The organism is Segeticoccus sp., from assembly GCF_035708005.1.
Genome location: NZ_DASSTI010000074.1, coordinates 1 through 56,268, shown reverse-complemented (window position 1 = coordinate 56,268; position 56,268 = coordinate 1). Strand labels below are relative to the sequence as shown.

Here is a 56,268-nt window from a genome sequence, read left to right as displayed (position 1 = left end):
CGTCCTGGGCGTCCCCCAGCAGCGGCTGGTCGGCGACTGGGTCACCTGGCTGGACGACCTGGCGAGGCAGGGGGCATGAACCGGTCCCTGCCGGCCACCGTCGCGGTGCGACCGTCCCTGCGGGCGCTCGGGGTGGCGACCGCGCTCAGCGCGGCCGGCTTCGCCGTCGTCGTCTACCTCCTCACCCCCTGGCACCCGCTCGGCGCCGGCGCACCGCCGGTCCGGCCGGACGTGCACACGTCCTTCACGCCCGGGCAGATCGCCCGCGCCGCCGATTTCCGCGGTCGGCTCGGCCCCTGGCCGTATGTCGGGCTCGTCCTGCACGTGCTGGTGCCCTGGGTGGCGCTGTGGCTGGCCGGACGCCGGGCGGGCCGCGACGGAGCCGCGACTCGGTGGCGCTGGCCCACGGTCGTGGCCACGGTCGTCGTGATCGCGCTGGTCCAGTGGGTGGTCACCGCGCCGACCGCGATCCACGAGCAGCAGGTGCTGCGGGACTTCGGCATCTCCAGGCAGGGCTGGGCCGGGTGGGCCCGCGACCAGGCGGTCAGCTGGGTGATGTCGACCGGGGTCGCCGTGGTCGGGGTCCTCGTGCTCTTCTGGCTGGTGCGCCGGGTGCCCCGGCGCTGGCCCTTCGCCGCGGCCGTCGCGGCCGCCGTCCTGACCGTGCTCGGGTCCGCTGCCTACCCCGTGCTCGTCGAGCCCGCGTTCAACACGTTCCGACCGCTGCCCCGGGGACCGCTCACCACCGCCATCCAGGAGCTGGCCCACCGGGACGGGCTCGGCCCCATCAACGTCGTCGTCGCCGACGCGTCCCGGCGTACCACCGGTGAGAACGCCCACGTCTCCGGCCTCGGCGCCACCCGGCGGGTCGTCATCGACGACACCGTGCTGCACCGCGCCGGGCAGCGGCAGGGGGAGGTGCTCGCGATCGTCGCGCACGAGCTGGGCCACGTGGAGGACCACGACGTCGCGCGGGGGACGGCGATCGGTGCAGCCGGCGCCCTCACCGGAGTCCTCGCGCTCGGACTGCTGCTGAGCACCCGCCGTGGCCGACGGTGGTTCGTGCCCACCAGCCGGCGACCCGCGGCCGTCGCCCGCACCTGTGCCCTGGTGCTGGCCATCGCGGCGACGGCGCCCTATGTGGTGGCGCCGTTGTCGATGGCGGTCAGCCGCAAGATCGAGGCGACCGCGGACGTGCGGGCGCTCCAAGCCACGCACGACGTGCCGGCGTTCGTGCAGATGCAACGCGACCTCGCCGTGACGAACCTCAGCGACCTCACGCCGGCCTGGTGGCAGACCTGGTGGTTCGCCAGCCACCCGAGCCCGCCGTGGCGGATCGCCCAGGCCCACAGCTGGCAGCAGCTGCAGCGCTGACGGTCTCCTGAGCCGGCCCTCAGCGGCGGGTGGGCTGGCTCCCGGTCGGTAGGTGCCCGGCATACAGGCCCTCGACGTGCTCGGCGAAGTCCTTCATGACCACGCTGCGGCGCAGCTTCATCGAGGGGGTGAGGTAGCCGTTGTCCTCGGTGAAGTCGCCGGGCAGGACGACGAACTTGCGGATCGACTCGGCGCGGCTGACCGCCTTGTTCGCGTCGTCGACCGCGCGCTGCACCTCGGTGAGGACCACCTCGTTGCGGATCGCCTCCTGCGCGGTCAGCCCCTCCACGCCGTTGTTCGCCGCCCACGTCGGCAGCATCTCCTCGTCGAGCGTGATGAGGGCGGCGATGAACGGCCGCTGGTCGCCGACGACCATGCACTGCGAGACCAGCGGGTGGGCCCGGATCCGGTCCTCGAGCACCGCGGGGGCGACGTTCTTGCCGCCGGCGGTGACGAGCAGCTCCTTCTTGCGTCCGGTGATCCGCAGGTAGCCGTCCTCGTCCAGCTCGCCGAGGTCGCCGGTGCGGAACCACCCGTCCACGACGGCCTCGGCGGTCGCCTCCGGGTTGTGGTGGTAGCCGGTGAAGACGTTGTTGCCCTTGATGAGGATCTCGCCGTCGTCGTCGATGCGCACGGCCACCCCGGGCAGCGGCGGCCCCACAGTGCCGATCTTGATCAGCTCGGGGGTGTTGACGGTGGCCGGGGCGGTCGTCTCGGTGAGCCCGTACCCCTCCAGGACGGTGATGCCGATGCCCCGGAAGAAGTGCCCGAGCCGGGGACCGAGCGGGGCGCCGCCGGAGACGGCGTACTGCACCGCGCCGCCCATCGCGGCGCGCAGCTTGCGGTAGACGAGCTTGTCGAAGACCGCGTGCTTGGCCCGCAGCAGCGGTCCGGGCGAGCCCTCGTCCTGCGCCCGGCTGTAGCTGACTGCCGTGTCGGCTGCCAGCCGGAAGATGCGGCCCTTGCCCTCACCCTCGGCCTTCTGCTCGGCGGAGTTGTAGATCTTCTCGAACACCCGCGGCACGGCCAGCACGAAGGTCGGCTTGAAGGTGGCCAGGTCGTCGAGCAGCCGCTTGATGTCGGCGGTGTGCCCCATCCGGGCGCCGGCAGCCACGCACAGCACCTCGATGAAGCGGGCGAAGACGTGCGCGAGTGGCAGGAACAGCAGGGTGGAGGCGCCCTCCGCGCTGACCACGGAGCCGAGCCGCTGGATGGTGTTCTCCGACAACGCCATGAAGTTGTCGTGGGTGAGCTGGCAGCCCTTCGGTCGGCCGGTCGTGCCGGAGGTGTAGATGATCGTGGCGGTGTCGTGGCGGTGCCGGTCGACGGTGCGCGCGTCGAGGTCGTCGTCGGTGACCTCCTGGCCGGCCGTGACCAGCTCGTCCAGCCCGCCGGAGTCGATCTGCCAGACGTCGCGCAGGGTGGGCAGCTGCGTGCGCACCTCGGACAGCACGGCGGCGTGCGCGGGCGTCTCGACGATGGCCGCGACGGTCTCGGAGTCGCCGATGATCCACTGCACCTGGTCGGCGGAGGAGGTCTCGTAGATCGGGACGGCCACGGCCCCCGCGGTCCAGATCGCGAAGTCGGCCAGGGTCCACTCGTAGCGCGTCCTGCTCATGATGGCGACGGGGTCACCGACGCCGATGCCGGCAGCGACGAGTCCCTTGGCCAGGGCTCGCACCTCGCCCAGGAACTGTGCCGCGGTGACGTCCTCCCAGCCCTCACCGGACCGTCGCGAGAGCAGCACCTTCCCGGGCTCTCGCGCCGCGTGGTCGCGGGGGAGGTCGGCCAGGCTGCCTTCGTCGGTCGCGGGCACGACCGGCGGGACGGCAATGTGCTTCAAGAACGCCTCCTGGAACTGACAGCCAGATCGTCCGCGTGGCCGGTCGGGGGCCGGCGCGGTACCTCCGCACCATACCGAGCGGAGGTGTCTGCGGAACCTGCCGCGACGGATGTCACCCGGTCGTGACCTGCGGCGTCGCCTGTACCCTTCGGCGCATGGCCGACCGCACCGAGTCCAGCATCGTGATCGAGGCGCCGCCCGGGGTCGTGCTCGACGTCATCGCCGACTTCCCGCACTACCCGGCGTGGGCCGGTGACGTCAAGGAGGCCGAGGTGCTCTCCGAGGATGGTGACGGCTGGGCCGACCAGGTGCGGTTCACCCTGGACGCCGGCGCGATCAAGGACACCTACGTGCTCGACTACACCTGGCTCGTGGACGAGCAGGGCACCGGCACGGTCTCCTGGTCGCTCGTGAGCGCCCAGGTGCTCAAGGCCCTCGACGGGGCCTACACCCTCTCGGCGCGCGGGGAGAGCACCCACGTGGCCTACCGGCTGACCGTCGACGTGAAGATCCCGATGCTCGGCGTGCTCAAGCGCAAGGCGGAGAAGGTCATCGTGGACACCGCTCTGAAGGAGCTCAAGAAGCGTGCCGAGAGCTGAGGCCTCGCGCGTGGAGGCGAGGGACGCGAGGGGCACGCCATGAGTGAGGGCGAACAGCGCGACGAACCGGTCGGCACCGTGGCCGAGGAGGCCGCCCGGCTGGTGGCCTCGCTCAGCGGTTGGAGCGGCGCGCACCGGACCGCGCCCGTGGACGGCGACGGCTCGGGCGACGCCACTGCCGCGACTGACGGCTCCGGCGACGGGGAGCAGGGCGGCGGCGGGGAGCAGCAGGGCGGCCAGCCTGGAGCCGCTGGGTGCGACTGCGCCTGCCACCGCGCGGGTGAGGCGAGCGCCTGCCGGCTCTGCCCGATCTGCCAGGGCATCGCCCTGCTGCGGGCCGTGCGCCCGGAGACACTGGACCGGGTGGCGGATTTCGTGGCGATGGCGGCGACGGCGCTGCACGACCTCGCCGAGCAGCGACGCACGGCCCCGGAGGCGACCGAGGAGGACGGGACATGACGGTGACGATCGGCCTGGACATCGGTGGCACGAAGATCGGTGGCGGTCTCGTCGACGAGAAGGGGCAGGTTCTGGCCACCGGCCGACGGCAGACGCCGGCGCAGGACCCGGACGCCATCGCCGCGGCGGCCGCGGACCTCGTCGGCGAGCTGTCCCGGGAGCACGACGTGGCCGCGGTGGGGGTCGCCTGCGCCGGCTTCATCGACAAGAGCGGTGCCACGGTGCTCTTCGCCCCCAACCTCGCCTGGCGGGACGAGCCGATGAAGCTCCGGCTGGAGTCGGTGCTCGAGGTGCCTGTGATCATCGAGAACGACGCCAACGCCGCGGCCTGGGGCGAGTTCCGCTTCGGCCCGGCCCGCGACGTCGACGACATGGTCTTCCTCACGCTCGGCACCGGCGTCGGTGGCGGGGTCGTCATCGACGGTCGGCTCCTGCGTGGAGCCTGGGGCGTGGCCGCCGAGCTGGGGCACATGCGGGTGGTCCCGGACGGCATCCGGTGCGGGTGCGGCAACCGCGGCTGCTGGGAGATGTATGCCAGCGGCAGCGCGCTCATGCGGGAGGCCCGTGACCTCATCCACTCGGGCAGCCCGCACGCGGCCGCCCTGAGCGACGCCTGCGGCGGCGAGCCGGACCGGCTCCGCGGCATCGACATCACCGCGCTCGCCGAGCAGGGCGACGCGGCCGCGGGTGAGCTGTTGGCCGACCTGGGCCGGTGGGTGGGGGAGGGCGCTGCCTCGGTGGCGGCGATCCTCGACCCGGAGCTCATCGTGCTCGGCGGTGGCGTCAGCGAGGCCGGTGAGCTGCTGCTGGAGCCGGCCCGCGCGGCGTTCCGTCGGCAGCTGACCGGGCGGGGTCACCGACCGGAGGCCCGGTTCGCGCTGGCCACCCTCGGCAATTCCGCCGGGATCATCGGCGCCGCCGCACTGGCAGCGGAAGGAGTGGGTTCGTGAGTGCACCCGTGGCGGTGGGCATCGACATCGGTGGCACCAAGATCTCTGGCGGCCTGGTCGACACCGCGGGCGTCATCTCGCACCGGGCGCGCCGGGACACCCCGCACCGTTCCACCCACCCCACCGTCGTCGAGCAGGCCATCGTCGACGTCGTCCACGACCTCATGGAGCTCGCTGGGGCCGAGCAGGTCAGTGCGATCGGGATCGGCGCGGCCGGGTTCGTCTCCGCCGACCGCGCCACGGTGGTGTTCGCCCCCCACCTGTCCTGGCGGCACGAGCCGCTCAAGGCGGCGCTCAGCGCCCGGCTCGGCATCCCGGTGTGGGTCGACAACGATGCCAACGCGGCCGTCTGGGCCGAATGGCGCTTCGGTGCCGCCCGCGGCGAGAGCCACGTGATGATGGTGACGCTCGGCACCGGCATCGGCGGCGGCCTGCTGGTCGACGGCGCCGTCCAGCGCGGGCGGTTCGGCATGGCGGGGGAGTACGGCCACATGCAGGTCGTCCCCGAGGGGCTGCGGTGCGAGTGTGGCAACCGCGGCTGCTGGGAGCAGTACGCCAGCGGCAACGCGCTCGTCCGCGAGGCCCGCACGCTCGTGCAGGCGCAGTCGCCGACTGCCGCAGACCTGCACGCCCGGGTCTCGGGTCGGCTCGAGGACCTCACCGGTCCGCTCATCACGCAGGCCGCTCGCGAGGGGGACCAGCTGGCACGCGAGCTGCTCGCCGAGATCGGCGACTGGCTGGGCGTCGGCCTGGCCAACCTTGCCGCCGCCTTCGACCCGGGCACCTTTGTCATCGGCGGCGGAGTCAGCGCCGCCGGCGACCTCCTGCTCGGCCCCGCACGCGCCGGCTTCGAGCGGCAGCTGACCGGCCGCGGCTACCGACCGGCGGCGCAGATCGTCGCCGCGGCGCTGGGCAATGACGCCGGGCTCATCGGGGCCGCCGACCTCGCCCGGACCGCGGCGCAGGCCGAGGCAGATCTCCCGCAGCGGGCAGGAGAGTCCGCGTGAGCACCCGACTCAACGTGGCGGCATACCGCTGGGGTGCGGGCCGGCAGGAGCGTGCGGCCGCCCGGGCCACGCTGAGCTCCCTCGCGCCCGACGTGCTCGTCCTGCACCGCGTGCCGGCCCACCCGTTCGCCGGCCACCGGATCGCCGGCTTCGCCGACCACCTCGACCTGATGTGGAGCGGCGGTCCGCACCGACGCAGCGGCGGGTGCACCATCCTCGCCTCCCTGCGCGTGGACGTCCTCGACGAGCGGCACCTGCCGCTGTCGCACCCGCGCAACGGGTATGCCGTCACGCGCCTGCGCCTGCCCGGTCACCCGCCGTGCCTGGTCGTCGGCGCCCACCTCACCGCGGCCGCCGCCGACGCTGCCGCGGAGCTCGGCCGGTTGCGGGAGGAGGTCGGGCGGCTGAGCGCCTCCGAGGGCCTGCCCGTGGCGGCCCTGAGCGCCGACGTCGGGCCGGACGTGCTCAGCCGGGCCTGGCCGGACTTCTCCGGGGGCATCGTGCCGGCGCGGGACGAGGTCACCTCGACCGACGTGGACACCGATCGGCTCGCGGCCGGCTGAGCGGCTCGCGGGCGCCGCCGGCCGAGACGACGCCGGAGCCTTGACCCTCGGCGCCCCCGACGATTGACTGTCGGGGATGACACACGGGGGAGGGGACGTCCGCATGGTCACTGGCGACGCCGCACGGGTCGGCACGCCGTCCGCCACGCGCCGGGACCTGGCGAGCAATGCGCTCGTGCTCGGCGTGGCCGGGTTCGCGTGGTTCGGGTGGGCCCAGGAGGGGCCACCTGCGGGGTGGGAGATCCCGCTGCTGGTCGGTTCGGTGCTCGGGGCCCTGCTCGCCGCGGGCGCCGTCGTCCGACTGGTCCGTGGTCCCGCGGACGGTTCCGCGATGGCGGATCCGGCCGGACGCCGCCGCTACGGCTGGGCCGTCCTGGCGGAGGTCGTCGCCATCGTGGCGGGCGTGGTGCTGCTCGGGGCGCTCGGACGCGGGGACGACATCAGCGCGTGGATCCTGCTGGTGGTCGGGACCCACTTCTGGCCGCTGGCCACGCTGTTCCGGATCCCGTCCCTGCGGGTCGCCGGCGCCCTGCTCGTGCTGGTCGCCCTGCTGGCGGCTGTGCTGGGCGCGGTCAGTCCGGTGCTGCCGAGCGCGGTGTCCGGTGCCGCCGGCGGGCTGGTGCTGGTGGTCTTCGGCGCGCTGTCGCTCCGCGACGCCCACCAGCTCGCACCGTCCGGGGAGCCAGCCACGGAGAAGTGACCGGGCGGTGCGCTTCTTCGGGGCGCTCGCCGCACGGTGGCGGGAAAGGAACCGAGCGGTGCACTTCTCGGGTGTCGGGCCGTTACCCGGTGACCCCGCTGAAGTCAGACCTGCTGAGTCACACCTGGGCGCCCGTGTCGTCGTCGTCTTCGTCGCGCCGCCGCGGCTGGCGCGCCACCAGCAGCGCGAACCCGCCGATGGTCAGGGCCAGCCCGGCCGCCACCCACAGGCTGCCGGCGGACCGGTCGAAGAAGGCCAGGTAGAGCAACAGCAGCGGTCCGCCGAGCAGGCCGACGAGGATCCCCCAGAAGGACAGGTCACCGGCCGGCAGCGGCCGGGGAGGCGGCGGCACGAAGTGCTCCTCCTCGTCGTCCACCTCGTAGCCGCGCCAAGCCGGCTCGAGCGGCGGCTCGAGCGGCGGGTCCGGCGTGGAGTCCGGTGCCGGGGCGGCCGGGGGCTCCCGTCGGGCGGGCGGGATACGGGCGATGTACGGCGGCGGGTTCACCCCCGTAACGCCATCGCCGGCGCCGTCACCCGCGCCGTCGCCGCCCGCGCTGGTGCCCGGAGAGCCGCGGTCGGCCGCCGGCGGCTCGGCCGTCGGGTCGTTCCAGTGCGCGACGATCTCGGCGAACTGCGCGTCCAGGTCGTTCGGGCGGTGGGCCTCGTGACCGACGTCGCCGGTGCCCGGCTCGGGCACTCCGGGGGTGCGGTCGTCGCGGTGGTCGTCGCCCGGGATCTCGGTCATCGCCCACCTCCGACGACCCGCTCGATGAACTTCTCCGCCTCGCCGAGGACCAGTTCGGCGTCGTGGTCGAGCGTGGCGACGTGGGCGGAGCGCTCCAGGATGATCTCGGTGACGTCCCGGCTGGAGATCCGGGAGAGCAGCAGCTGCGAGCTCTGCGCCGGCACGACGTTGTCGGTCGCCGACCGCAGCAACAGCACCGGCTGGGTGACCCGCGGCAGGTCGCGCACCACGACCCGCCACAGCTCGGTCTGTGAGCGCAGCGCCTTCAGCGGCACCCGGTCGTAGGCCAGCTCGCGCTCGCCGTCCTGGCGCAGGATGTCGCCGGCGATGCCGGGCACCGACGGCAGGACGTGCTGCAGCACCGGCAGCGCGGGCAGGCGCCAGTCGCGCACGAGGTATGCCGGGTTGATCAGCACCAGCCCGGCCACCCCCCGTCCGTGCTCCTCCGCCAGGCGGGTGGCCAGGGTGCCGCCCATGGACAGGCCCACGACCGCGACCCGGTCGCACCGGTTTCGCAGCTCGGCGAACGTGCTGTCCAGCGCGGTGTACCAGTCCCACCACGTGGTGCGGTTGAGGTCCTGCCACGTGGTGCCGTGGCCGGGCAGCCGGGGAAGGCGCACGGTGTAGCCGGCGTCCGCCAGGTGGCGCGCCAGCGGGCGCATGCTCTGCGGCGTGGACGTGAACCCGTGGCAGACGAGCACGCCCGTGCGCGAACCGTCCTGGGCGAACGGTTCGGCTCCGGGAAGGACTCGCACGCTGGCTCCTCCGCGCAGATCGTCGACACGGGGTGGGCCGCCGACCGGGCGTTGCCCACGAGTCGATCCTCGCACGCTGGCACCGTCGGTGGACAGTGCTCCCACGGGTTGGCCGAATTCGCCACGGGTCAGCGCCCGACCCGGTGCCGTAGAGTGCAGCGAGTCGGGGCACGGACGACAACCGGAGGTGACGGCAGGGTGTTCTACTGGTTGCTCAAGACCATCGTGCTGGGACCGCTGGTCAAGCTGCTGTTCCGGCCGTGGGTCGAGGGCGAGGAGCAGATCCCGGCGGCCGGGCCGGCGATCTTCGCCAGCAACCACCTGTCCTTCTCCGACTCCATCTTCCTTCCCGTGGTGGTACCGCGGCGGATGACCTTCCTCGCCAAGTCCGACTACTTCACGGGCCGGGGCGTGAAGGGACGCCTCACGGCGGCCTTCTTCAAGGGAGTCGGCCAGCTGCCGGTCGACCGCACCGGCGGCCAGGCGGGGGAGGCGGCGCTGCAGAGCGGGCTGAAGGTGCTGCGCCGCGGCGAGCTGCTCGGCATCTACCCCGAGGGCACCCGCTCCCCCGACGGACGGCTCTACCGCGGCAAGACCGGGGTCGCCCGGATGGCGCTCGAGTCCGGCGCGCCGGTGCTGCCGGTGGCGATGATCGGCACCGACAAGGCGCAGCCGACCGGCAAGAAGGTCCCCCGCATCATGCGCATCGGGGTCCGCATCGGCCGGCCGCTGGACTTCTCCCGTTACCAGGGGATGGAGGAGGACCGCTTCGTCCTGCGCTCCATCACCGACGAGATCATGTACGAGCTCATGCTGCTGTCGGGGCAGGAGTACGTCGACGTCTACGCCGCCACCATGAAGGAACGGCTCGTGGCGACGGCGCGCGCGACCGCCCGGGCCACCGCCGCCCGGGCCCGCGAGCTGCAGCAGGACGCGGTCGAGAAGTTCGACCGGCTCGACCGCAGCATCAAGGGTGACGGTGCCACGCTCGAGGACGACGAGCCGCTCGAGCAGGCCGTGCAGTCGCAGGTCGGGGCGACCCGCGGCAGCGCCGAGGCCGGGCATGACGACGAGCGCGCCGCCAGCTGAGCCACGCCGATGGCGCTGATCCCGCCGGCCGCCACCGCTCCGCCGGCCGGGCCTCCCGTCGTGTCGGCGATGTGGCGGGCGGTCGACGTGCTGCGTCCGCTCACCCTCGCGTGGGCCGCGTGGTCGGTCTTCCACCGGCAGGCAGCGCTGACCCGCCCCTGGCTGGCCTGGGTCGTCCTCGCGGTGCTCGCGGCGTGGACCGTGGCGATGTTCTTCGTGCGCCGCCGCGGGTGGCGCCTGGCGACGGCGGAGGTCGCGCTGGCCTGCGCGGCCATCCTGCTCACCCGGCTCGTCGACACCCCGGAGGCCATCCTCAGCGGTGAGCACACGCTGCCCGGGACCTGGCCGGCCGCAGGGGTCCTGGCGTGGGCCGTCCTCGCGGGGTGGCGTGGTGGCCTCGCGGCCGCCGCCTGCGTAGGGCTGGTCGACCTGGTGGAGATCGGCACCCCCACCTCGCACACCGTCGACAACATCGTGCTGCTGCTGCTCGCCGGGATCTGTGTCGGCTACTGCGCCGACCTGGCCCGCTCCGGCCATGCCGCGCTGCAGCGGGCCCTGGAGCTGCAGGCTCGGGTGCGGGAGCGGGAGCGGCTGGCCCGCACCGTCCACGACGGCGTGCTGCAGACCTTGGCCTACATCCACCGTCGCGGGCGCGACCTGGGCGGGGCCGCGGCGGAGCTGGGCACGATGGCGGCCGACCAGGAGCTGCTGCTGCGCTCCCTGGTCAGTGGGGTCGCCGAGGAGGAGCTGGAACGGCAGGTGGCCGGCCCGGTCGACCTGCGGGACCTGCTGCGCCGCTTCGTCGGCGCGACGGTCCAGCTCGTGCCGCCGGCGGAGCCGGTGCTGCTGCCGCGCCGGGTCGCCGACGAGCTCGCCGCCGCCGTGGGCGCGGTGCTCGACAACGTGCACCGTCACGCCGGACCCGGGGCCCGGGCGTGGGTACTCGTGGAGGACGACGGGCCCTGGGTGCGTGTCACCGTGCGGGACGACGGGCAGGGCATGGCCGAGGGACGGTTGGCAGAGGCCGCGGCCATCGGCAGGATGGGCGTGGCGAGCAGCGTGCGCGGCCGGGTCGCGGACCTGGGCGGGCAGGCGACCTACCGCTCGGTCCCCGGCCGGGGAACGACCGTCGAGCTCGAGGTGCCCCGATCAGCTGGAACCGGTGAGGAGGACGGGTGAACGCACTCGGGGGTGAGGGACGCAGGCCGCCCGGGGAGGTGAGCGTGCTGGTGGCCGACGACCACCCGATGTGGCGGGACGCGGTCGCCAAGGACCTCGCCGACGCCGGCTTCCGGGTGGTCGGCACGGCCGACGACGGGCCCTCGGCCGTGAACCGCACGCGGGCGACGCGCCCGGACGTGCTCGTGCTCGACCTCAACCTTCCCGGTATGCCGGGCCACGAGGTGTGTGCCGCCCTCCAGCGGGCGGGCCTGACCACCCGGGTCCTCATCCTGTCGGCGAGCGCGGAGCAGCGGGACGTGCTGGAGGCGGTCAAGGCGGGGGCGACCGGCTACCTGGTGAAGTCCGCCTCGCGCGAGGAGTTCCTCGAGGCGGTGGCCGGCGCCGCGGCGGGGGAGGCGGTGTTCACCGCCGGGCTCGCCGGGCTCGTGCTCGGTGAGTTCCGCCGGATGGCGGCCGAGCCGCCCCGCGAGGACCACCCGGCGCCGCAGCTCACCCCGCGCGAGCTGGAGGTGCTCAAGCTGGTGGCGACGGGCATGGGCTACAAGGAGATCGCCGCCGAGCTGTTCATCTCCCACCGCACGGTGCAGAACCACGTGCAGAACACCCTCGGCAAGCTGCAGCTGCACAACCGGATCGAGCTGGTGCGCTTCGCGATCGCCCAGGGCCTGGACTCCGACTGAATCAGGTGTCGCTCTCGTCGAGGTCGATCAGGGCGAGACCGATCTCGGGGCGGGACGTCTTGCGCAGCTGCGCCGGGGACTCGCGCAGGATCACCTCGAGGGTGGGCCACACGTGGCCCTCGATGAGGTGGCCGCCGCGGGTGGTGCCGTCCGGCAGGCCGAGGACCGCGTGCAGGTGCAGCTGCGGTCCGGCGTCGGACACGGCCACGTCCCCGACCAGCGACAGGACCTCGCACTGCTGGTCGATGGGGATCCGGCGGTAGTCCTTGGCCGCGCGGTCGAACCACCCGACCACAGCCCGCTGGAACGCCCCCACCGCCGTCACCTGCGCCGCGTCGAGACCCTCCCGCGTGATGAGCTCCTTGAGCGAGGCCATCGCCTCGTCGCCGACCTCACCGACGGCCACGTAGGTCGCCGTTCCGGTTGCCGAGTCGTCGTCGAGGCGTCGCCACTTCATCGCGCCTCCTCGGCACCGGTGCGCTCCAGATCGCCCCACGGCGAGATGTCCTCCACGGCCGTGGCCTCCCGGAGCACTTGGAGGACCCGGGCGTCGATGCCGCCGGGGGACAGCCGGTTCTCGAGGTTGACCTCGCCGGCCCAGTCGCTCAACGCCTCCTCCAGGTCTTCCTGCTCGCGGTCCAGGCGGCGCAGCCGGCTCCGCACCTCGTCGGCGAGGGCCCCTTCGAGCGGCAGCACATTGGTGGGGGAGCCGAAGTAGAGGTTGCCCAGGTCGACGAGGCGGGCCAGCTCGTTCACCGCGTCGGGGTGGTCGTCGACCCGCAGGTCCACGAGCACGCCGCTGTGGCCGTAACCGGCTCCGGGTTGCATGGCGTAGACGGCGGCAGACTGCCGGCCGCGGCGGTCGCCGCCCGCGCGGTCGCCGGCGAGCAGGGCGGACAGCAGCCGGTGCTCCAGCGGGAGGTGGGCGCCGTCCAGCCACGCGCGCTCGGCGTCGCGCACGACGCGCTCCCCGACGAGGATGTTGCCCTGGATGGCGTAGCCCCCGCTCTCGTCGCGCCCGACGACGCCGCCGGCCCAGTCCATGCACTCGGGCCCGGTGTAGCTGGCCTGGGCGCCGGCCGTGACCACGCCGAGCTGGCGCTGCGCCCGTCCCGGATCGGCCTGCACCAGCAGCCGGACCGTCTCCTCCGGCGTGCGACCCTCCGCGAGGTGGGCCAGCCCCTGCTCCTTCCACGCCACGTTGGCCGCGGCCTGCGTCGCCACGGCTCCCACACCGAGCCGAACGGCCGGCACCACGGAGCCGACGGCAAGGAACTTGCTCGCGACGGCCACGCCGAGGGCGTCACCAACGGCTGCGACGATGGAGAAGGTCATGTCTGGACGATAGCCGCGCGTTCGCTGACCGGCACCCGCGCCCGACATGGCGTCGTCCGACGGGTCGCTGACGACACCCGGCGCCCGTGTTCGCTAGGTTCAGGCGTGTGCGTATCGGAGTGCTGACAGGTGGCGGGGACTGCCCCGGGCTCAACGCGGTCATCCGGGCGGTGGTGACCAAGGGGACCGCCGAGTACGGCCACGAGTTCGTGGGGTTCCTCGACGGCTGGCGCGGCCCGCTCAAGGGACTCACCCGCCCCCTCACCGCTGCGGACGTGGCTGACCTGGTGGAGGTCGGCGGCACCGTCCTCGGCTCCTCCCGGACCAACCCCTACTCCGTCGACGGCGGCCTGGACCGGATCCGGCACAACCTCGAGGACGCGGGCGTCGACGCCCTCATCGCGCTCGGCGGGGAGGACACCCTCGGCGTGGCCAAGCGCCTGACCGACGACGGCTTCGGCGTCGTCGGCGTGCCCAAGACCATCGACAACGACCTGTCGGCGACCGACTACACCTTCGGTTTCGACACGGCCGTGTCGATCGCCGCCGAGTCGATCGACCGGCTGCGCACGACCGCCCAGTCACACCACCGCACCATGGTCGTCGAGGTGATGGGGCGGCACGCCGGATGGATCGCGCTGCACTCGGGCATGGCGACCGGCGCCAACGTCATCCTGATCCCCGAGCAGGACTTCGACCTGGGTCAGGTCTGCCGTTGGGTGGAGGCCTGCCACGCCCGCGGCGTTGCGCCGATCGTGGTCGCCGCCGAGGGCGCCCAGCCGGCTGGCGGCGCCGAGTCCCTCAAGGACCAGGAGCGCGACGCCTTCGGCCACGTGCGCCTCGGCGGCATCGGCGACTGGCTCGCCGAGGAGCTGGAGGAGCGCACCGGCATGGAGTCCCGGTCGGTCGTGCTCGGGCACCTGCAACGGGGGGGCACGCCCACGGCCTACGACCGGGTGCTCTCGACCCGGTTGGGGCTGCACGCGATCGACGCCGCGCACGAGCGGGACTTCGGCACGATGGTCGCGCTGCGCGGCACCGACATCGTGCGGGTCTCGCTCGCCGAGGCGACCGGCGCGCTGAAGACGGTGTCGCCGGAGCGCTACGCGGAGGCGGCCACCTTCTTCGGCTGATCCGTCGGGTCCGTCATCCGGACCCGCGGCCGTCCGGCAGGTGGACCGACCTACCCTTGACCGGTGAGCATCGACGCAACGCCCGACGTGCTCGCCGGCCTCGACGCCTGGCGAGACCTGCCCGCTGCCCAGCAGCCGGAGTGGCCCGACCGGGCCGCCCTCGAGGAGGCCGTCTCGACGCTCGCCACCTATCCGCCGCTCGTCTTCGCCGGCGAGTGCGACATCCTGCGTGACCGCCTCGCCGACGCCGCCCAGGGCCGGGCGTTCGTGCTGCAGGGCGGCGACTGCGCGGAGACCTTCGCCGGCGCCACCGCCGACAGCATCCGGGACCGGATCAAGACCATCCTGCAGATGGCGGCGGTGCTGACCTACGGCGCGAGCACGCCGGTGGTCAAGCTGGGCCGGATGGCCGGGCAGTACGCCAAGCCCCGCAGCCAGAACACGGAGACTCGTGGCGGCGTCACATTGCCGGCCTACCGCGGCGACATGGTCAACGACTTCGAGTTCACCGAGGAGGCGCGGCGCCCCGACCCGAACCGGCTCGTGCGCGCCTACAACGCCAGCTCCGCGACGCTCAACCTGGTGCGTGCGTTCACCCAGGGCGGGTTCGCCGACCTGCGGCGGGTGCACGACTGGAACCGTGGCTTCGTGGCCAACCCGGCCAACGCCCGCTACGAACGGCTCGCCATGGAGATCGACCGGGCGATGAAGTTCATGGCCGCCTGCGGAGCCGACTTCGAGGCCATGCACAGCGTGGAGTTCTACTCCTCGCACGAGGCGCTGCTGCTCGACTACGAGCGTCCCCTCACCCGGATCGACTCGCGCACCGGACTGCCGTATGACGTGTCCGCGCACTTCGTGTGGGTGGGCGAGCGCACCCGCGACCTCGACGGCGCCCACGTCGACTTCGTCTCCCGGATCCGCAACCCGATCGGCGTCAAGCTCGGCCCGACCGCGGACCCGGACAACGTGCTCCAGCTCATCGACCGGGTGGACCCGCACCGCGAGCCCGGCCGGCTGACCTTCATCACCCGCATGGGTGCCGGCAAGGTCCGCGACGTCCTCCCGACGATCGTCGAGAAGATCACCGCCTCCGGTGCCCGGCCCACGTGGATCTGCGACCCGATGCACGGCAACACCTTCGAGTCGGCCTCCGGCTACAAGACGCGGCGCTTCGACGACGTCGTCGACGAGGTGCGCGGCTTCTTCGAGGTGCACCAGGAGCTGCAGACGGTGCCCGGCGGCATCCACATCGAGCTGACCGGGACCGACGTCACCGAGTGCCTCGGTGGGGCCGGCGCCATCGACGACGGCGACCTGCACCAGCGCTACGAGACGCTGTGCGACCCGCGGCTGAACCAGCAGCAGGGGCTGGAGCTGGCGTTCCTCGTCGCCGAGATGCTGACGCAGCGCTCATGACGGGAGCCGTGGGCGAGGCCGAGCCGGTCGTCGACCTGCGCTCGGACACCGTCACCAGACCGGTGCCGGCGATGCGGGAGGCGATGGCCCGCGCTGAGGTCGGCGACGACGTCTACGGCGAGGACCCGACGATCCGCGCCCTCGAGGACCGGGTCGCCGACCTGCTGGGTCACGAAGCCGGCCTGTTCACGGCCTCCGGGTCCCTGGCCAACCAGCTGGGGCTGCGGCTGCACGTGCAGCCCGGCGAAGAGCTGCTCGCCGACAGCCTCGCGCACGTGCTGCGTGCCGAGATGGGTGCTGCGGCGGCGTTCTCGGGCATCACCACCCGGTCCTGGGTGGCCGAACGCGGGCTGCTCGACCCGGCCCAGCCGCTCGCGATGATGCAGCCCGACGCGGGGCCCTACCAGGTCTCGACCCGGCTGGTCGTGGTCGAGAACACGCACAACTTCGGCGGGGGCACGGTGCAGCCGCTGGAGGCCCTCCGGGAGCTGCGCGAGCAGACGCAACCGGTCGGGGTGGCCCTGCACCTCGATGGTGCCCGCCTGTGGAACGCGCACGTGGCCACCGGAGTCGAGCTCTCGGCATACGGGCGGTTGTTCGACACGGTCTCGGTGTGCCTGTCCAAGGGGCTCGGCGCCCCCGTCGGCTCCGTGCTCGTCGGTGCGCGGGAGCTCATGGACCGGGCGCGCATCTGGCGCAAGCGCTACGGCGGGGGCATGCGGCAGGCCGGCATCCTCGCCGCCGGCGGCCTGTGGGCGCTGGACCACCACGTCGTGCGGCTCGCCGAGGACCACGCCCGCACCCGGCAGGTGGCCGAGGCCGCCGCGGCGGTGTGCCCGGGCGTGGTGGACCCGGCCACCGTGGAGACCAACATCCTCATCCTGGACGTGACCCCGGCCGGCTGGAGCGCACCCGAGTTCGTCCGCGCCGCAACGGGCCGGGGCGTGCGCCTGTCGGCCGTCGGCCCACGGGCGGTGCGCCTCGTCTGGCACCTCGACGTGGACGACGAGGGCACCGCCTACGCTGAACGGGTGGTGACCGAGCTGTTGACGAAGGAGGCTCCCGCGCGGTGACGTCGGCCCCGGGTCGAGGTGAGGCCGACCGTGGCCGGCACGGCCGGGCACTGGCCGAGCCCCGCACGCTGCCCCCGCACCAGCGGCGCTCATCCACCCTGCGGCCCGTGCACTACGGCCGGGTGCCGCGCATCGACCGCGCCCGTTGGTCGCTGACCATCGGCGGCGCCGTCACCGGCGAGCCGGTCCGGCTCGACTGGGAGGAGTTCAGCAGCCTCCCGCTCATGGACGTGCGCGCCGACCACCACTGCGTGGCGAAGTACTCCACCCAGGACCTCGTCTGGTCGGGCGTCCCGGCACGCGAGGTGGTGCGCCTCGCGCCCCCGGAACCCGGCGCCGAGCACGTCCTGGTCTCGGCCGCCTACGGCTACAGCTCCTCGGTACGCCTGGAGGATCTGCTCTCGCCGCGGGCGCTGTTCGCCACCCACCTCGACGGCGAACCGCTCACGCCGGAGCACGGCTGGCCGGTGCGCCTGGTGCTGCCGCACCTCTACGGCTTCAAGGGGCCCAAGTGGGTCGCCGAGGTCGACTACTGCCACGAGCCGCAGCGCGGGTTCTGGGAGTCGCGCGGCTACCACCTCGTCGGTGATGTCTGGCGCGAGGAGCGTTACGCCTACCAGGAGTGAGCGGTCTCCGGGTCGACGAGCTGGAGGTGCTCCCGACAGAGGAACCCGCGGGCGAGGTCTTCGGGCAGGCCCTCGAACGGTGAGGTCTGCGACCGGTGGGCCCGGATCGCCGTCCAGCGCTGCGTCCAGAAGTGCGCGGTGTCCACGACGTGGGTGACCTGCTCCTCGGGGGTGCCGAGCTCGCCGAGCGCGAGGTAGGCCGAGTCCGCGTGCTCCACGGCCAGCCGCTCGGCCCAGCGCTTCATCAGCGCCCGGGGCAGGCAGTGCAGGAAGAGCGGCAGGCCACGTTCGGCGGCGACCTCGATCGTGAGGTCGCGGACCCGGGCGTGGTCGCGGTGCCCGTCGGAGCCGTCGAGGGTGACCAGCACCTCGGGACCGAAGGCGTCGACGGCGGCGGCGATGCGGTCCCGCACCAGTGCGGGGTCCGCGCCCACGACCGTGTCCGGACCGGCCTGGCCCGCCATACCGGAGTCGCACAGGCCGAGGAGGTCGACCCGCTCGACCCCGAGCAGCTCTGCCGCTGCGCGCAGCTCACCCTCGCGCAGCGCGCCGACGCCACCCGGTGGCAGCTCGACGCCAGCGGTCACCTCGCCGGCCTCACCGCGGGTCGCGCAACACACCGCGGTGACGGCACCGGCCCGGTGCGCGTGCAGCAGCAGGGAGCCGCAGCCGAAGGTCTCGTCGTCCGGGTGCGCAACCACGACCTGGACGCGCGTGCCCGCGGCGTCCGCCAGGGGGAACACGGCTGCCGATCCTCCCGAGGTCGGGTGCGCGGCGGCCGGCCCGGCGCGCTTGCGCCGATCCCACCACGTTCCGCCGCCGGCCGCAGCGCCTTCAGAGAACTGCTTCGCCGGTCAGACCCGGTGGTGCAGCAGCTCCGGGTCCGGGGCGGGGGCTCTCGCCTCGCGGCGGCCGGCCAGCTCGACGAGGTACATCGCGCCCACCACCAGCGCGCCCCCGAACAGCATCCGGGTGGTGATCGACTCCTGCCCCGAGACCACGGCGAAGAAGGCGGCGAAGACCGGCTCCAGGGTCATCACGATCGCCGCGCGCGTTGCCGTCAGGTGGGACTGCGCCCAGGTCTGCGCCCAGATGGCCAGCGCGCCCGCGATGACGCCCATGTAGACCACGGAGGCCCACGCCCCGCCGCCGGAGGGCAGCTCGATCCCGCCGGGTGAGGCGAACGCCGTGCAGACCACCGCGATGACGATCATCTGCACCGCCGCGAGCCCGGCCGCGGCGCGCGGGGTGGAGTAGCGACCCAGCCCGATGATGTGCAGGGCGTAGGCCGCGGCCGAGGCGAGTGTGAGCAGGTCGCCGTAGGAGAAGCCCAGGTGCCGCAACGACAGGACGGCGAGCCCGGCGGTCGCGAGCGCCACCGCGAGCCACGTGGTCCGGGGGATGCGGTCACGCAGGATCAGGGCGCCCAGCAGCGGTGTGAGGACCACGTAGGTGCCGGTGATGAAGCCCGACCGTGACGCGGAGGTGTGGGCCAGACCGACGGTCTGCAGGACCTGCGCGATGCCGTAGATCAGTCCCAGGCCGCAGCCCACGAGGACCTCCCGCCGCTGCAGCGCCCGCATCGGCCGCCAGAAGAGCACGGCCATGGCCACGGCGGCGATGCCGAAGCGGACGGCGAGGAAGTCGGTCGGCGAGAGCTGCTGCACGACGTCGCGGATGAGGAAGAACGTCGAGCCCCACGCGGCCGTGACGGCAACCAGGGCACACGTCGCCAGCTGGCCGGTCCGGGGTGAGCGCACCGACCCAGTCTGCGGGTTCGGCGCTCGCCGCCGTCGATCGGGTCAGCTGCCGGGCAGCCGGCTCAGATGACGGTGATGGTGATGGTGGTCCCGTGCGGGACCTTGGTGCCCGGCGAGGGGTCCTGCAACCGCACCACGTGCAGCACGCCCCCGAGGAACGTCTTCACCTGCACCGAGAACCCGGCGTCCTGCAGGATCTGCTTGGCGGTGTCCTCGTTCTTGAAGGTGACGTCGGGCACCGGGAACAGCTGGGGTCCCTTGGAGATCGTCAGCTGGACCGGGTCGCCGCGGTGCAGGGTGCCGTCGGCCGGGTCCTGGCTGACCACCGCGCCCTGGGGCACGCTGTCGCTGAACGCCTGGCCCGCGACCTTCGGGGCGAAGCCGGCGTCCTTGAGCGCGGCGACGGCGTCGTCCTGGCTCTTGCCGACGACGGAGGGCACGGGGATGGGCTGCTGGCCCTTGCTGACGACCAGCGAGACGGCGGTGCCGCGCTTGAGCGGCCGGCCGGTGCCGGGGGAGGAGGTGACCACCTGCCCGGCCGGCACGTGTTCGTCATACTGCTCGGTGACCTGGCCGACGGTCAGGTGCCGGTGGGTGAGCAGCTGGACGGCCTGCTGCTGGGTCCGCCCGGCGAGGTCGGGCACCCGGAAGCGTTGGGGGCCCTTGGACAGCGCCACGTCCACCGCGCTGCCGCGGTGCAGCTGCTGCCCCGAGCCGGGCTCGCTGGTGACGACGCGGCCGCGGGCGGTGTGCTCGCTGAACACGTCGTGCACGTGGGCGTCGAGGTGGGCGCGGTCGAGGGCGGCGACCGCCTGGGCCCGCGACTTGCCGGCGAGGGCCGGCACCGTCGTCCGGGCGCCGGGACCGAGCAGGAACCACCAGGCGCCACCGGCGACGAGCGCGACCACCAGCACCGCCGCGACCAACGCGGGCGGGCGCCGGCGCCGGCTCCGGCCGTCCGGTGCCCCAGGTGGGGGCGGGGCCGGCGCCGCGCTGCCCGGGAGCGCCTTGGTGTCGTTGCCGATGGCGACGGTGTGCACCGAGGTGTCGCCGGGCCCCTCGCCGGGAGCGGGGCGGCGGTCGAGCTCGGCGGGCTCGAGCACGGCCCGGGAGCGGCGCACCTGCTGCAGCAGCGCGGCGGCGTCGGCCGGGCGGTGGTCAGGGTCGCGGGCGGTGGCCAGGGCCACGAGCGCATCCAGCTCGCGGGGCACCGGCAGCAGGTCGGAGGGAGTCGGCACGGTGCCGTGGACGTGCTGGTAGGCGACGTGGATGGGGCTGTCGCCGGGGAAGGCCTTGCGGCCGGTGAGCATCTCGAAGAGCAGCAGCCCGGCGGCGTAGACGTCGCTGCGGGCGTCGGCGATCCCGCGCTCGACCTGCTCGGGCGAGAGGTAGGCGGCGGTGCCGAGCAGGACGTCGGTGTGCGACGTGCGCGTCGCGGTGGTGACGGCACGGGCCAGCCCGAAGTCGGCGACCTTGACCACCCCGTCGTCGCCGAGGAGGACGTTCTCGGGCTTCACGTCGCGGTGGATGATGCCGGCCCGGTGGGCCGCGGCGAGGGCCTGCAGCACCGACTCCAGCACGTCCAGCGCGGCCCGGGGCGTCAGCGGGCCGTCCGCCGAGAGCACCTGCCGCAGGGTGCGGCCCGTGACCAGCTCCATGGCCAGGAAGACGTAGCCCTCGTCGTTGCCCTGGTCGTAGACCGCGACCACGTTCGGGTGACCCAGCCGGGCCGCCGCGCGCGCCTCCCGCCGGAACCGGCTGACGAACTCCTCGTCCCGGGCCAGGTCGGGGCGCATCACCTTCAGCGCCACCTCACGCTCGAGGCGTTCGTCGACGGCCACGTAGACCGAGGCCATGCCACCGTCGGCGAGGTGGGAGCGCACGCGGTAGCGCCCGTCGATCACCCGGTCGACGAGGGAGGGGGCGGTCGCGGCACTCACGGCAACGAGTGTAAGGAGCGGCTCTGGGGTGCCCGGGGAGGCGCGACGCGCCCTACATCCGGGACTTCAGGTAGAGGACGTTGCGGACGTACTGGCGGGTGTCGGCATACATGCCGTTCTGGCGCACCCCGGCCAGGCCCTGGTAGTAGCCGGCGATCGCCTGCCGCTCGTTGTCGGCGCTGCGGGTCAGGGACCGCAGCAGGACGACGCCGGCGGTGATGTTGTCCTGGGCGCGCAGCAGGTTCAGGTGCCGCCCGCTCATCTGCGAGGCCCACTGCCCGGTGCTCGGGATGATCTGCATCGTCCCGATCGCGTTGGCGACCGACACCATCCGCTGGTTCCAGCCCGACTCCAGGTAACCCACCGCGAGCGCGAGCTTCGGGTCGACGCCGTGCCGACGGGCGGTGGAGATGATCATCGACCGGACCTGGCTGCGGCTCGGGGCGGCGTGGCGGGCCAGCCAGCGCCGGTTGGCCTCGGCCGAGCGGACCACGGCGTTGGGGTAGGTGCGGCCCGCGAAGGTGTTGTGGCGGGTGCGGGCAGGGCGCTTCTTGTGGTGCGTGCGCTTGGGTGCCGACCGGTGCACCGACCGGCTGGACTGCCCGGCGCTGCCCGGCACGCGCAGCCGCTGGCCGGCCCACAGGTGACGGGGGTCGGTGATGCCGTTGAGCCGGGCGAGCGCCTGCCAGGAGGTGCCGGTGCGTACGGCGATGCCGCTGAGCGTCTCGCCCGCGCGGACCGTGATGACGCGCGTGCGGCGGGCCTTGCGGTGTGGGGCCTTCGTGCGGTGCGCCCTCTGGGGATGGGCGCGGTGGCGCTTCGGGTGGTGCGCGGTCGCCCGGGCGTGGCCGGAGACCGGCACGCGCAGCCGCTGCCCGGCCCAGAGCTGGCGGGCACTGCTCATGCCGTTCGCCTTGAGGATGGCCACCCACGTGGTGTGGTAGCGCAGCGCGATGCCGCTGACCGTCGCACCCGGCTGCACCACCACGATCCGGACGTGGCGAGCCGGTCGCTTGTGCACCCGCCGGTGCGCGGCGCGCTTGCGCTTCGCCTTCGCGTGGTGGCGCGGCGCCGCGTGGTGCCGGGGCGCCTTCGTGCGGGGGACCTTGAGGTGGGATCCGGGCAGCAGGATCCGCCCGCCGTTGGCCAACCCGTTCTTGGCCACGAGCGCCTGGGTGGACGTGTGGTAGCGCAGGGCGATGCCGAAGAGCGTCTCGCCGGGGCGGACCACGTGCGTGGTCCAGCCGTGGGGCGCCCGCGTGCGCATGAACGCGCCGGCGTGCAGCGTGACCTCACTGGGAGGGGGCGGCAGGTCGACAACGGGACTCATGGCTGGGCAACGTACACGGGGACCGGGGCCAATGGGGGGAACCGCGCCGTGACCTCTTCGTGATCCGGCCGGTCACCGGGGCGCTGTCCCGGTGCCGTCCGGCGAGCGTGGTCGCGTCTGGCAGGCTGCTGTCGTGGCTGACGACGACCTCGACCTGACCCGACTGCACGACCTCGTCGGGGACTGGCTCACCGTGCCGGACGTCGCCGAGCGGCTCGGCGTCCCGCTGAGCCGGGTGCGCCGGATGCTCGACGACCGGGACCTGGTCGCGCTGCGCATCGGGGAGCACCGCGCCCAGCGGGTGCCGGCCCGGTTCCTCACCGACGAGGGGCCGCTGCCCGCCCTGCGCGGCACGATCACCGTCCTGTCCGACGGCGGAATGAGCGACGAGCAGGTCGTGGCGTGGCTGTTCACCACCGACGAGACCCTGCCCGTCCCCGGTGCCCCCATCGACGCCCTGCACGCCGGCCACAAGACGGAGATCCGCCGGCGCGCCGCCGAGCTCGCCCTCTGACGCCGGAGCCAGCGGCGATGGGGCTGTCCCACTGGTCCTACGCGGCCATGTTGGCCTCGTGCCTGCTGGGCACGCTGTGGCTCGTGCCGGCATACCGCCTGGGCGTCCTGCGGCACCCGCTGCGGCTGCTGCTCGCCATCGCGGCGGCCGCCCTGCCGTTCCTCGTGTGGGACTGGTGGGCCACGGCCACGCACCACTGGTGGTTCGACCCGGCCCAGACGCTGCCGCCGCGGGTGCTGGGGCTGCCGGTCGAGGAGATCGCGTTCTTCGTCGTCATCCCGCTGGCCGGCATCCTCACCCACGAGGCGGTCCGGGCACTGCGCTCGCGCCGCCCGCGCGCCGGTGGCGAGGACCGCCGCCGCGCCCCGCGGGGGCGACGATGACCTACACCGTGCTCGCCGCGCTCGCGGTGCCGGCCGCCCTCGTCATGGACCTCGTGGTGCTGCGGACCCGGCTGGTGACCACGGCGAGCTGGTGGATCGCCTACGGCATCGTGCTGTTCTTCCAGCTGCTCACCAACGGGTGGCTGACCGGGCGTGGCATCGTCCGCTACGCGTCGGCGGCGATCATCGGCACCGGCCACATCACCTTCGTCGGGGACGGGCGATTCTTCTGGGCGCCGGTGGAGGACCTCGGGTTCGGCTTCGCCCTGGTGCTGCTCAGCTGCGCCTGGTGGGCACGCCTGCGGCCCCGCGCCGAGGAGGAGTGAGCCGAGTTCGCGTGGCACCGGCGAGGATCCGGGTGACGACCCGGGCACGGTCGCGCCGGGGAACCACCAGGCGCTGGGCGAAGACGTTGCCGTCGGCCTGCTCGACGAGGTCGAGGATCTGCTGGTAGAGCGTGAACGCCGCACGGAGGCAGGGCCGGCTCACGTCGTCCACCTGAGCCAGGCCGGGAGCGGCCGCGCGGTAGAGGTCGCGGGCCCGCTGCGCCTCGAAGAGCACCAGCGTGCGCACCGGCCGGCTCGGCCGCCCCGTGCGTGCGGCGGTGGCGAGCTCGTCCTCGTCGACGCCGTAGCGCTGCAGGTCCTCCCCGGGCAGGTAGATCCGGCCGCGCCGCAGGTCCTCGGCCACGTCGCGGACGAAGTTGGTGAGCTGGAACGCCTCCCCGAGCGCGCCGGCGGCGGGGAGTGCCTCCGGCGGGGCGCCGAGCACGGGCGCCATGAGCTCCCCGATCACGGCCGCGCTGCCGCGCATGTAGCCGCGCAGGTCCGCCCACGTCGGGTAGCGGGTCACCGTGAGGTCCATCGCCATCGAGTGCAGGAACTCGGCGACCAGGTCCGGGTCGTGGCCGTAGCGGCGCAGCGTGTGCCAGGTCGCCGCGAGCACCGGGTCCGACGACGGCTCCGGGGGCAGGTCGCGCCGCAGCACCGCGAGCGCGTGCCGGTTCCACTCCGTGACGGCCGCGGGGTCGGGCTGGCGGACGCCGTCGACCAGCTCGTCGGCGACCCGCGCGAACGCGTAGAGCGCCCACACGTGCCGGCGGCGTTCCCGGGGGAGCAGGCGTGTGGCCAGGTAGTAGGTGCGGCCGTGCCGGGCGTGGATCCGGCGGCAGTGCTCGTAGGCCGCGGCGAGCTCCTCCTCCCGCTGCGGGCGCCGCCGCTCGTGCGGAGCGCTCACCACCGCACCCGCGCGCGTCGAGGCGGCACCGGGCCGGTCACACGGTCGGCCGCGAGCCGGCCGCTGATGAGCACCATCGGCACCCCGACGCCGGGCACCGTGGAGGAGCCGGCGAGCACGACGTTGTCGGCCACGACGTTGGGGGTGCGGAACGGCCCGGTCTGGGTGAACGTGTGCGCCGCCGCGAACGGCGTGCCGGCGGCCAACCCGCGCGCGGCCCAGTCCCGCGGCGTCAGCAGCACCTCGGCGTCGACGGCCGCGCCGAACCCCGCGAACCCGGCTCGCTCGACCGCCCGGACCAGGTGGTCGCGATAGGGCTCGCGCAGCGACTCCCAGTCCAGGCTCGCCCCGGCCGTCAGGTTCGGTGCCGGGAACAGCGCGTATGCCGAGCTCGCACCTTCGGGGGCCAGTCCCGGGTCGGTCGTGGTCGGCAGCGAGACCAGGAAGGACGGGTCCCGCATGAGCAGCCCGTGGTCGAGGTCGTCGAACACGGTGGACCAGGCCCGCCCGAACTGGATCGTGTGGTGGGCCGCCCCCGGCCAGGTGCGCCGGACGCCCGCGGCGAGCACCACGCAGGAGGGGGAGTGGCGCAGTCTGCGCCGGGCGACCCGGCGGGCGAACCACCCTCGGGCGCCGAGGATCTCGCGGGTGACCGGCTCGTCGGTGGTCACGACCAGCGCGTCGCAGGACCACACGCGACCGTCGGCGGCGACCACCTCGGTGACGCGCTCGCCGCGCCAGCGGGTGCCGGCGACGGCGGTGTCGCAGCACACCTGCACGCCGTGCGCCGCCGCGGCGCGGGCCATCGCGTCCGGCACGGCGTGCATGCCGCCCTCGGGGTAGAAGACGCCGGCCACCAGGTCCATGTAGCTGATCACGGCGTAGAGGGCGAGGGCCCGCTCGGGGGAGAGGCCGGCATACATCGCCTGGAAGCTGAACAACCGCTGCAGCCGCTCGTCCGAGAAGTACCGCCCGACGACCGGCGCGAGGCGCGAGAACCCGCGCAACAGGGCGATCTTCGCCAGCGAGCCGGTGAGCAGGTCCCGCGGCGAGTCGAAGTTGCGGGCGATGAACTGGTCGATCTCGAGGTGGTAGAGGCGCGTGACGTGGTCGACGTAGCGCAGGTAGCCACGGGCCTGGTCGGCGCCGGCGAGGCGGCCGATGCGGTCGGCCATCTCCGGGACGTTGCTGGTGGCGAGCAGCGAGGTGCCGTCGGCGAACTGGGCACGGTAGGCGGGGTCGAGCCGGTGCAGGGTGAGCCAGCGGTCGGGGTCCTCGCCGACGGCCGCGAAGCCGGAGTGCACGAGCTCGGGCATGGTGAGCACCGTGGGGCCGGTGTCCAGGTGGTAGCTGCCCCCGCCCGGGGCCGGCAGCACGGTCCGCCCGGCGCGCCCGCCGACCGCGGGTTCGCGCTCCAGGACGGTCACCTCGCACCCGCGCCCCGCCAGGTGCAGCGCGGCCGACAGGCCGGCCAGCCCGGCGCCGACCACGACGACCCGACGCGGGGAGGTGGCAGGTGCGTCGCGAAGACCGGCCGAGCTCACGTCGTGCGGTCGGTGCACAGGCCGACCAGGGCCTCGAGGCCGCGCCGGCCGGCGGCGGCGAGGGAGTCCTCGGCGAGCGCCGCGCGGGCGGTCGCCGCCTGCTCGCTGATCAGCTGCTCGGTGCGGGCCAGGGCGCCGGAGTCGACGATGACGGCCCGCAGCCGGTCGACGCCGCCCTCGTCCAGGTCGGGCCGGCCGAAGCCGGCCGCGAACTCCTTGGCGGCCTGCTCGTCCGCGCCCGCGACCGCGTGGGCCACCAGGACGGTGCGTTTGCCCTCACGCAGGTCGTCGCCGGCCGGCTTGCCCGTGACCTGCGGGTCGCCGAAGACGCCGAGGACGTCATCGCGCAGCTGGAAGGCCTCGCCGAGGGCCAGGCCGTAGGCGGACAGCGAGGCGAGTCCCTCCTCGCCCAGCCCGGCGGCGTGGGCGCCGATGAGCAGGGGGTACTCGATGGTGTACTTCGCGCTCTTGAACCGGATCACCCGCCGCGCGCTGTCGATCCGCTCACCGGTGGACAGGTCCGCCCAGCCGCGGGCGGACTCCAGCACGTCGAGGAACTGCCCACCCATGAGCTGGGTGCGCATCCGGTCGAACCACTCCCGTCCCCGCTCCAGCTCGGCGGCGGACAGCCCGCTGGTGGCGTAGAGCCGGTCGGCCCACGTGAGGCACAGGTCGCCGGCGAGGATCGCGCCCGCCACGCCGAACCGGTCGGGGTCGCCGGCCCAGCCGCTGCGGTCGTGCTGGTGGGCCAGGCGCCGGTGCGCGGCCGGCATGCCGCGCCGGGTGTCGCTGTCGTCCATGACGTCGTCGTGGATCAGCGCCGCCGCCTGGAACATCTCCATCGCGCAGGCCGCGCGGACCAGGGCGTCGCTGTCGGCTCCGCCCGCGCTGAGGTAGCCCAGGTGCAGGAACAGCGCACGCAGCCGCTTGCCGCCCCGCACGAGGGAGGCGACGGCGTCGATGAGGGGCATGACGTCGTCACCGATCTCGGCCAGCACGCGTCGCTGGGCGGCCAGCTCGGCGTCCAGCGCCGCCTGCACACGCGCGCGCACGCGGTCCAGGTCGACGGCTGTGCCGACCGTGTCGGACGACGGGTCAGGCGGGGTCACGCGGTCCTCCCAGATGGTGGCTGCCTCGAGCCTACGGTGCCGGCCCTCGCCTAGGCTGGGAGGTATGGCCCTCGGCACCTCGTCCACCATGCCCCGCACCCTGCCGGGGCAGCGTTCGATCCCCGAGGTGCTCGCCGGGGAGGGGACCTCCTACAGCTTCGAGTTCTTCCCGCCCAAGGACGACGCGGGGGAGGCGGCGCTGTGGACCGCCATCCGGCGCCTGGAGCAGGTGCGCCCCACCTTCGTCTCGGTGACCTACGGTGCCGGCGGCACCACTCGCGACCGCACCGTGCGGGTGACCGAGCGGATCGCGCAGGAGACCACCCTCACCCCGATGGCGCACCTGACCTGTGTCGGTGCCTCCGTCACCGAGCTGCGCCAGGTCATCGGGCAGTATGCCGGCGCGGGCGTGCGCAACGTGCTCGCGCTCCGCGGGGACCCGCCGGACGGCCCGGGCGCGCCCTGGCGGGCGCACCCCGAGGGGCTCGACCACGCCGACGCCCTCGTGGCGCTGGTCCGGTCCCTGGGCAGCTTCACCGTGGGGGTCGCGGCCTTCCCCGACCGGCACCCCGAGTCGCCGAGCCTGGACCACGACGCCGAGGTCCTCGTGCGCAAGGCCGACGCGGGAGCGGAGTTCGCCGTGTCGCAGTTCGTCTTCGACGTGGCGAGCTACGTCCGGCTGCGCGACCGGGTCGCCGCGCGCGGGCGGGACCTGCCGATCATCCCCGGCCTGATGCCGGTGACCAGCTTCAAGCAGGTCCGGCGGATGGCCGAGCTGGCCGGGACCCCGCTGCCCGAGGCGGTGGTGCGCCGCCTGGAGCCGGTGGCCGACGACCCGACGGCCCTGCGCGCGGTCGGGGTGGAGATCGCCACCGAGCTGTCCCGTGACCTGCTCGCCGAGGGGGCTCCGGGGCTGCACTTCTACACGATGAACCGATCGACCGCGACACTCGAGGTGCACGCCAACCTCGCGTCCTGACCGGTCCCGGCGGGTTCGGCTCGCGGTTCGCCGTGAGCCGGGCGAGGCGTCGGCGAGGCGTCTTCGGGGCGCTCGCTCGCGGGCACGGCCGGAGCCAGGCCCTCCCCTCCCAGGACCCGGTGGCCGGCCCGTGCCCGCGCGAGGCGACCCCTGCGCCGCGCCCATGCTGGCGTGGGCGGCCGCCGCGGCACATCCGCGCAGGTACTCAGATCGGCCGGCTCAGGTTCGGCCGGGCCGGCTCAGGCGACCTCGGTGGCGGTGCCGCCGGTGATGCGCAGCAGCTCGTCGTAGGAGGTGGGGAAGACGGCGTGCGGGTGCCCGGCGGCAGCCCACACCGTGGCGTACCGACCGAGGGAGACGTCGACGACGGTGAGCATCGGCACGAGGTGGCCGACGGGGGCGACGCCGCCGATCGCGAAGCCGGTCTGCCGCCGCACGTAGGCCGCGTCGGCCAGGGCCAGCTCATCGACCTCCAGGGCGGCGGCCACCTTCACGGTGTCGACCCGGTGCGCGCCGGAGGTGAGCACGAGCACGGGCACCTCGGTGCCGTCGGCGCGGTGCGAGCGGAAGACCAGGGAGCTGGCGATCTGGGCGACCTCGACCCCGAGCGTGCTGGCGGCGTCCCGGGCGGTCCGGGCGCTGGAGCTGAGGGCGACGACCTGGCCGCGCACACCGAACTCCCGCAGCAGCGAGGCGACGCGTTGCACGGACTCCCCGGTGAGGAGGTCACGCGCGGCCGGGTCGGCTGACATGACCAAACGGTAGTCAGTCCGGGTCCGATCCGTCACGCGCTCCGCGGGAGGCCGTCCGCTTGACGAGATGTCCGTGGCGAGGGGTACATTCGTTCTATCGAACAAAGATTCGATCAACGTCGGCCGGACGGCCCTCGGCGGAGGACCCGATCGGGGTCGCGTCCGACGTCGTCGGTCAGCTGTGGGGAGGAACCATGACACGTCGTTACCACGACACCGTGCAGGTCCGGGCGGAAGTCACACCGCAGGCCCTGCGCCCGTCCGCCTTCGTCTGGCGGGGGCGGCTCTACGTCGTCCGGGAGGTGCTCGACCACTGGTCCGAGCGACGGGCGTGGTGGCGCGACGCGCTCGAGGCCGGCGACCCCGGCGACCCGAGTGACGACCCTGCCGGTGGGCCCGGCAGACAGCCCGGCACGGCGCTCGGCACCGTCCTGGGGGCCGGCCTCGAGCAGCAGGTCTGGCGGGTGGCCGCCAGCGCCGGACGGGCCTGTGGCACCGGCGTCTACGACCTGACCCGGGAGTCCCTCGGGGACCGGCCCGACGCCGACCAGTGGCGGCTGGTCCGGGTCGCCGACTGACCCCTGCGCGCGAGACGCCCAGCCCACCCCGGCTCGTGGCCACGCCTCGTGACCTCGTCAGACCGCCGATCGATCACTCAGCGACCACCTCAACGACCACTTCAGCGACCACTCAGGAGGAACCCATGACGACCGCGACCACGACCACGACTACGACCACGACTACGACTGGCTCTGCGACCACTCCCACGCTCTCGAGCCCCCGGGCGCCCGTCGCGGCGACCACCCTCGAGCTGCTCGACCGGTCCCGGGCGAGCCTGCTCGAGGCCTGCTGCAGCACCACCGCCGACGAGCGCTACGTCGCCGCCCACCTCGGTGCCCTGCGAGCCGCGGCCGCCCTGCTCGCCACCCGTGAGGTGGCCGGCCGGCGGGGCCGACCCCGCAACGTCTGGCGGCTGCTGCCCACGGTGGCCTCCGAGCTGGCCGAGTGGGCCGCCTTCTTCGACGGCTCGGCCCGGCGGCGGGCGGCCATCGAGCGCGGCACGGCCCGGATCTCCAGTCGCGAGGCCGACGACCTGCTGCGGCAGGCGGAGGCGTTCCACGAGCTGGTCCAGGCAGCGCTCGGGCTGCCGATGGCCCAGCCGCTCCCGGACTTCGTCGCACCCACCTGCCCGGGGCACCGGGGCTGACGGTTCCTGCCGACCGGCCCGCGCACCGCTCGCACCTCCGTGACCGACCGACCCACCCACGACGGCACTCCATGACCGACTTCGTCCACCTCCACGTCGCCTCGGGCTTCTCGATGCGTTACGCCGCCTCCACCCCGGCCGCGCTCGTCGAACGGGCCGTGGCGCTGGGCCAACCCGCCCTGGCCCTCACCGACCGCGACGGGCTCTACGGAGCGGTGCGCTTCGTCCAGGCATGCACCGACGCGGGCATCGCCCCCGTGCTGGGCGTCGACCTCGCCGTCGAGCCGGAGGCCGCACTGGGACCGCCCGGGGCTGACGAGCTACTCGGCCCTGCTGCTGGCCATCCCCGTTCCGGACCGGGACGCCGGCCGCGCAGCCAGCCGGTCCGGGGCGGCGCCTGGGTCGACGACAGCCGTCCCCGGGTGACGGTGCTCGCCCGGGGACGGGCCGCCGGGCTCGCGCCCGGGGTGGGCTGGGCCCGGTTGTGCCGGCTGGTCACCGACACCCACCTGCGCGGGGAGCGGGGCACCCCGGTCAGCACCGGCCGGCTCATCGCCGAACGGGCCCGGCTGGGTGCTGGCAGCGATGACGGCAGCGCGCTGACAGTGCTCCTCGGTCCGGACTCCGAAATGGGGCGGGCCGTCCTGCAGCGCCGGTTCGACCACGCCCGGGCGCTGCTGCGGCGGTGGCGCGACCGGCTGCCGGCCGGCGCCCTCGTCGTGGAGCTGGTCTGCCACGGCGGTCCGCCGGGCACCGTGGCGAGCGTGGGGCATGCCGCGCGCCTGTGGGGCCTGGCCCGCGAGGAGGGGGTGCCGGTGGTGCTCACCGCCGCCGTCCGCCACGCCGACCCCGCTGGGGCGGTGACCGTCGACGTGCTCGACGCGGCCCGCCGCATGGTTCCCCTCGACCCCCGGCACCTCGACCGGGTCACCTCCGCCGGCCACCTCGCCTCCGCCGAGCAGATGGCCGCCGTCGCACGACAGGTCGCCGACGCCCTCGGGAGCACGGGGTCCGGGGAGTCCACGGGTCCCGTGGGCGGGCGCGGACCCGTCTCACCGGAGGGGCGGGCCCGCGCGCTGCTCGCGGACACGGTGGCGCTGGCCCGGCACTGTGAGCAGGACCCCCGGGCCGACCTCGGCATCGGCTCGGTGCACCTGCCCGAGCCGGCGGTGCTCGGTCTGGCCGACGACGCGGATGCCCAGGCCGTCCTCGCCCAGCGGTGCCGGGCAGCCGTCGGCACCCGCTACGCCGGCGCGCCCGACCGGCAGGTGCAGGCGGCGCAGGACCGGCTCGAGGAGGAGCTGCAGGTCATCGCCCGGCTCGGCTACCCGACCTACTTCATGACCGTGGCCACGGTGTGCGACCTGATCCGCGACCTGGGCGTGCGGGTCGCCGCGCGCGGGTCCGGCGCGGGCAGCATGGTCAACTACCTGCTCGGCATCAGCGGGGTCGAGCCGCTGCGGCACGGCCTGCTCATGGAGCGGTTCTGCTCCCCGCTGCGGGCGCAGCTGCCCGACATCGACGTCGACGTGGAGTCGGCCCGGCGCACCGAGATCTACGAGCGGATCCTCGAACGCTTCGGCGGGGACCGGGTGACCTGCGTGTCGATGCGGGACACCTACCGGGTGCGGCACGCGATCCGGGACGTCGCCGCCACGCTGGGCATGCCGCCGGCCGAGATCGACGCCGTGGCCAAGGCGTTCCCGCACATCCGCGCCCGGGACGCCCGGGCCGCCATCCGGGAGCTGCCCGAGCTGCGGGCCAGCGGGCTGGCGGCACCACGGTTGCAGCTGCTGTTCGAGCTGGTGGAGCGGCTCGACGGACTGCCGCGCCACCTCGCCCTGCACCCGTGCGGGGTGGTCCTGTCCAACCAGCAGCTGCTCGACCGCACCCCGGTGGAGGCCAGCTGGCTCGGCTTCCCGATGAGCCAGTTCGACAAGGACGACGTCGAGGCCCTCGGGCTGCTCAAGCTCGACGTCCTCGGGGTGCGGATGCAGTCCGCCATGGCCCACGCGACCGCGGAGGTCGCCCGGGTCGAGCAGGCCGAGGTCGACCTCGACGACCGCGACCAGGTGCCCCTCGACGACCCGGCGACCTTCGAGCTGATCCGGTCCACCCGCACCCTCGGCTGCTTCCAGATCGAGTCACCCGGGCAGCGGGAGCTGGTCGGCAAGTTCGGCCCGGAGACCTTCGAGGACCTCATCATCGACATCTCGCTGTTCCGGCCCGGGCCGGTGAAGTCCGACATGGTCACCCCGTTCCTGCACGCCCGGCAGGGGTGGCGCCCTCCGGAGTACCTCCACCCCACCCTCGTCCCGGCCCTGCAGGACACCCACGGCGTCGTCGTGTTCCACGAGCAGGTGCTGCGGATCGTCAGCGAGACCACCGGCGTGACGTTGGCGCAGGCCGACGAGGTGCGCCGGGCCCTCGGGTCCCCGGAGGGCCAGGAGGAGGTGGAGCGCTGGTGGCGCCCCGCGGCCCGGGCCCGCGGCTACTCACCCGCGGACGTCGACCGGATCTGGTCGGTCCTCAAGGCCTTCGCCTCGTTCGGGTTCTGCAAGGCGCACGCCGCCGCGTTCGCGCTGCCGACCTACCAGTCGGCGTGGCTCAAGGCCCACCACCCGGCGGCCTTCTTCGCCGGGGTGCTCACCCACGACCCGGGCATGTACCCCAAGCGCCTGATCCTCGACGACGCTCGGAACTTCGGCGTCGCCGTGCTCGGCCTCGACGTCAACGCCTCGGCCGACACCTACCGCGTCGAGGTGGTGGAGGTGGCTGAGGTGACCGCCAGCGGGCCGCCGGTGCACGGCATACGGCTGTCGCTCGCGGACGTCAAGGGAATCAGCGACGACGAGGTGCACCGCATCATCGACGGCCAGCCCTACGCGAGCCTGGCCGACTTCTGGCAGCGCGCCCGGGTCAGCCGACCGGTCGTCGAACGGCTCGCGATGGCCGGGGGGTTCGACGACCTCTACGGCATCCGGTCCTTCGGCTCGGCCGGTGCCGCTGGGGAGGGTCTGGGGCGGCGCGGCCGGATCACCCGACGGGACCTGCTGCTGCACGTCGCCGAGCTCGACCGGTGGTCCCGGGCGACCCGACCCTCGGCGCGTGCAGCGCGGGGGAGGCCGCGGTCGGCGCCGCCGTCGGTGCAGGAGGTGGCCGGCCGGGCCGCGGCCCAGGCACGGGGTCGCCGGCCGGGGCGCGGCCCGCAGGTCGGCCCCACCCAGCTCACCCTCGACCTGGGGGACGAGCCGACGCTCACCGCAACGACCGGGCTGCCGGAGCTGACCGGGCCCGAGCTGGTTCGGGCCGAGCTCGACATCCTCGGCCTCGACGCCAGCGCCCACGTCGTCGACTTCTACGCCCCGCTGCTCGAGGCCCTGGGCGTCACCCGCTCGGCACGGCTGCTGCAGCAGCGCAACCGCGCGGAGGTGCTGGTCGCCGGGGTCAAGGTCGCGACCCAGACCCCGCCGGTGCGCTCCGGACGGCGGGTCGTCTTCCTCACCCTCGACGACGCGACCGGGCCGGTCGATGCGACCTTCTTCGAGGACGTGCAGGGGCCCTACGCCGCCACGGTGTTCCACTCCTGGATGCTGCTCGTGCGCGGGGTGGTGCGGCGCACCGGTCCGCGCGGCATCTCGGTCCGGGCGACCGGGGCCTGGGAGCTGTCGGGGCTGTGGGACGCCTGGTGCCGGGGTGGCACCGAGGCGGCGCTGGCGGCGCTGGCCGAGGCCGACGCGCTGGCACAGGCCCGCGCCGAGGAGGGGCTGGCCGTGGCCGAGGGCGACCACGCGGCCGTGGCGGGGGCGGCCGCGTCCCGCTCCACCCGACCGGTGATGACCCGCCCGGACGGGCACCGGGTGCTGGTGCACGCCTCCGGCTTCCGCCAGTCGCCCTACGCCGACGTGGCGCCGGCCGGCGACTCGGTGCGCTTCGGGCGTCCACCGCGCAAGCTGTGGCACGCCAGCCCCGGCAGCTCCGGACAGTGAGGGGTGTGATGAGCCGTCGTCAGTTCGCCCTCCCGCAGTGGTCACCGGCACCGGCGGACACCGGACCGGTGGCCGACAACGGCTGCTCGGTCCTGCACGTCGACATGGACGCCTTCTATGCCTCCGCCTCGCTGCTGAGCCATCCCGAGCTGGTCGGCACCCCGGTGATCATCGGCGGCGGTAACCGGGGGGTCGTGCTGTCGGCCTCCTACGAGGCCCGTGCCCACGGCGTCACCTCCGCCATGCCGATGGCCCGGGCGCGCCGGCTGTGCCCCCGCGCCACGGTGATCCCTCCGGACCACGACCGCTACCAGCGGATCTCCCGGGCGGTCATGGCCGTGTTCGCCGAGGTCACCCCGAAGGTGGAGCCACTGTCCCTCGACGAGGCCTTCCTCGACGTCTCCGGGGCCGCCCGGCGGCTCGGGCGGCCGACGGAGATCGCGCAGGCCATCCGCGACACCATCGCCGACGAGCAGGGGATCACCTGTTCGGTCGGGGTCGCCCCCACCAAGCTCGTCGCCAAGATCGCCTCCGGCCTGGCCAAGCCGGACGGGCTGCTCGTCGTGCCGGCGGCCGAGGTGGTCACTTTCCTGCACCAGCTGCCGGTTGCCGCGCTCTGGGGTGTCGGTGACCGCACGGAGGAGGTGCTGGTCCGGCTGGGCCTGCGCACCATCGGTGACCTTGCCCACACCCCGGTGGGGACCTTGCGTCGGGCGCTGGGGGAGCGGCTCGGCCCGCACCTGCACGCCCTGGCCTGGGGCCGGGACGATCGGCCGGGGGAGCGGATGGTGCGCCAGCACAGCGGCGACGTCGTAGGAGCCGCGAGACAGCACAGCGGCGACGTCGTAGGAGCCGCGAGACAACGCAGCATCGGCTCCGACGAGACCTTCCCCCACGACCTCGATGACGCGGCCGTCATCCACCGGCACCTGCTCAAGCTGAGCGACCGGACCGCGGCCCGGGCGCGAGCCGCCGGCCTCGTGGGACGCACCGTCACGCTCAAGGTGCGCTTCGCGGACTTCACCACGCTGACCCGGTCGCGCACCCTGCGCGACCCCACCGACGTGAGTCGGGAGCTCTATGCCGTGGCGCGCGGCCTGTTCGACGGGCTCGGCCTGCAACGGGCGCGGCTGCGACTGGTCGGGGTGCGGCTGGAGGGACTGGTCGAGGCCCGTACCGCACCCGTCCAGGGGCTGCTCGACGAGCCGGAGCACGGGTGGCGGGACGCGGACCTCGCGGTCGACCGGGCCAGTGCCCGGTTCGGGGCCGGGGCGGTCCGGCCGGCCAGCCTGGTGGGCGCTCAGACCGCCCGTTACCTGCCCTCCTCTGGCCTCGGGGGGCCAACTCCGGCTACCCTTCGACGCCCCAGCGACCTATCCTGAAGGTAGCTGTTGACATGGACGTAAGAGCCCGGGGTCGGGAGGTCGAAGTGCCACTCTCTGAGCACGAGCAACATCTGCTGGAGCAGATGGAACAAGCGCTGTATGCCGAGGACCCCAAGTTTGCCTCGCACATGGTCGGCTCCGTGGCCCGACACCGCCTGCACCAGCGCATCGCGATCGGCGTCATCGCCGGCATCGTCGGCCTCGTGCTCGTCGTGCTGGGCGTGATGAGCTCGATGATCTGGCTCGGGGCCGTCGGCTTCGTCATCATGGTCGCCGGCGCCGTGTGGGCGATCACCCCCCCGGGGCGCCGTCCCCACCTCGGCACCGTCCGCGAGGACGGCACGGTGGCCCCGCCGCCCCAGCCCAAGGCCAGGGCGAAGGACCGCCGCAAGAGCAAGGGCGGCGGCCGCGGCCGCCGCGGGTCCGGTAGTCACGGCACGTTCATGCAGCGCATGGAGCAGCGCTGGGACCGCCGCCACGACCAGGGCGGCGGCGGCTGGTAGGCCGCCCAGCGCGCTAACCCAGCACGGCCTAACCCAGGCCTAACCCAGCACGACCGACGCCACCCACAACGCCGCGATCAGCGCGCCGGTGGCCAGTTCGATCCCCGCACTGAGCACGACCGCGTGCAGCGCGTGCTTGGTTGCCGCCCACGCCGGCCCGTGGCCGCCGCGGCGGGCGAGCTCGGTGAGGTAGACCCCGAGCACGAACCCGAGGACCAGACCCACCACCGGGACCACGAAGAAGCCCACGACGGCGAGCGCCGCCCCGGCGAGCAGCGTCGCGGTCGGCACGCCGGCGGCGCGCATCCGCCGCCCGGGCACGAGGTACTCGACCACCTTGCCGGCCAGGGCCAGCACCACGGCAGCGCCCATCACCGACCACCCCAGGACGCTCTGCTGCTCGATGGCCCACAGCAGGACGCCGGCGAGGACCAGCCCCAGTCCGGGCAGGAGCGGGATGACGATGCCGGCCAGGCCCAGGAGGATCAGTGCCCCGGAGGCCCAGACGACAACGTCCACCGTCAGCTCCTCAGCGGGTCCTGAGTGTGGTCGTCGCCGGCGTCAGCAGCCGTGGTGGCGGGTGGCCCGCGCTCAGCGCTCCTCGGTGGGGGCGCTGACAGGGGTCTCGTGCAGGCGGTCGGTCTCGTCGTGGATCTCGGCGGCCAGGGGGCGCAGTCGGGCAAGGTGCTCACGGGCGTGGTGCGCACAGAACAGCAGCTCGCCCCCCGCGTTGAGGCGGGCGCGGACGTAGGCCTGGGCACCACAGCGATCGCAACGGTCGACTGCGGTCAGAGAGGGAGCCAGAGCAGTGGTCACGTCAGCCTTCCTTCGTCGTGGGCGCCGCGGGCGGCGTCCCGGCGGTTGTGCGGTGTCAGGCCCGTGGACTCCGGGTGTTCCGGTGCCCGCGGGCCGTTGTCGCCAGTGACAACAGTCAAGCACGAGAGGTGCTTCCCGCCCGCCCGACGCGCACGATGTGGACAATCTCATGGCCCGTTTTCGCTGACCGCGGAATACCGGCGTTCCCAGGTGGCCCGCCGTCTCGCCGGTCCCGGCCGCGAGGCGTGTGCTGCCCGGTCGGCGCGCACGCACGCGTTACCCTGCGACGTCGGGCCCTGCCGGCCGGGACCCGATCCACCACCCAGCCCGCGAAGGAGCGCCCGAGACCCGTGGCCACCTCGACCCCGACCCGTTCCGCGAAGCAGTCCCGCACGAGCGCCAGCGACTACACCGCGCGCCACCTGCAGGTGCTCGAGGGCCTGGAGGCGGTCCGCAAACGGCCCGGCATGTACATCGGGTCCACCGACTCCCGCGGCCTCATGCACTGCCTGTGGGAGATCATCGACAACGCCGTCGACGAGGCGCTGGCCGGGGTCTGCGACCGCATCGAGGTCCAGCTGCTGGCGGACAACTCCGTGGAAGTCCGCGACAACGGCCGGGGCATCCCGGTCGACGTCGAGCCACGCACCGGTCTCACCGGCGTCGAGGTCGTCTTCACCAAGCTGCACGCCGGCGGCAAGTTCGGCGGCGGCTCCTACACCGCGTCCGGCGGCCTGCACGGCGTGGGCGCCTCGGTGGTCAACGCCCTGTCCGCCCGGCTGGACGTCGAGGTCGACCGCGGCGGCAAGGTCTACGCCATGTCGTTCCGCCGGGGGGAGCCGGGGGTCTTCGACGACCCGAGCGGCAAGGGCGGCGACAAGGCACCCGAGGCGAGCTTCACGCCATACGTCAAGAACAGCGAGCTGCGCATCGTCGGCAAGGCGAAGCGCGGGGTGACCGGGAGCCGGGTGCGCTACTGGGCCGACCCACAGATCTTCCTCCCGTCCGCCCGCTTCGACTACGAGGAGCTGGTCTCCCGGGCTCGGCAGACCTCCTTCCTCATCCCCGGGCTGACCCTGGTCATCCGCGACGAGCGCGGACTGCCCGGCACCCCCGGCGAGAACGGCCCGCACGAGGAGGTCTTCTCCCACGACGGTGGCATCAGCGAGTTCACCGAGTTCCTTGCCCAGGACCCCGCGGTGACCGACGTGTGGCGGCTGCAGGGCTCGGCCACCTTCACCGAGACGGTGCCGGTCCTCAACGACAAGGGCCACATGGTCTCCACCGAGGTGGAGCGCGAGTGCGGGGTCGACGTGGCGCTGCGCTGGGGGACCGGCTACGACACCCGCATCAAGTCCTTCGTCAACATCATCGCCACCCCCAAGGGCGGCACCCACCTCGCCGGCTTCGAGCAGGCCCTGCTCAAGGTCTTCCGCAAGCAGCTGGAGGTCAACAGCCGGCGCCTGAAGGTGGGCAACGACAAGGTCGACAAGGACGACATCCTCGCCGGCCTCACCGCCGTGGTGACCGTGCGACTGGCCGAGCCGCAGTTCGAGGGGCAGACCAAGGAGGTGCTGGGCACCTCCGCGGTCCGCTCGATCGTCTTCAAGGTCGTCGAGCAGGAGCTCACGGCGCAGCTGACCTCCAGCAAGCGCGGCGACAAGGTGATGGCCACCCAACTGCTGGAGAAGGTCGTCGCGGAGATGAAGTCGCGCATCAGCGCGCGGCTGCACAAGGAGACCCAGCGGCGCAAGAACGCCCTCGAGAGCTCCTCGCTGCCGGCCAAGCTCGCCGACTGCCGCAGCAACGACGTGGACAAGTCCGAGCTGTTCATCGTCGAGGGCGACAGCGCGCTCGGCACCGCCAAGCTGGCCCGGTCCTCCGACTACCAGGCGCTGCTGCCGATCCGCGGCAAGATCCTCAACGTGCAGAAGGCCTCGGTCGGCGACATGCTCAAGAACGCCGAGTGCGCCGCGATCATCCAGGTCATCGGCGCCGGGTCCGGGCGCTCGTTCGACCTCGACATGGCCCGCTACGGCAAGGTCATCATCATGACCGACGCCGACGTCGACGGCGCCCACATCCGCACCCTGCTGCTCACCCTGTTCTTCCGGTACATGCGGCCGCTCGTCGAGGCCGGGCGCGTCTACGCCGCCATGCCGCCGCTGCACCGGCTCGAGGTCATCAACGCCGGCAGCAAGAAGAACGACTACATCTACACCTACAGCGAGGCCGAGATGCGCAAGACCCGCGCCTCCCTGGAGAAGCGCGGCAAGCGCACCAAGGAGCCGCCGCAGCGCTACAAGGGCCTCGGCGAGATGGACGCCGACCAGCTCTCGGAGACCACGATGGACCCCCGGCACCGCACCCTGCGCCGGGTGACCCTCAAGGACGCCGAGATGGCCGAGACGGTCTTCGAGCTGCTGATGGGCTCCGACGTCGCCCCGCGCAAGGACTTCCTCGTCGAGCGCGCGCACGCCCTGGACCTCGAGCGAATCGACGCCTGAGCCGAAGGCGAGGATTCTTGGACTCGTGGACACCTCCGATCGTCCCGAGTCCGATGTCGGCGTCGCGCCCAACCCGATCGCCGCGGAACACTACGGCTCCCGCACCGTGGCCGTCGAGCCCGGCGGCGTCGAATACATCCCGCTCAGCGAGCGGCACGGGAGACCGATCCAGCTGCTCTACACCTGGACCTCGCCCAACCTCGAGTTCGCCACCATTGCCGTCGGCATCCTCGGTGTCCTGTTCTGGGGGCTGACCTTCTGGCAGACGGTGGCCGCGATCGCGCTGGGGACCGCGCTCGGGGCGCTCACGCTGGGCATCATGTCGACCTGGGGGCCGCAGAGCGGGCTGTGCCAGATGGTGCTCAGCCGGGCCGGGTTCGGCTTCCGCGGCAACATCCTGCCGGCCGGCATCAACGCGATCGTCGCCGGCATCGGCTGGTTCGCGGTGAACAGCATCAGCGGTGCGCTCGCACTGCACGCCCTGCTCGGTGTCGTGCCCGACTGGCTGTGCCTGCTCTTCGTGGTCATCGTCCAGCTCACCCTGGCGTTCTTCGGGCATAACCTGGTGCAGGCCTATGAGCGCTACGCCTTCCCCGCGCTGGTCCTCGTGTTCCTGGCGGGTGTGGCTGTCGTCATGACCCACGCCCACCTCGGTGCCGCCGGCCGGCCCGGCGGACCGCCCACGATCGGTGGCTTCCTGCTGATGGTGGGCGCGGCCTACGGCTACGCCGTCGGCTGGAACCCCTACGCGGCCGACTACTCCCGCTACCTGCCCGGAGGGTCCTCGCGCCTGGCGGTCGGGTGGTCGGCGGCGCTCGGCGTCTTCGTGTCGTGCCTCGTGCTGGAGAGCGGCGGGGCGGCGATGGTCTCGGCAGCGGGGAAGGCCGCCAACGTCGACCCGGGGATCTACACCGGCCTCATGCCGACCTGGCTCGGCGACCTCACCCTGCTGTGCATCGCACTGGGGGCGGTCGCCGCGAACGCGCTGAACATCTACTCCGGTGCCATGTCCTTCATGGCCATGGGGTTCCCGCTGCGCACGCACTGGTCGAGGGCGACGATGGCGCTGGTGTTCGGGGTGCTCGGGTTCGCGCTGGCCCTGTCCGGGCTGCAGAACTCCGGCACGAAGTACGAGAACTTCCTGCTCGTCATCGCCTACTGGATCAGCCCGTGGCTCGGGGTGGTCCTCACCGACCGGGTCTTGCGGCGCGGCACGGGGGAGGCGCCGGCACTGGTGCGGGACCTGGGCTTCCGGAACTGGGCCGGACCCCTCGCGATGGCGCTCGGCATCGGGATCTCGATCTGGCTGTTCTCCAACCAGACCGAGTACGTCGGGGTGGTCCCCAGGGCGCACCCGTCGGTCGGCGACCTCACCTTCGAGGTGGGCTTCGTCATCTCCGTCGTGGCCTACCTGCTGCTGCGGCTGGTGTTCCCCGAACGGAGGAGCGCCACGGGCCGGGGCGGCCCGCCGGTCCCTGCCGAGTCGTAGCCCGGCCCGCTGGTCGGGGCGCCGTCAGCGCAGGGACAGCTGCCAGCGGACGACCGGACCGGCCGCCTTGCCGCACGAGGCGGGGAGCTCCTCGGGACCGGTCTCGCGGTGGATGTCCACCTGCCACCGGCGACCGTCCCGGTGTGCGACCTCCGCACGCCACGTGTCCTCGCCCGCCGGTTTCAGCGTCGTCGACAGCGCCGTCAGGCTCGTCTCCCCGAGCAGCGCGCGCACGTGGGACTCGGCGGCCTGCCCCGGGGGCGCGAGCGCGCTGCGCCCCCGGTCGTATGCCGACCCGACGGCTCCCTGCGGCAGCTCGCCCTCCGCGGCGCGGTCCACCACCTGCACCGCGCGGGCCCGGTCGAGCCGGGCCAGCGTCTGCCCGTGGGGCAGCAGCACGCCGGTCGGGGCGTAGCGGTGGCCGCCCGTGTGGGAGCACTCCCAGACCCGGCCCGGGCGCTCGGCGGCTGCGGCGAGCGCCACCGGCCGGCCGCGCACCGCGCAGCAGACGTCGCGCTTGGCGTTCGTGCACACCAAGAGCACCGGAGGCGCGGGCGACAGCTCCGGCCAGCCCTCCACGACGCGCTCGTGGTCACCGGCGGCCAGCGCAGGCCAGTCAACCCGGTCGAGCAGCGCGGCCGGGTCTGCCACCTGCCCGGTCAGCAGCCACGGGTCGGACTCAGCCCAGCCGAGGAAGACGCGGTGCCCGCCGGCGTGGTGCTGGTCGGCAGGTCCGCCGGCCTGGTGCTGGTCGGCATGCCCGCCGGGCCGGCGGACCAGGATGAACCGGCCGCCCTCGTCGGCGCACCGGGTGGCCAGCGCGTCACCGACCCTCGGGTCGAGGTGCGACTGCCGCGCGGCGTCGCGGCCCCACGGGCCGGGCTGGTCCAGGGCCATCCAGAACCGTGCGGTCGAGGCGGTGCCGAACGCCGACGCGGCCGCGGCGTCCCACTGCACCGAGCAGGCGCCCGGCCGGCTGTGCCCGTGGGCGGACTCGGGGTGCTCGTCGGTCCAGACGTGCGGGTCGGCCCAGACGCCGCCCGCGGCGCCGTCGCCCGTCACGAGCGCTCGGTGGTGAGCTGCGCGGTGTCGGGCGCGATCGCCGCGATCGGTGCGGTGGCCGGCGTCCCCGACCCGTCCCGCTTGCCGGTCGCCTCAGGCAGGTCGACGGCCACTCCGCTCGCGCCGGCGGCTCGCGCCGGTGCGGCGCCCGCCCACGCGAGGATCAACGCGTCCTCGCCGCGCAGGAAGCGGTGACAACGGACCCCACCGGTCGCGCGGCCCTTGGCCGGGTACTCGGCATACGGCGTGACCTTGAGGGAGCCCGCCTCGGTCCCGGGCAGGGCGCCGGAGGAGCCGCTGACGCTCACCACCACGTTGTCGGCGGACGGGTCGACCGCGCCGAACCAGATCACCGTGGCGCCGCCGGCGAGCTTGATGCCGGCGATGCCGCCACCACCGCGGCCCTGCGGGCGCACCCCGTCGGCGCCGAAGTGCAGCAGCTGTGCCGCGTCGGAGACGAAGACGAGGTCCTCGTGGCCGGTCGCGAGCTCGACGGCGCCGACGACGCTGTCACCGTCCTTCAGGGAGATGACGGGGAAGGAGTCCTTGTTGCCCGGGTAGTCCGGCGCGACCCGCTTGACCACGCCCTGGGCGGTGCCGAGCGCGATCCCGGGGGAGTCGCTGTCGAGGGAGACCAGCGTGAGCGGCTGCTCGCCCTTGGGCAGGTCGACGAAGGCGGCCAGCGGTGCGCCGCCGGACAGGTTCGGGGCCCCGTTGGTCGGCGGCAGGGTCGGCAGCTCGAGGGCGGACAGCCGCACCAGCCGGCCGAGGGAGGTGACGAGCGCGAACTCGCCCCGGGCGGTGGTGCGCACCGCCGCGGTGACGGCGTCGTGCTTGCGGCGGGACCCTTCGCTCGACAGCGGCGCGGCGTCGGTGGTCCGCGCGAGCAGGTGGGTGGAGGACAGCAGCACCCAGCACGGGTCGTCGGCCACCTCGAGCGGCGCGGCCGCGGCCGGCTGCCCGGCGGACTCGAGCAGCACCGTGCGGCGCGGGGTGCCGTGGGCCTTGGCGACCTGCGCGAGCTCGTCGGAGACGGTCCTCATCAGCAGCTTCTCGTCGGACAGGATCGCCCGCAGCTGCTCGATCTGCCGCTCCAGCTCGGCCTTCTCGTTCTCCAGCTCGATCCGGGAGAACTTGGTCAGCCGGCGCAGCTGCAGGTCGAGGATGTAGGTCGCCTGCGGTTCAGACAGGTCGAAGACGTCCATCAACCGGCTCCGGGCCACTCCCGCGTCGTCGGAGCTGCGGATCACCTGGATCACCTCATCGATGTCCAGGATCGCGATGAGCAGGCCCTCGACGAGGTGCAGGCGCTCCTCGCGCTTGCGCAGCCGGTACTCGCTGCGCCGGCGCACCACGTCGGTGCGGAAGTCGACGAAGACCCGCAGCAGGTCCTTCATCCCGAGGGTCTGCGGCTGGCCGCCGACCAAGGTCACATTGTTGATGCCGAAGGAGTCCTCCATCGACGTGAGCTTGAACAGCTTCTCCAGGACCGCGTCGGGGTTGAAGCCGTTCTTGATCTCGATGACCAGCTGCAGGCCCTTCTTGCGGTCGGTGAGGTCCAGGACGTTGCTGATTCCCTGCAGCTTCTTGGACTGCACCCCGTCCTTGATCTTCTCGATCACCTTCTCGGGGCCGATCAGGTAGGGCAGCTCGGTGACGACGATGCCCTTCTTGCGGGGCGTGACGTTCTCGATCCGGGTCGTGGCCCGCGTCTTGAAGCTGCCGCGGCCGGTGAGGTAGGCGTCGCGGATCCCCTCCAGCCCCACGATCTTCCCGCCGCCGGGCAGGTCGGGGCCGGGGACGAACTTCATCAGGTCGTCCAGCGAGCAGTCCGGGTGCGCGATCAGGTGCCGGGCCGCGCCGACGACCTCGACCAGGTTGTGCGGCGGCATGTTGGTGGCCATGCCCACGGCGATGCCGCTGGCGCCGTTGACGAGCAGGTTCGGGAACGCCGCGGGCAGCACGCCCGGCTGCTGCAACGAGTCGTCGTAGTTGGGGACGAAGTCGACGGTGTCCTCGTCCAGGCTGCCGGTCATCAGCAGCGCCGCCGGGGCCATCCGCGCCTCGGTGTAGCGGGAGGCCGCGGGTCCGTCGTCGAGTGAGCCGAAGTTGCCGTGCCCGTCCACCAACGGCAACCGCATCGTGAACGGCTGCGCCAGGCGCACCAGCGCGTCGTAGATCGCCGCGTCGCCGTGTGGGTGGTACTTGCCCATCACCTCGCCGATGACCCGGCTGCTCTTGACGTGGGCCCGGTCGGGGCGCAGCCCGAGCTCGTTCATGCCGTAGAGGATCCGTCGCTGCACCGGCTTCAGGCCGTCGCGCGCGTCGGGCAGCGCGCGGGAGTAGATCACCGAGTACGCGTACTCGAGGTACGCCCCCTGCATCTCCTCCTCGACGTCGATGTCGACGATCTTCTCGGTGAAGTCGTCCAGCTCCTGCTGTCCGGACCTCTTCGAGCTGCGACGGGCCATGCGGTGGGTGCTCCTGGATCAGCCGACCGCCTGCGCGGCCGTGTGGACGACAGTTGGCAGCCCCATCTTCCCGTACGCCCGGGCGGCGCCCGCACCGACATGCCGTGTGCGCCGGCCTCAGCCCTGGGCGGCGAGCCACTCCTGGACCCGGCGCTCGGCCTCCTCGGCGGGCACGTCCTCGACGCGCGTCATGATGGTCCACCGGTGGCCGAACGGGTCGAGCACGGCGCCGAACCGGTCGCCGGTGACGAACGTGTCCGGCTCGTTGCTCGGCGTGGCGCCGGCCTCGACCGCGCGCCGCCAGGTGGCGTCGACGTCGGCGCAGTAGTGGACCAGCGAGTGCGTCGCACCGCCGCCGGCCGGCGCGACGAGCCCCATGTCGGGCACCGGGTCGCTCAGCTGGAGCCGTCCGTCGCCGAAGTCGAGCTCGGCATGGGCCACGGTCCCGCCCGGGCCGTCCATGCGGCTGACGACGGTGGCGCCGAACGCGGTGGTGTAGAAGCGGATCGCCGCGTCGCCGCCGTCGACGCACAGGTAGGGCGTCAGCGCTGTGTACCCCCGGGGCACGCCGTCGACGGCGCCGGAACCGGTTGCTGCTGTGTCTGCGTTTGTCGTGGTCATGTCGGTGAGTCTTCCTAGGCTGCCCGCATGACGTCTTGTCAGAACGCGACAGGTCGGCCGCCCCCGACCGCGACGACGCCGTGGACCGCGCAGCGCCGCACCGCCTCCGACAAGGGGGTGCTGCAGCGGGCCGAGTCCGCGCGGCACTTCACGCTGCATCGGCACGCCCCGGGACCGGCCGTCGCCGACGTGGTCGAGGGCTACTGGACCGTGCGGTGGGACCTGCACGGCGCCGAGCCCTACCGCTCGGAGGTCCTGCCGCACCCGGCCGTGCACCTGACCGTCGAGACCGGCTCACCCGGCGAGATCCGCCACGGCCACGGGCTGCCCGCCGGGCTGGTGCACGGCGTCGTCACCCGCCGCTTCACCATCGACCTGATCGGGGCCGGGCAGGTCGTGGGAGTCAAGTTCCGACCCGGCGGCTTTGCCGCGCTCACCGGCCGACCGGTCGCCGAGCTTCGCGACCGGGTGGTCCGGCTCGAGTCGGTGCTCGGCGACGACGTCGGCGCGGTCGTGGCGGAGGTGTTGGCGCTCGAGCAGTCGGCCGCGGCCCAGGAGGCGGCCCAGGAGGCGCCGGGCATCGCACCACTGGAGCGGGTCCTCAGCCGGCTCTGGGGCACCCGGGCGCGTGACCCGGCCTACGAGCTCCTGCTCGAGGTGGTGCGCGGAATGCTGGAGGACCGTGACCTGACCCGCGTGGAGCAGGTGGGCCAGCGGTTCGCCGTGACGGTGCGGCAGTTGCAGCGGCTGTTCCGGCACTACGTCGGCGTCTCGCCGAAGTGGGTGCTGCAGCGCTACCGCCTCCACGACGCGGCCTGGCTGCTCGACGAGGGCCGGGCGCCCGACCTCGCGGCGCTCGCCACCGAGCTGGGCTGGGCCGACCAGGCGCACTTCGGCCGCGACTTCGCCGCGGTGCTCGGTGTGCCGCCGGGGGAGTACCGCACCCGGGCCGAGCAGGCCCGAGCCGCCGCGCGAGAGGGGGAGCACTCGGCATACTGACCCCCGTGCTCACCGAACTGCAGGAGTATGCCGACCGCGCCGCGGCCGCGCTCCCGGACGTGGTCTGGGACTACCTGCAGACCGGCTCGGGCACCGAGGTGACCGCCGGCGAGGCGGAGGGGGCGTGGCTGCGGTGGCGACTGCGGCCGCGGGTGCTCCGAGACGGCAGTGCCGTGGACGCGCGACTGAGCCTGTCGGACCTCGGGCTGCACGGGCGCTCGCCGGTGCTCGTCGCCCCGACCGCGTTCCACCGGATGTTCGACTCGCGCGGGGAGGTGGCCTGCGCCGAAGGGGCACGCGCCGCCCGGTCGGTCATGGTCGTTTCGAGCCGGTCGACCAGCCGGATCGAGGACGTCGCGGCCGCGGCGGGCGGCCCGTGGTGGTTCCAGGTCTACGTGATGCGGGACCGGTCGATCACCGAGGCGCTGGTGCGGCGCGCCGCCGACGCCGGCGCGAGCGCCCTCGTGCTGACCGGTGACACGCCCTACATCGGGCGCAAGGCCCGCGGGGGCGGCGGGCGGCCGCTGCCGCTGGAGGACGACGTGGCCGCGGTCAACGCACGCGAGCACCTGCGCCCGGGCGCCGACCTGTGGGAGGCCATCGAGCAGGACGGCCGGTTGTCGATGGACGACATCTCGTGGGTGGCGGACCTCAGCGGGTTGCCGGTCCTGGTCAAGGGGGTGCTGCGCGGCGACGACGCACTGGCCTGCCTGGACGCCGGCGCCTCCGGGGTGGTGGTCAGCAACCACGGCGGCCGGCAGCTCGATCGGGCGGTCCCGACTGCGGTGGCGCTGCCCGAGGTGGCGGCGGCGGTCGCCGGCCGGGCGCCGGTCCTTGCCGACGGCGGGATCCGCAGCGGCCTGGACGCGTTCACCGCGCTGGCGCTCGGGGCCACGGCGGTGCTGGTCGGGCGGCCGGTCGTGTGGGGCCTCGCCGCCGAGGGGGCCGACGGGGTGTGCTCGGTCCTCGAGGCGCTCCACGACCACCTCGCCCACGTCATGGGCCTGGCCGGCGCGGCCACGCTCGCGGAGGTCGACTCCTCCTTCGTCACGGCCGCCTGACCGCGGGCGAGCTGCTCACTCCCAGGGCACGCCGAACCGGCCCCGGTGCGCGACCGCGGACAGCGGCCGCCGGCCGCGCTTCAGGCTGGGACTGCGCGTGTCGGGGGCCGGGTGACCGACCGCGACGACCCCGACGATCGAGCGGTCCATCGGTATGCCGAGCGCCTCGTGCACGTCGTGGTGGTGCTCCGCGGGGACACCGAAGAACAGCGCGCCCAGCCCCCGGTCCACGGCGGTGAGCAGCATCAGCAGCGCGGCCATGCCGGTGTCGATGTCCCAGTAGGGCACCGGCCAGCGGGCCTCGTCCCGGTCGGCCCAGCCCTTGTCCGGCTCGGCGTAGCGCCCGAGGTAGGTCTGCTTGTCCGACAGGCACACGATGAGCACCGGAGCGGTCTGCATCCCGGCGAGCCAGCTGTCCGGCTCCTCGTCCGGGTCGGTCGTCGCACCCCAGAACGCTTGCCGTTGCAGCGGATCGGACAGCACGACGAAGTCCCACCCTTGGCTGAAGCCGGCGCTGGGCGCACGGATCGCGTGGCGCAGCAGGGCCTCCACGTCCTCCTCGGTGACCGGCTGGTCGGGGTGGTAGCGACGCACCATGCGGCGCCGGCGGATCACGTCGTTGAGCTCCATGGGCGCATCCTGACATCCGGCGCCGCCGCGTCGGCCTCCTCGATCTCCTCCCGGGAGATGCCGAGCAGGTAGAGCACCGCGTCGAGGTAGGGCACGTTGACCGACGTGTCGGCCTGCTCGCGCACCAACGGCTTGGCGTTGAAGGCGATGCCAAGACCCGCCGCTGCCAGCATGTCCAGGTCGTTGGCGCCGTCCCCGATCGCGACGGTGCGGTGCAGCGGCAGCCCCTCCAGCGCGGCCAGCTCCTGCAGGGCGCGGGCCTTGCCCGCGCGGTCGACGACCTCGCCGACGAGCTCACCGGTGAGGAGGCCGTCCCGGACCTCGAGCCGGTTGGCGCGCAGGTGGGTGATCCCCAGCTCGCCGGCGAGTGGCGCCACCACCTCGACGAACCCGCCGGAGACGAGCGCGACCGTGAAGCCCAGCCGCCGGAGGGTGCGCACCAGCGTCCGCGCCCCGGGCGTCAGCCGCAACCGATCACGCACCCGGGCGATCGCCGACTCCGGCAGGCCGGCGAGCAGGCGGACCCGGGCGCGCAGGCTGTCGGCGAAGTCGAGCTCGCCGCGCATGGCGGCCGCCGTCACCTCGGCGACCTCCGACTCGCGGCCGGCCATCCCGGCGAGCAGGTCGATGACCTCGTCCCGGATGAGCGTCGAGTCGACGTCCATCACGACCAGGCGCCGACCGCGCCGGGCCAGACCACCGGGGGAGACGGCGACGTCGACGCCGTGCGTGGACGCCTCCAACGCGAGCTCTCGTCGCAGGGTGGGCACGTCGGCGCCGGAGACGTCGAGCTCCAGCGTGGTGACCGGCCAGCGGGACAGCCGTCGGATCCGGTCGATGTTGGCGCCGTGGCGGGTGATCCGCGTGGTCACCGCCGACATGGCGCTGGCCATCAGCGGTGCACCGAGGACGACGACGGCCGCCCGGCCGGACCGGCGCGGGTTGTCGCCCACCCCCGCGGTCACGGCGACCTGCAGGCCGAGCCGGTCGGCGACGCTCGTCACGGCGCCGCACAGCAGGTCCTCCCGGCCGCCGACGGCGAGCAGGAAGGCCAGCGACACGTGCCCTCGGACGATCTGCTGCTCGAGGTCGACCACCTCGGCGCCGACGTCCGCGATCGTCTCGAAGAGCGCGCTCGTGACCCCCGGCCGGTCCTGTCCCGTGACCGTGACGAGGACGGTGGAGGGGGCGTCGGGCACGCGAGCAGCCTAGTCAGTGGCCGTGGGGCCGCCCCGGTGCCTTCCGGCATACGAGCCGGTCCTGCGGCCGGCACTGAGTGAGCTCGCGGCACGCAGGCTCGCGGCACTCAGAGGTCGGTGGGGATCTCCCGGCCCTTGCCGATGACCACGATCCCGGAGTCGGTCACCTGCAGGCCGCGGGCCCGGTCGTCGTCGTGGTTGACGCCGATGCTCACCCCGTCGGGCACGACCACGCCCTTGTCGATGATCGCCCGCTTGACCGCGCAGTTCCGCCCGACCTGGACGTTGTCGAGCAGCACCGAGTCGTTGACGCTGCTGTAGCTGTGGACGCGCACGTTCGGGGACAGCACCGACCCGTCCACGTGCGAGCCGCTGATCACCACGCCGGGGGAGATCGCCGAGTTCACCGCGGCCCCCACCCGACCGGCCGAGCCGTGCACGAACTTCGCTGGCGGGTGGTTGCCGCAATCGGTGTAGATCGGCCACTCGTTGTTGTAGAGGTTGAAGACCGGGTGGATCGACACGAGGTCCATGTGCGCCTCGAAGTAGGAGTCGATCGTCCCGACGTCGCGCCAGTAGGCCTTGTCCCGGTCCGTGGCGCCCGGGATCGGGTTGTCCTTGAAGTCGTAGACGTGGGCCTCGCCGCGGGCGACGAAGTCGGGCACGATGTCGCCGCCCATGTCGCGCTTGCTGCCCTCGCGTTCGGCGTCGCGGGTCACGGCGTCGATCAGCGCGTCGGCCGTGAAGACGTAGTTGCCCATCGAGGCGAGCACCTCGTCCGGCGAGTCGGGCAGTCCCTGTGCGTCCGTGGGCTTTTCGCGGAACGCCGCGATCCGGCTGCGGTCCTCGGATTCGACCTCGATGACGCCGAACTGGTCCGCCATCGAGATCGGCTGCCGGATGGCGGCCACGGTCACCCCGGCGCCGCTGTCGAGGTGCTGCTCGACGGTGTGCGCGAAGTCCATCCGGTAGACGTGGTCCGCGCCCACCACGACGACGACGTCCGGAGACTCGTCATAGACGAGGTTGAGGCTCTGGTAGATCGCGTCGGCGCTGCCGAGGAACCAGCTCTTGCCGAGGCGCTGCTGGGCGGGCACCGGCGCGATGTAGTTGCCGAGCATCGTCGACATTCGCCACGTCTTGGAGATGTGCCGGTCGAGGCTGTGCGACTTGTACTGCGTCAGCACGACGACCTTGAGGTAGCCGGAGTTGATGAGGTTGGACAGCGCGAAGTCGATGAGGCGGTAGATCCCCCCGAACGGCACCGCGGGTTTGGCCCGGTCGGCGGTGAGCGGCATCAGCCGCTTGCCCTCCCCTCCCGCCAGCACGATGGCCAGGACCTTCGGACCGCCCGCTCGTCGCGCCATGACCGCACCCTACGGGTGAGTGGGACTCTCTGCCAGCACTCCCAGATTCCGAGAGGCAGGCCTCACCATCGCACCGTGGACCGAGGAAACGGCTAGCGTTCGCACTGTGCGAGTCGACGTCCTGAGCAAGGAGTACCCACCGAACGTCTACGGCGGTGCCGGGGTCCACGTGAGCGAGCTGGTGCGCGCGCTGCGCGCGCGAGGGGACCTGGACGTGCGGGTCCGTGCCTTCGGCGCGCCCGTGGACGAGCCCGGCACCCAGGGGTATGCCGACCCGCCGGCCCTCGCGCAGGCCAACCCCGCGCTGCGCACCCTCGGCGTCGACCTCGAGATGGCCTCTGACTGTGGGGGAGCCGACCTGGTGCACTCGCACACCTGGTACGCGAACTTCGCCGGGCACGTCGCCTCACTGCTCCACGGGGTGCCCCACGTCATGAGCGCGCACAGCCTGGAACCGTTGCGGCCGTGGAAGGCCGAGCAGCTCGGCGGCGGCTACCGGCTGTCCTCCTTCGCCGAGCGCACCGCGATCGAGGCGGCCGCGGGCGTGATCGCGGTCAGCGCGGGCATGCGTGCCGACGTGCTGCGCAGCTACCCGGACGTGGACCCGCAGCGGGTGCACGTGGTCCACAACGGCATCGACTCCCGGCTGTGGCAGCACGACGACAGCGACCAGGCCGTCGAGGTCGTCCGTGGGCACGGCGTGGACCCGAACCGCCCCGCAGTCATCTTCGTCGGCCGGATCACCCGGCAGAAGGGGCTGCCGTTCCTGTTGCGCGCCGCCCGCGATCTCCCACCGGAGGTGCAGCTCGTGCTGTGCGCCGGCGCCCCCGACACTCCCGAGATCCAGCGCGAGGTCGAGGCGTTGATCGAGGAGCTGCGCTCCACCCGCAAGGGCGTGGTCTGGATCGCCCAGATGCTGCCGCGCGCCGAGGTGATCGCGCTGCTCAGCCACGCGACCGTGTTCGCCTGCCCGTCGGTCTACGAGCCGCTCGGCATCGTCAACCTCGAGGCCATGGCCTGCGAGCTGCCGGTGGTGGCCACCGCCACCGGCGGCATCCCCGAGGTCGTGGTCGACGGGGAGACCGGCTGGCTGGTCCCGATCGAGCAGGTGCAGGACGGCAGCGGTCAGCCGGTCGACCCCGACCGGTTCGTCGCCGACCTGGCCGCCGCGCTGCGCGAGGCGGTCGGGGACGTCGGCCGGGCACGCCAGTGGGGTCGGGCCGGTCGGCGCCGCGCCGTGGAGCAGTTCTCCTGGACCTCGATCGGCGACCGGACGCTCGAGGTCTACCGCTCGGTGCTCGGCGCTGGCGCTGACGCTGGCGCGTGAGCCTTCTCACCGGCATTTCGTCACGTGGACACCACCGCGGCCGGCTGATCGTCGTCGCCTAACGTCGCACCGCAAGGCTGTCGAGTCGACAGCGCCGAAACGGGGGGTGCACACGGGAAGCGCAGGTTGGTTGTGAGCGTCCTCCGGAAGAAGCCCGTCGCGGACGTGTTGGCGCAGAGCGAGATCGACGAGCACGGTGATCCCCTGCCGGACCGCGGCCACCTGGCCAAGAGCCTTCGCGCGAGGGACCTCATCGGATTCGGCATCGGGATCGTCATCGGCACCGGCATCTTCACGTTGACCGGACTCGAGGCGCGGGTGCACGCCGGTCCCGGCATCGTCATCTCGTTCCTCGTCGCTGGCGCCGTCAGCCTCCTGGCAGCCTTGTGCTACGCCGAGCTCGCCGCGGCGGTGCCCGCAGCCGGCAGCTCCTACACCTACGCCTACACCACGATCGGGGAGATCTTCGCCTGGATCATCGCCTGGGACCTCATCCTGGAGTTCGCGCTCGGGTCCGCGGTGGTCGCTCGCGGATGGTCCGCCTACCTCCTCGGCGTCTTCGACGCCCTGCCGTCCTCACTGTTCGGTGAGAAGTCGGTGGTCAACCTCGGCGCGGTCTTCATCGTGGTGGTCCTCGGCATCGTGGCGATCCGCGGCGTGCGGCAGTCCGCGTGGGTCACCAACACCCTGGTGGTGCTCAAGGTCTCAGTCGTCATCTTCGTCATCGCGGTCGGGGCGTTCTTCATCCGGGCGGCCAACTGGGCGCCGTTCGTCCCGCCGAGCAAGCCGGTCCCGGCCAGCGAGCAGCAAGGTGGGCTCACCGCGCCGCTGTGGCAGCTCATCACCGGCGTGGACCCCTCGTCGTTCGGGATGGCCGGCGTGTTCGTGGCGGCCGCCATCGTGTTCTTCGCCTACAGCGGGTTCGAAGCCGTCGCGAACCTCGGGGAGGAGACCCGGAACCCCAAGCGCGACATGCCCGTCGGGCTGCTCGGCACCCTCGGCATCTGCACCCTGCTCTACGTCCTGGTGTGCCTCGTCATCACCGGGATGGTGAAGTACACCGACCTGAGCAAGGGCGACGCGGTGGCGCAGGTCTTCCGCGACGTCGGTCTCGGCTGGGCCGGCGCCCTCGTCGGCCTGGCCGCGGTCGCGGGGCTCAGCTCGGTCATCCTCGTCGAGCTGGTCACCATGGGCCGGATCGGCTTCGCGCTCGCGCGGGACGGACTGCTGCCCACCGCGTTCAGCCGCGTCCACCCCATCTGGCGCACGCCCGTGCTGATGACCGTGCTGACTGTCGTCGGGGTGAGCCTGCTGGCCGCCTTCATCCCACTCAGCACGCTCGCCGAGATGGTGAGCATCGGCACGTTGTTCGCCTTCCTCATCGTCTCGATCGCCGTGCCGGTGCTCCGGGTCACGAACCCCGGGATGCGTCGCCCGTTCCGGACCCCGCTGTCACCGGTGCTGCCCATCGTCTCGGCCGGCTGCTGCATCGGGCTGATGACCAACCTGGCCGCGGAGACCTGGCTGCGCTTCCTCGTGTGGCTCGCGGTCGGGCTGCTGATCTACGGCTTCTACGGCCGCCGCCATGCCCGTCTGGGACGGGTCAGGGACGGCCGGGGCGCGCCTGACACGACGGTTCCGGAGACCGGGGGCATGGCCGGGACAGCCGCGACGGACGGCTGACCCACCCGTCGCGACGTCAGCTGGGCAGGGCTCCGGCGATGGTCAGCGCGGCCACGTTGGTGGCGTCGGCCAGGGCGCGTTCGGCGACGTGGCGCAGCTGTGTCAGGACGGCCCGATGTGCCGTGTTGGCCACGCTGTTCAGCCCGGTCGGCCCGGCTTCCAGCCCCAGGTCGGCGGTCTCGCTCACCGTGCCCGCCAACGACAGCACGCGCAGGGCCCGCCGCGGCACGGACTCCGGCACCCCCCAGGCCCGGTGGGCGAGCCGCTCGTCCGCGATGCGGCGCATGTCGGAGCCCGCCCAGGGCCGCACGTCCAGGTCCTCGAGGTCGCTCGTGTGGCTCAGGAGGTCCTCGCGCAACCGCATCTCGATCTCTCCCAGCGAGAGCGCCTCGACGCGGTGGGTGGGCACCGGGTCACAGTCGTATGCCGTCCACACCACCTGGGTGCCCTGGTCGCCCTCCGGGCCGAAGGCCTCGACGGCCGGCACGAGGGCCCCGCCGATCCCCGGGACGAAGGCGCACTCGCCGGCCGCGGTGGCCGCGCCGACGAGGTCGAGGGAACCACTCGGCATACCGGTCACGTCGCCGGGGCGGGGCAGGGAGACGAGCACGACCGACTCACCCAGGTCGCGCCACAGCTCCAGCCGGGACAGGTCCCCGCCGACGTGGTCCACGTCCGGGTGTGCCCGCGCGAGGGCCTGCGGCAGCGGGAGCTGGCCGGCATACGCGGCGGTGCACCACAGCGCGAGGCGCACCGAGACGGGCAGGAGCGCGGAGCTGTCCCGCTGGTCGCTCTGGGCAGGCACCGGGACATCGTAGGTCCGCCCGGCCGCTCCGCCAGCCGGTGAGGGACCGTCCGAGCGGGCGCGGCGCGTGGCCTACTGTCGTGCCATGAGTGATGTCCTCGAGCTGGCCGGCGTCAGCGTGGTGCGCGGCGGCAACACCCTGCTGGACGACGTCAACTGGGAGGTGGAGGAGGGCGAGCGCTGGGTCGTCCTCGGCCCCAACGGTGCCGGCAAGACGACGCTGCTGCAGATTGCCGCCGCGCGGATGCACCCCACGACCGGGGTGGCCGGCGTGCTCGGTGAGGTGCTGGGTGCGGTCGACGTCTTCGAGCTGCGGCCGCGGATCGGGCTGGCCAGCGCGGCCATGGCGGAGCGGATCCCCGGCGATGAGCGGGTCCGCGACGTGGTGGTCACCGCGTCCTACGGGATCGTGGGCCGCTGGCGGGAGACCTACGACGAGCTCGACCACGCCCGGGCGGAGGAGCTGCTCAAGGCGCTGGGCGCCCACCACCTGGCGGACCGGCGCTACGGCACGCTGAGCGAGGGGGAGCGCAAGCGGGTCCAGATCGCCCGGGCCCTGATGACCGACCCCGAGCTGATGCTGCTCGACGAGCCGGCCGCCGGGTTGGACCTCGGCGGCCGCGAGGACCTCGTCGGCCGGCTGGGCTCGCTCGCGGCCGACGTGGAGGCGCCCGCGCTCGTGCTCGTGACCCACCACGTGGAGGAGATCCCGCCGTCGTTCACCGACGTGCTGCTGCTGCGCGGCGGCCGGGTGGTCGCTGCGGGGCCGGTCGAGCTCACCCTCACCGCCGAGAACCTGTCGGAGACCTTCGGGCTGCCGCTGGTCCTCGAGCGACACGGCGACCGGTGGTCGGCGCGTGCTGCCACCGGTCCGGGCAGTACCTGACTAGGCTGAGCGGACATTCGAGCGAGGAGATCGAGGGGACATGTCCTGGCTGACCGACCACGGCTGGTTGGCGTGGATCGGGATCGCGCTCGCCCTGGGGGCCTTCGAAGCGGCTAGCGTCGACTTCGTGTTCCTCATGCTCGCGGGCGGGGCGCTGGCGGGGGCGATCGCCTCTGCCGCCGGGCTGTCCTTCGAGTGGCAGGTGATCATCGCGGTCGTCGTGGCCGCGCTGCTGCTGGTCATCGTGCGGCCGGTCATCAAGAAGCGGTTCATGGTGGCCGACGGGGCGACCCGGATCGGGTGGGCCGGTCACGTCGGCCGCTCCGCCCTGGTCACGCAGACCGTCACCGCGCTCGGGGGTCGCGTCAAGCTCGCAGGGGAAACCTGGTCCGCGCGGTTGGCGCCGGGCTCCCCGGAGTGCTTGCCGGGCCAGACCGTGCGGGTCGTCGCGATCGAGGGGGCCACGGCGATCGTCACCGCCGTCGCTGGGCCCGCGGACGTCCCGCATCAGGCGGGAGAACAGGAGTAGGACATGGGTGGGGGAGGGCTGGCCGGCCTCATCGTGCTGGCGATTCTCGTGGTGTTCGCGATCATCGTGATCGTGCGCACGGTGCGGATCGTGCCACAGCAGACGGCGCTGATCATCGAGCGGCTCGGCCGCTTCTCCCGGACGCTCGACGCGGGGATCCACTTCCTGGTGCCGTTCGTCGACCGGGTACGGGCCAACATCGACCTGCGCGAGCAGGTCGTCTCGTTCCCGCCGCAGCCGGTGATCACCGAGGACAACCTGGTCGTCTCGATCGACACCGTCGTCTACTTCCAGGTCACCGACGCACGCGCCGCGACGTACGAGATCGCGAACTACCTCGGCGCCGTCGAGCAGCTCACCACCACGACGCTGCGCAACGTGGTCGGCGGGCTCAATCTCGAAGAGGCGCTGACGAGCCGCGACAACATCAACGGCCAGCTGCGCGTCGTCCTCGACGAGGCGACGGGCAAGTGGGGCATCCGCGTCTCGCGGGTCGAGCTCAAGGCCATCGACCCGCCCGTCTCCATCCAGGACTCGATGGAGAAGCAGATGCGCGCCGAGCGCGACCGGCGCGCCGCGATCCTCACCGCCGAGGGCACCAAGCAGTCGCAGATCCTCGAAGCCGAAGGCCGGCGGCAGGCCGAGATCCTCCG

General features: G+C 73.3%; 55 protein-coding genes (1 of these 55 only partly in view). 33 read left to right on the top strand and 22 right to left on the bottom strand.

What is annotated here, in order from left to right:
• Together VFL99_RS08300 and VFL99_RS08295 are read left to right on the top strand one after the other, a co-directional pair.
• Positions 1-79: the end of a hypothetical protein gene (locus VFL99_RS08300; protein ID WP_325105871.1), read on the top strand. Its footprint begins 1,355 nt before the window's first position; the window shows 79 of its 1,434 coding nt (coding positions 1,356-1,434); its start codon lies off the left edge, out of view; it ends in the stop codon at positions 77-79.
• Positions 76-1,374, top strand: a complete 1,299-nt coding sequence (locus VFL99_RS08295) for a M48 family metalloprotease (protein WP_325105870.1) — start codon at positions 76-78, stop codon at positions 1,372-1,374. The genes VFL99_RS08300 and VFL99_RS08295 overlap by 4 nt, the downstream gene beginning before the upstream one ends.
• Before the next feature lie 19 nt (positions 1,375-1,393).
• Here VFL99_RS08295 and VFL99_RS08290 read toward each other — a convergent pair whose 3' ends face one another.
• The gene (locus tag VFL99_RS08290; protein WP_325105869.1) at positions 1,394-3,217 is read right to left on the bottom strand and encodes an AMP-dependent synthetase/ligase; all 1,824 of its coding nucleotides are present in this window, start codon (positions 3,215-3,217) and stop codon (positions 1,394-1,396) included.
• A 155-nt stretch (positions 3,218-3,372) separates the two neighbouring features.
• On the opposite strand from VFL99_RS08290, the gene VFL99_RS08285 reads away from it, so the two are divergent.
• The 6 genes from VFL99_RS08285 to VFL99_RS08260 all read left to right on the top strand — a co-directional run bounded on the left by VFL99_RS08285 (position 3,373) and on the right by VFL99_RS08260 (position 7,495).
• Complete coding sequence (locus VFL99_RS08285) at positions 3,373-3,816, top strand: SRPBCC family protein (RefSeq protein WP_325105868.1); 444 nt, start codon at positions 3,373-3,375, stop codon at positions 3,814-3,816.
• Between the two features lie 39 nt (positions 3,817-3,855).
• Positions 3,856-4,275: a hypothetical protein gene (locus VFL99_RS08280; protein ID WP_325105867.1), complete on the top strand. Its 420-nt coding sequence runs from the start codon at positions 3,856-3,858 to the stop codon at positions 4,273-4,275.
• A complete protein-coding gene (locus VFL99_RS08275) occupies positions 4,272-5,225 on the top strand; it encodes an ROK family glucokinase (RefSeq protein WP_325105866.1) in 954 nt (317 codons plus the stop codon). The genes VFL99_RS08280 and VFL99_RS08275 overlap by 4 nt, the downstream gene beginning before the upstream one ends.
• Complete coding sequence (locus VFL99_RS08270; RefSeq protein WP_325105865.1) at positions 5,222-6,232, top strand: ROK family glucokinase; 1,011 nt, start codon at positions 5,222-5,224, stop codon at positions 6,230-6,232. Before VFL99_RS08275 ends, VFL99_RS08270 begins: the two co-directional genes overlap by 4 nt.
• Positions 6,229-6,795 carry a hypothetical protein gene (locus VFL99_RS08265; RefSeq protein ID WP_325105864.1) on the top strand — a complete coding sequence of 189 codons (567 nt, stop codon included), beginning with the start codon at positions 6,229-6,231 and terminating at the stop codon, positions 6,793-6,795. The genes VFL99_RS08270 and VFL99_RS08265 overlap by 4 nt, the downstream gene beginning before the upstream one ends.
• 103 nt (positions 6,796-6,898) lie before the next feature.
• Positions 6,899-7,495 (top strand): hypothetical protein, encoded by a 597-nt coding sequence (locus tag VFL99_RS08260; RefSeq protein ID WP_325105863.1) that lies wholly within the window; start codon positions 6,899-6,901, stop codon positions 7,493-7,495.
• 118 nt (positions 7,496-7,613) lie between these two features.
• Here the strand turns inward: VFL99_RS08260 and VFL99_RS08255 are convergent, their stop codons facing one another.
• Both VFL99_RS08255 and VFL99_RS08250 read right to left on the bottom strand, forming a co-directional pair.
• The gene (locus tag VFL99_RS08255) at positions 7,614-8,240 is read right to left on the bottom strand and encodes a hypothetical protein (RefSeq protein WP_325105862.1); all 627 of its coding nucleotides are present in this window, start codon (positions 8,238-8,240) and stop codon (positions 7,614-7,616) included.
• Positions 8,237-8,995: an alpha/beta hydrolase gene (locus VFL99_RS08250; protein ID WP_325105861.1), complete on the bottom strand. Its 759-nt coding sequence runs from the start codon at positions 8,993-8,995 to the stop codon at positions 8,237-8,239. The genes VFL99_RS08255 and VFL99_RS08250 overlap by 4 nt, the downstream gene beginning before the upstream one ends.
• Before the next feature lie 198 nt (positions 8,996-9,193).
• Here VFL99_RS08250 and VFL99_RS08245 point away from each other — a divergent pair, with 198 nt between their 5' ends.
• Genes VFL99_RS08245 through VFL99_RS08235 form a run of 3 tightly spaced genes read left to right on the top strand, consistent with a single transcriptional unit; the run spans position 9,194 to position 11,946 of the window.
• The gene (locus VFL99_RS08245) at positions 9,194-10,084 is read left to right on the top strand and encodes a lysophospholipid acyltransferase family protein (protein WP_325105860.1); all 891 of its coding nucleotides are present in this window, start codon (positions 9,194-9,196) and stop codon (positions 10,082-10,084) included.
• Positions 10,085-10,093: 9 nt separating this feature from the next.
• On the top strand, positions 10,094-11,263 hold the full coding sequence (gene macS / locus VFL99_RS08240) for a MacS family sensor histidine kinase (RefSeq protein WP_325105859.1): 1,170 nt from the start codon (positions 10,094-10,096) through the stop codon (positions 11,261-11,263).
• On the top strand, positions 11,260-11,946 hold the full coding sequence (locus VFL99_RS08235; RefSeq protein WP_325105858.1) for a response regulator transcription factor: 687 nt from the start codon (positions 11,260-11,262) through the stop codon (positions 11,944-11,946). Before macS ends, VFL99_RS08235 begins: the two co-directional genes overlap by 4 nt.
• 1 nt (position 11,947) lies before the next feature.
• Here VFL99_RS08235 and VFL99_RS08230 read toward each other — a convergent pair whose 3' ends face one another.
• Complete coding sequence (locus VFL99_RS08230; RefSeq protein ID WP_325105857.1) at positions 11,948-12,403, bottom strand: PPC domain-containing DNA-binding protein; 456 nt, start codon at positions 12,401-12,403, stop codon at positions 11,948-11,950.
• The gene (locus VFL99_RS08225; protein ID WP_325105856.1) at positions 12,400-13,281 is read right to left on the bottom strand and encodes a DUF1028 domain-containing protein; all 882 of its coding nucleotides are present in this window, start codon (positions 13,279-13,281) and stop codon (positions 12,400-12,402) included. Before VFL99_RS08225 ends, VFL99_RS08230 begins: the two co-directional genes overlap by 4 nt.
• Positions 13,282-13,388: 107 nt before the next feature.
• Between VFL99_RS08225 and VFL99_RS08220 the strand changes: the two genes are divergently transcribed.
• The 4 genes from VFL99_RS08220 (at position 13,389) to VFL99_RS08205 (ending at position 17,532) form a co-directional block, all read left to right on the top strand.
• On the top strand, positions 13,389-14,414 hold the full coding sequence (locus tag VFL99_RS08220) for a 6-phosphofructokinase (RefSeq protein ID WP_325105855.1): 1,026 nt from the start codon (positions 13,389-13,391) through the stop codon (positions 14,412-14,414).
• 63 nt (positions 14,415-14,477) lie between these two features.
• Positions 14,478-15,833: a class II 3-deoxy-7-phosphoheptulonate synthase gene (locus tag VFL99_RS08215; RefSeq protein WP_325105854.1), complete on the top strand. Its 1,356-nt coding sequence runs from the start codon at positions 14,478-14,480 to the stop codon at positions 15,831-15,833.
• On the top strand, positions 15,830-16,906 hold the full coding sequence (locus tag VFL99_RS08210) for a threonine aldolase family protein (protein WP_325105853.1): 1,077 nt from the start codon (positions 15,830-15,832) through the stop codon (positions 16,904-16,906). The genes VFL99_RS08215 and VFL99_RS08210 overlap by 4 nt, the downstream gene beginning before the upstream one ends.
• Positions 16,903-17,532, top strand: a complete 630-nt coding sequence (locus VFL99_RS08205; protein WP_325105852.1) for a molybdopterin-dependent oxidoreductase — start codon at positions 16,903-16,905, stop codon at positions 17,530-17,532. Before VFL99_RS08210 ends, VFL99_RS08205 begins: the two co-directional genes overlap by 4 nt.
• Here VFL99_RS08205 and VFL99_RS08200 read toward each other — a convergent pair.
• From VFL99_RS08200 to VFL99_RS08185, 4 genes are all read right to left on the bottom strand, one after another.
• The gene (locus VFL99_RS08200) at positions 17,520-18,275 is read right to left on the bottom strand and encodes a PIG-L deacetylase family protein (RefSeq protein ID WP_325105851.1); all 756 of its coding nucleotides are present in this window, start codon (positions 18,273-18,275) and stop codon (positions 17,520-17,522) included. The genes VFL99_RS08205 and VFL99_RS08200 overlap by 13 nt on opposite strands.
• A 111-nt stretch (positions 18,276-18,386) precedes the next feature.
• The gene (locus VFL99_RS08195; RefSeq protein WP_325105850.1) at positions 18,387-19,292 is read right to left on the bottom strand and encodes a DMT family transporter; all 906 of its coding nucleotides are present in this window, start codon (positions 19,290-19,292) and stop codon (positions 18,387-18,389) included.
• A 62-nt stretch (positions 19,293-19,354) separates the two neighbouring features.
• Positions 19,355-21,232 carry a Stk1 family PASTA domain-containing Ser/Thr kinase gene (pknB, locus tag VFL99_RS08190; protein WP_325105849.1) on the bottom strand — a complete coding sequence of 626 codons (1,878 nt, stop codon included), beginning with the start codon at positions 21,230-21,232 and terminating at the stop codon, positions 19,355-19,357.
• Positions 21,233-21,284: 52 nt separating this feature from the next.
• Entirely contained in the window at positions 21,285-22,562 is a 1,278-nt protein-coding gene (locus VFL99_RS08185; protein ID WP_325105848.1) for a LysM peptidoglycan-binding domain-containing protein, read from the bottom strand.
• Between the two features lie 133 nt (positions 22,563-22,695).
• On the opposite strand from VFL99_RS08185, the gene VFL99_RS08180 reads away from it, so the two are divergent.
• From VFL99_RS08180 to VFL99_RS08170, 3 genes are read left to right on the top strand one after another with little or no spacing between them, the layout of a single operon-like run.
• Positions 22,696-23,076 carry an Rv2175c family DNA-binding protein gene (locus VFL99_RS08180; protein ID WP_325105847.1) on the top strand — a complete coding sequence of 127 codons (381 nt, stop codon included), beginning with the start codon at positions 22,696-22,698 and terminating at the stop codon, positions 23,074-23,076.
• 17 nt (positions 23,077-23,093) lie between these two features.
• Positions 23,094-23,459 (top strand): lycopene cyclase domain-containing protein, encoded by a 366-nt coding sequence (locus VFL99_RS08175; protein WP_325105846.1) that lies wholly within the window; start codon positions 23,094-23,096, stop codon positions 23,457-23,459.
• Positions 23,456-23,785: a lycopene cyclase domain-containing protein gene (locus VFL99_RS08170; protein WP_325105845.1), complete on the top strand. Its 330-nt coding sequence runs from the start codon at positions 23,456-23,458 to the stop codon at positions 23,783-23,785. The genes VFL99_RS08175 and VFL99_RS08170 overlap by 4 nt, the downstream gene beginning before the upstream one ends.
• Here VFL99_RS08170 and VFL99_RS08165 read toward each other — a convergent pair.
• From VFL99_RS08165 to VFL99_RS08155, 3 genes are read right to left on the bottom strand one after another with little or no spacing between them, the layout of a single operon-like run.
• A complete protein-coding gene (locus tag VFL99_RS08165; RefSeq protein ID WP_325105844.1) occupies positions 23,736-24,695 on the bottom strand; it encodes a phytoene/squalene synthase family protein in 960 nt (319 codons plus the stop codon). The genes VFL99_RS08170 and VFL99_RS08165 overlap by 50 nt on opposite strands.
• Entirely contained in the window at positions 24,692-26,257 is a 1,566-nt protein-coding gene (gene crtI, locus VFL99_RS08160; RefSeq protein WP_325105843.1) for a phytoene desaturase family protein, read from the bottom strand. Before crtI ends, VFL99_RS08165 begins: the two co-directional genes overlap by 4 nt.
• Entirely contained in the window at positions 26,236-27,348 is a 1,113-nt protein-coding gene (locus VFL99_RS08155; RefSeq protein WP_325105842.1) for a polyprenyl synthetase family protein, read from the bottom strand. The genes crtI and VFL99_RS08155 overlap by 22 nt, the downstream gene beginning before the upstream one ends.
• Positions 27,349-27,412: 64 nt before the next feature.
• Here VFL99_RS08155 and metF point away from each other — a divergent pair, with 64 nt between their 5' ends.
• Positions 27,413-28,327, top strand: a complete 915-nt coding sequence (gene metF / locus VFL99_RS08150; RefSeq protein ID WP_325105841.1) for a methylenetetrahydrofolate reductase [NAD(P)H] — start codon at positions 27,413-27,415, stop codon at positions 28,325-28,327.
• A gap of 239 nt (positions 28,328-28,566) precedes the next feature.
• Here the strand turns inward: metF and VFL99_RS08145 are convergent, their stop codons facing one another.
• Positions 28,567-29,079: a YbaK/EbsC family protein gene (locus VFL99_RS08145; RefSeq protein WP_325105840.1), complete on the bottom strand. Its 513-nt coding sequence runs from the start codon at positions 29,077-29,079 to the stop codon at positions 28,567-28,569.
• A 194-nt stretch (positions 29,080-29,273) separates the two neighbouring features.
• On the opposite strand from VFL99_RS08145, the gene VFL99_RS08140 reads away from it, so the two are divergent.
• The 5 genes from VFL99_RS08140 to VFL99_RS08120 all read left to right on the top strand — a co-directional run bounded on the left by VFL99_RS08140 (position 29,274) and on the right by VFL99_RS08120 (position 36,163).
• The gene (locus VFL99_RS08140; RefSeq protein WP_325105839.1) at positions 29,274-29,657 is read left to right on the top strand and encodes a DUF6504 family protein; all 384 of its coding nucleotides are present in this window, start codon (positions 29,274-29,276) and stop codon (positions 29,655-29,657) included.
• A 125-nt stretch (positions 29,658-29,782) separates the two neighbouring features.
• Positions 29,783-30,286 (top strand): SAV_6107 family HEPN domain-containing protein, encoded by a 504-nt coding sequence (locus tag VFL99_RS08135; RefSeq protein WP_325105838.1) that lies wholly within the window; start codon positions 29,783-29,785, stop codon positions 30,284-30,286.
• A gap of 71 nt (positions 30,287-30,357) precedes the next feature.
• Positions 30,358-34,275, top strand: a complete 3,918-nt coding sequence (locus VFL99_RS08130; protein ID WP_325105837.1) for a DNA polymerase III subunit alpha — start codon at positions 30,358-30,360, stop codon at positions 34,273-34,275.
• Between the two features lie 8 nt (positions 34,276-34,283).
• Positions 34,284-35,657: a DNA polymerase IV gene (dinB, locus tag VFL99_RS08125; RefSeq protein WP_325105836.1), complete on the top strand. Its 1,374-nt coding sequence runs from the start codon at positions 34,284-34,286 to the stop codon at positions 35,655-35,657.
• Positions 35,658-35,704: 47 nt separating this feature from the next.
• A complete protein-coding gene (locus tag VFL99_RS08120) occupies positions 35,705-36,163 on the top strand; it encodes a DUF3040 domain-containing protein (RefSeq protein WP_325105835.1) in 459 nt (152 codons plus the stop codon).
• Between the two features lie 39 nt (positions 36,164-36,202).
• Here the strand turns inward: VFL99_RS08120 and VFL99_RS08115 are convergent, their stop codons facing one another.
• Together VFL99_RS08115 and VFL99_RS08110 are read right to left on the bottom strand one after the other, a co-directional pair.
• The gene (locus VFL99_RS08115) at positions 36,203-36,682 is read right to left on the bottom strand and encodes a DUF456 domain-containing protein (protein WP_325105834.1); all 480 of its coding nucleotides are present in this window, start codon (positions 36,680-36,682) and stop codon (positions 36,203-36,205) included.
• 72 nt (positions 36,683-36,754) lie between these two features.
• Positions 36,755-36,979, bottom strand: a complete 225-nt coding sequence (locus VFL99_RS08110) for a DUF7455 domain-containing protein (RefSeq protein WP_325105833.1) — start codon at positions 36,977-36,979, stop codon at positions 36,755-36,757.
• Positions 36,980-37,329: 350 nt separating this feature from the next.
• Between VFL99_RS08110 and VFL99_RS08105 the strand changes: the two genes are divergently transcribed.
• Both VFL99_RS08105 and VFL99_RS08100 read left to right on the top strand, forming a co-directional pair.
• On the top strand, positions 37,330-39,486 hold the full coding sequence (locus tag VFL99_RS08105) for a DNA gyrase/topoisomerase IV subunit B (protein WP_325105832.1): 2,157 nt from the start codon (positions 37,330-37,332) through the stop codon (positions 39,484-39,486).
• Between the two features lie 25 nt (positions 39,487-39,511).
• The gene (locus VFL99_RS08100) at positions 39,512-40,975 is read left to right on the top strand and encodes a purine-cytosine permease family protein (protein WP_325105831.1); all 1,464 of its coding nucleotides are present in this window, start codon (positions 39,512-39,514) and stop codon (positions 40,973-40,975) included.
• A 24-nt stretch (positions 40,976-40,999) separates the two neighbouring features.
• Here the strand turns inward: VFL99_RS08100 and VFL99_RS08095 are convergent, their stop codons facing one another.
• The 3 genes from VFL99_RS08095 to VFL99_RS08085 all read right to left on the bottom strand — a co-directional run bounded on the left by VFL99_RS08095 (position 41,000) and on the right by VFL99_RS08085 (position 45,129).
• Positions 41,000-42,037 (bottom strand): sucrase ferredoxin, encoded by a 1,038-nt coding sequence (locus VFL99_RS08095; protein ID WP_325105830.1) that lies wholly within the window; start codon positions 42,035-42,037, stop codon positions 41,000-41,002.
• On the bottom strand, positions 42,034-44,508 hold the full coding sequence (locus VFL99_RS08090) for a DNA gyrase/topoisomerase IV subunit A (protein WP_325105829.1): 2,475 nt from the start codon (positions 44,506-44,508) through the stop codon (positions 42,034-42,036). Before VFL99_RS08090 ends, VFL99_RS08095 begins: the two co-directional genes overlap by 4 nt.
• Before the next feature lie 117 nt (positions 44,509-44,625).
• The gene (locus tag VFL99_RS08085; protein WP_325105828.1) at positions 44,626-45,129 is read right to left on the bottom strand and encodes a VOC family protein; all 504 of its coding nucleotides are present in this window, start codon (positions 45,127-45,129) and stop codon (positions 44,626-44,628) included.
• Between the two features lie 27 nt (positions 45,130-45,156).
• Between VFL99_RS08085 and VFL99_RS08080 the strand changes: the two genes are divergently transcribed.
• The gene (locus tag VFL99_RS08080; protein WP_325105827.1) at positions 45,157-46,128 is read left to right on the top strand and encodes an AraC family transcriptional regulator; all 972 of its coding nucleotides are present in this window, start codon (positions 45,157-45,159) and stop codon (positions 46,126-46,128) included.
• A 5-nt stretch (positions 46,129-46,133) separates the two neighbouring features.
• Entirely contained in the window at positions 46,134-47,189 is a 1,056-nt protein-coding gene (locus VFL99_RS08075; protein WP_325105826.1) for an alpha-hydroxy-acid oxidizing protein, read from the top strand.
• Between the two features lie 15 nt (positions 47,190-47,204).
• Here VFL99_RS08075 and VFL99_RS08070 read toward each other — a convergent pair whose 3' ends face one another.
• The 3 genes from VFL99_RS08070 to glgC form a co-directional block, all read right to left on the bottom strand.
• Positions 47,205-47,819 (bottom strand): nitroreductase family protein, encoded by a 615-nt coding sequence (locus tag VFL99_RS08070; RefSeq protein ID WP_325105825.1) that lies wholly within the window; start codon positions 47,817-47,819, stop codon positions 47,205-47,207.
• Positions 47,801-49,018 (bottom strand): phosphoserine phosphatase SerB, encoded by a 1,218-nt coding sequence (serB, locus tag VFL99_RS08065; RefSeq protein WP_325105824.1) that lies wholly within the window; start codon positions 49,016-49,018, stop codon positions 47,801-47,803. The genes VFL99_RS08070 and serB overlap by 19 nt, the downstream gene beginning before the upstream one ends.
• Before the next feature lie 107 nt (positions 49,019-49,125).
• On the bottom strand, positions 49,126-50,385 hold the full coding sequence (gene glgC / locus VFL99_RS08060) for a glucose-1-phosphate adenylyltransferase (protein ID WP_325105823.1): 1,260 nt from the start codon (positions 50,383-50,385) through the stop codon (positions 49,126-49,128).
• A 106-nt stretch (positions 50,386-50,491) separates the two neighbouring features.
• On the opposite strand from glgC, the gene glgA reads away from it, so the two are divergent.
• Both glgA and VFL99_RS08050 read left to right on the top strand, forming a co-directional pair.
• Entirely contained in the window at positions 50,492-51,712 is a 1,221-nt protein-coding gene (glgA, locus tag VFL99_RS08055; protein WP_325105822.1) for a glycogen synthase, read from the top strand.
• A 132-nt stretch (positions 51,713-51,844) separates the two neighbouring features.
• Positions 51,845-53,395, top strand: coding sequence for an amino acid permease (locus tag VFL99_RS08050; RefSeq protein WP_325105821.1), 1,551 nt, complete (start codon positions 51,845-51,847; stop codon positions 53,393-53,395).
• A gap of 16 nt (positions 53,396-53,411) precedes the next feature.
• Here VFL99_RS08050 and VFL99_RS08045 read toward each other — a convergent pair whose 3' ends face one another.
• On the bottom strand, positions 53,412-54,200 hold the full coding sequence (locus VFL99_RS08045; RefSeq protein ID WP_325105820.1) for a hypothetical protein: 789 nt from the start codon (positions 54,198-54,200) through the stop codon (positions 53,412-53,414).
• Between the two features lie 85 nt (positions 54,201-54,285).
• On the opposite strand from VFL99_RS08045, the gene VFL99_RS08040 reads away from it, so the two are divergent.
• The 3 genes from VFL99_RS08040 to VFL99_RS08030 all read left to right on the top strand — a co-directional run.
• Positions 54,286-55,086, top strand: coding sequence for an ABC transporter ATP-binding protein (locus VFL99_RS08040; protein WP_325105819.1), 801 nt, complete (start codon positions 54,286-54,288; stop codon positions 55,084-55,086).
• Between the two features lie 40 nt (positions 55,087-55,126).
• The gene (locus VFL99_RS08035) at positions 55,127-55,615 is read left to right on the top strand and encodes an NfeD family protein (RefSeq protein WP_325105818.1); all 489 of its coding nucleotides are present in this window, start codon (positions 55,127-55,129) and stop codon (positions 55,613-55,615) included.
• Between the two features lie 3 nt (positions 55,616-55,618).
• Positions 55,619-56,268 (top strand): SPFH domain-containing protein (locus VFL99_RS08030; RefSeq protein ID WP_325105817.1); only part of this gene is annotated, 650 nt, incomplete at its 3' end.

What these genes read in the sequence shown, in the direction of transcription:
- VFL99_RS08295 (WP_325105870.1), top strand. Translation starts at nt 76, where the DNA reads ATGAACCGGTCCCTGCCGGCCACCGTCGCGGTGCGACCGTCCCTGCGG.
- VFL99_RS08285 (WP_325105868.1), top strand. Translation starts at nt 3,373, where the DNA reads ATGGCCGACCGCACCGAGTCCAGCATCGTGATCGAGGCGCCGCCCGGG.
- VFL99_RS08280 (WP_325105867.1), top strand. Translation starts at nt 3,856, where the DNA reads ATGAGTGAGGGCGAACAGCGCGACGAACCGGTCGGCACCGTGGCCGAG.
- VFL99_RS08275 (WP_325105866.1), top strand. Translation starts at nt 4,272, where the DNA reads ATGACGGTGACGATCGGCCTGGACATCGGTGGCACGAAGATCGGTGGC.
- VFL99_RS08260 (WP_325105863.1), top strand. Translation starts at nt 6,899, where the DNA reads ATGGTCACTGGCGACGCCGCACGGGTCGGCACGCCGTCCGCCACGCGC.
- VFL99_RS08255 (WP_325105862.1), bottom strand. Translation starts at nt 8,240, where the DNA reads ATGACCGAGATCCCGGGCGACGACCACCGCGACGACCGCACCCCCGGA.
- macS (WP_325105859.1), top strand. Translation starts at nt 10,094, where the DNA reads ATGGCGCTGATCCCGCCGGCCGCCACCGCTCCGCCGGCCGGGCCTCCC.
- VFL99_RS08230 (WP_325105857.1), bottom strand. Translation starts at nt 12,403, where the DNA reads ATGAAGTGGCGACGCCTCGACGACGACTCGGCAACCGGAACGGCGACC.
- VFL99_RS08225 (WP_325105856.1), bottom strand. Translation starts at nt 13,281, where the DNA reads ATGACCTTCTCCATCGTCGCAGCCGTTGGTGACGCCCTCGGCGTGGCC.
- VFL99_RS08210 (WP_325105853.1), top strand. Translation starts at nt 15,830, where the DNA reads ATGACGGGAGCCGTGGGCGAGGCCGAGCCGGTCGTCGACCTGCGCTCG.
- VFL99_RS08185 (WP_325105848.1), bottom strand. Translation starts at nt 22,562, where the DNA reads ATGAGTCCCGTTGTCGACCTGCCGCCCCCTCCCAGTGAGGTCACGCTG.
- VFL99_RS08175 (WP_325105846.1), top strand. Translation starts at nt 23,094, where the DNA reads ATGGGGCTGTCCCACTGGTCCTACGCGGCCATGTTGGCCTCGTGCCTG.
- VFL99_RS08170 (WP_325105845.1), top strand. Translation starts at nt 23,456, where the DNA reads ATGACCTACACCGTGCTCGCCGCGCTCGCGGTGCCGGCCGCCCTCGTC.
- metF (WP_325105841.1), top strand. Translation starts at nt 27,413, where the DNA reads ATGGCCCTCGGCACCTCGTCCACCATGCCCCGCACCCTGCCGGGGCAG.
- VFL99_RS08145 (WP_325105840.1), bottom strand. Translation starts at nt 29,079, where the DNA reads ATGTCAGCCGACCCGGCCGCGCGTGACCTCCTCACCGGGGAGTCCGTG.
- VFL99_RS08140 (WP_325105839.1), top strand. Translation starts at nt 29,274, where the DNA reads ATGACACGTCGTTACCACGACACCGTGCAGGTCCGGGCGGAAGTCACA.
- VFL99_RS08135 (WP_325105838.1), top strand. Translation starts at nt 29,783, where the DNA reads ATGACGACCGCGACCACGACCACGACTACGACCACGACTACGACTGGC.
- VFL99_RS08130 (WP_325105837.1), top strand. Translation starts at nt 30,358, where the DNA reads ATGACCGACTTCGTCCACCTCCACGTCGCCTCGGGCTTCTCGATGCGT.
- dinB (WP_325105836.1), top strand. Translation starts at nt 34,284, where the DNA reads ATGAGCCGTCGTCAGTTCGCCCTCCCGCAGTGGTCACCGGCACCGGCG.
- VFL99_RS08090 (WP_325105829.1), bottom strand. Translation starts at nt 44,508, where the DNA reads ATGGCCCGTCGCAGCTCGAAGAGGTCCGGACAGCAGGAGCTGGACGAC.
- VFL99_RS08085 (WP_325105828.1), bottom strand. Translation starts at nt 45,129, where the DNA reads ATGACCACGACAAACGCAGACACAGCAGCAACCGGTTCCGGCGCCGTC.
- VFL99_RS08080 (WP_325105827.1), top strand. Translation starts at nt 45,157, where the DNA reads ATGACGTCTTGTCAGAACGCGACAGGTCGGCCGCCCCCGACCGCGACG.
- VFL99_RS08070 (WP_325105825.1), bottom strand. Translation starts at nt 47,819, where the DNA reads ATGGAGCTCAACGACGTGATCCGCCGGCGCCGCATGGTGCGTCGCTAC.
- glgC (WP_325105823.1), bottom strand. Translation starts at nt 50,385, where the DNA reads ATGGCGCGACGAGCGGGCGGTCCGAAGGTCCTGGCCATCGTGCTGGCG.
- VFL99_RS08040 (WP_325105819.1), top strand. Translation starts at nt 54,286, where the DNA reads ATGAGTGATGTCCTCGAGCTGGCCGGCGTCAGCGTGGTGCGCGGCGGC.
- VFL99_RS08035 (WP_325105818.1), top strand. Translation starts at nt 55,127, where the DNA reads ATGTCCTGGCTGACCGACCACGGCTGGTTGGCGTGGATCGGGATCGCG.